We start from the raw sequence: 52,327 nt of genomic DNA on the forward strand, positions 1-52,327 counted from the left end.
ATCGGCTTCCGTCTCGGTATCAACCGGACCTGGGACAGCCGCTGGTTCGCGGACAACGCCGAATACGGCCAGCTTCTTCACGAAGACCTGAAGATCCGCGCTTACCTGATGGAAGAGCTCAAGGCTGCCGGCATTGCCAAGGTGGTTATCGAGCGTCCGCACAAGAAGTGCCGCGTCACGATCCACTCTGCTCGTCCGGGCCTGATCATCGGCAAGAAGGGCGCTGACATCGAGAAGCTCCGCAAGAAGCTTTCCGAGATGACCAGCTCTGAAACGCACCTCAACATCGTTGAAGTGCGCAAGCCGGAAGTCGACGCAACGCTCGTTGCTCAGTCGATTGCCCAGCAGCTCGAGCGCCGCGTGGCTTTCCGCCGTGCGATGAAGCGCGCTGTTCAGTCGGCCATGCGTCTTGGCGCCGAAGGCATCAAGATCACCTGCGCCGGCCGTCTCGGTGGCGCCGAAATCGCTCGTACCGAATGGTACCGCGAAGGTCGCGTTCCGCTGCACACGCTGCGTGCGGACATCGACTACGGCACGGCTGAAGCGGAAACCGCTTTCGGTATCTGCGGCATCAAGGTCTGGATCTTCAAGGGCGAAATCCTTGAGCACGATCCGATGGCTTCCGAGCGTCGCGCGATCGAAAGTGACAACCAGGGCCCGGCAGGCCGTGATCGCGACCGTGGCGATCGTGACCGCCGTCGTGAAAACGCGTAACATTCGCGTTTGGCAGCCAATATCGGAGAAGTAAAAAAATGTTGCAGCCAAAGCGTACGAAGTATCGCAAGCAGTTCAAGGGCCGCATCAAGGGCGTAGCCAAGGGCGGATCTGATCTCGCTTTCGGTGAATTCGGCCTTAAGGCTCAGGAACCCAACCGCGTGAATGCACGCGAGATCGAAGCGGCCCGCCGCGCGATCACGCGTCACATGAAGCGCGCCGGCCGCGTCTGGATCCGTGTGTTCCCTGACGTTCCGGTTACCGCCAAGCCGACGGAAGTCCGCATGGGTAAGGGTAAGGGTTCGGTCGAATACTGGGCATGCAAGGTCAAGCCCGGCCGAATGATGTTTGAGATCGATGGTGTCAGCGAAGAACTTGCCCGTGAGGCACTTCGTCTTGGCGCTGCCAAGCTCTCTGTCAAGACGCGCTTCGTGCAGCGTATCGCAGAGTAAGGAGTGAACTCATGAAAGCTGTAGATGTTCGCGCCCTGAGCGCCGATCAACTCAACGAAGAGCTCGCCAAGCTGAAGAAGGAGCAGTTCAACCTGCGCTTCCAGAAGGCAACCGGCCAGCTCGAGAAGTCTTCGCGTATCAACGAAGTCCGCAAGGACATCGCACGCGTCAAAACCATTGCCCGCCAGAAGGCGGCAGAAGCCAAGGCCTAAGGACCAGAAAATATGCCGAAACGCATTCTGCAGGGCACTGTTGTCAGCGACAAGAACGACAAGACCGTCGTCGTACGGGTCGAGCGCCGCTTTGCGCACCCGATCCTCCAGAAGACCGTCCGTCGCTCGAAGAAGTACAAGGCGCATGACGAAAACAACCAGTACAAGGTTGGTGACGTCGTTTCCATCGAGGAATGCGCGCCGATCTCGAAGGATAAGCGCTGGACGGTAGTCGCCGCCCACGCTTGATTTCAGCAGGTTTTGACGCCAAGACCCTTGCGTCTTGGGAAAATACCTGTATGAAGCACGCAATTGAAGCAGGGGAACGCTCGATTCCGGGCGTTCTTTTGCTTTGAGATGAGCACTATAAGCCGGGCGAGGGGGTTTCGACCCAACCGGCCTGGTAACAACAAGAAGGCGACCTGACATGATTCAGATGCAAACAAACCTCGACGTGGCGGATAATTCCGGCGCACGTCGTGTCATGTGCATCAAGGTGCTGGGCGGCTCCAAGCGCAAGTATGCGTCGGTCGGCGACATCATTGTCGTTTCGATCAAGGAAGCCATTCCGCGCGGCCGCGTAAAGAAGGGTGATGTCATGAAGGCTGTTGTCGTTCGCACTGCGAAGGACATCCGCCGTCCGGATGGCTCTGTCATCCGTTTTGACACCAACGCAGCCGTTCTTATCGATAACAAGAAAGAGCCGATCGGCACCCGTATCTTCGGACCGGTTCCGCGCGAACTTCGCGCCAAGAACCACATGAAGATCATCTCGCTGGCTCCAGAAGTACTCTAAGGGAGCGTTAAGAGATGCAAAAGATCCGTAAAGGCGACAAAGTCGTCGTTCTCACCGGTAAGGACAAGGGTCGTACCGGCGAAGTCGTACAGGTAATGCCGAAGGAAGACCGGGCTGTCGTGCGTGGCGTAAACATGGTGAAGCGTCACCAGCGCCAGACCCAGAGCCAGGAAGCCGGCATCATCAACAAGGAAGCCTCGATCCATCTTTCGAACATCGCGATTGCCGATCCGAAGGATGGCAAGCCGACCCGCGTCGGTTTCAAGATCGATGGCGACAAGAAGGTCCGCGTGGCCAAGCGTTCGGGAGTAGTGATCGATGGCTAAGTCCGCTTACGAGCCGCGGCTCAAGAAGGAATATGTCGAGCGCATTCGTGCGGCTATGCAGGAGAAGTTCTCCTACGCCAACGAAATGCAGATCCCGCGCCTCGACAAGATCGTCATCAACATGGGTGTTGGCGAATCGACGGGCGACTCCAAGAAGCCGACCGTTGCTGCTGCCGACCTCGCAGCGATTGCTGGCCAGAAGCCGGTAATCACCCGCGCTCGCAACTCCATCGCAGGCTTCAAGCTTCGCGAAGGCATGCCGATTGGTGCCAAGGTTACCCTGCGCGGCGTTCGGATGTTTGAGTTCCTCGATCGTCTCGTGAACATCGCTCTTCCGCGCGTTCGCGACTTCCGTGGCCTCAACCCGAAGTCCTTTGACGGACGTGGCAACTTCGCCATGGGCGTCAAGGAACACATTGTGTTCCCTGAGATCAACTACGACAAGGTTGATCAGATGTGGGGCATGGACATCATCGTTTGCACGACGGCTACTAACGACGACGAAGCTCGTGCTCTGCTCGCAGAGTTCAACTTCCCGTTCCGTCAGTAATCCGTAACGACAAGCGTAAAGAAGGATAACTTTAATGGCGAAAACGAGCGCAGTTGAAAAGAACAAGCGCCGCCGCAAATTGGTTGCCTCGCAGGCTGCAAAGCGTGCCGCTCTGAAGGCGACCATCATGAACCAGTCTCTGCCGATTGAAGAGCGGTTCAAGGCAACCATCAAGCTGGCAGGCCTGCCGCGCGATGGATCCAAGACCCGCATCCGCAACCGTTGCGAAGTTACCGGCCGTCCGCGCGCCTTCTATCGTAAACTTCGTATGTCGCGTATTGCGCTTCGCGAACTGGGCAACCTCGGCAAGGTGCCGGGTATTGTCAAGTCGAGCTGGTAAGGAGACGGGCACATGGCAATGACTGATCCGCTGGGCGATATGCTCACCCGTATCCGTAACGGCGCGGCTCGCCGCAAGTCGAGCGTTTCCACGCCGGCTTCGAAGCTCCGTGCACGTGTTCTGGATGTTCTTCAGGCTGAAGGCTACATCCGCGGGTACTCTGAAGTCGTATTCGGCAACGGCAAGGCCGAGCTGAACATCGAACTGAAGTACTACGAAGGCGCTTCCGTGATCCGTGAGATCGGCCGCGTTTCCAAGCCGGGCCGCCGAGTTTATGTCTCGGTTAAGTCCATTCCGCAGGTCGCGAACGGCCTCGGCATCACCATCCTTTCGACCCCGAAGGGCGTGATGGCCGATCATCAGGCACGCGAACAGAATGTTGGTGGCGAGATCCTTTGCTCCGTCTTCTAATTGAAGACGGTAGCAAGTTCTCCATAGCGAACAGACAGGTATAAAAATGTCTCGTATCGGTAAGAAGCCCGTTCAGGTTCCGGCAGGCGTCACGGCAAGCGTTGATGGCCAGAAGGTAACGGCGAAGGGCCCGAAGGGCGAACTGTTCTTCGTTGCAAACGACGAAGTCTCGGTAAAGCTCGAAGAAAATGCGGTTGTTGTACAGCCGCTCAGCCAGAGCAAGGATGCTCGTTCGAAGTGGGGCATGTCCCGCACGATGATCGAGAACATCTTCAAGGGCGTCAAGGACGGTTACGAGCGCAAGCTCGAAATCAACGGCGTTGGTTATCGTGCGTCGATGCAGGGCAAGAACCTGCAGCTGGCGCTCGGCTTCAGCCACGACGTCGTCTACCAGACGCCGGAAGGCATCACGATTGCTGTTCCGAAGCCGACCGAAATCATCGTGTCCGGCATCAACAAGCAGCAGGTCGGCCAGGTTGCCGCGGAAATCCGCGAATACCGTGGCCCCGAGCCCTACAAGGGCAAGGGCGTCAAGTATGCCGAAGAGCGGATTGTCCGCAAAGAAGGCAAGAAGAAGTAAGGATCACGCGAAATGGCTAGCAGGAAAGATACTCTTGTGCGTCGCGCCAACCGCGTGCGCCGTCAAATCAAGGCGGTCGCCAATGGCCGTCCGCGCCTGTCGGTTCATCGCTCGTCGAAGAACATCTACGTACAGGTCATCGACGACGTGGCCGGCAAGACGCTTGCGTCTGCCTCCACCCTCGATACCGATCTGCGTTCGTCGTTGAAGACGGGCGCTGACACGGCAGCTGCTGCTGCCGTCGGCAAGCTCATCGCTGAGCGCGCCGTAAAGGCTGGCGTCAAGGACGTTGTCTTTGATCGTGGCGCCTTCATCTATCACGGCCGCATCAAGGCTTTGGCCGATGCTGCCCGTGAAGGTGGTCTGAACTTCTGATCGGTTGCCAGGCGGGCGTTGCGCCTGCCTGGCACTCTCATAGGTTTCCGGTCGCATCCGATCCATCGGACGGGGGCGACTTTTGTCAATCTGCCGATTGCACCCGGAAAAGAAAAAGGAAAAGGACAATGGCACAGGAAAGAAAGGGTTCTCGCGAAGATCGCCAGAACCGCGAAGAGCGCGACAGCGAATTTGTCGATAAGCTCGTAGCAATTAACCGCGTCGCCAAGGTGGTGAAGGGCGGTCGTCGTTTTGGTTTCGCCGCTCTCGTCGTCGTTGGCGACCAGAAGGGCCGCGTTGGCTTCGGTCATGGCAAGGCACGCGAAGTGCCGGAAGCCATCCGCAAGGCAACCGAAGCCGCAAAGCGCGACCTGATTTTCGTCCCGCTGCGTGGTGGTCGTACCCTGCATCACGACGTTCACGGCCGTCATGGCGCCGGCAAGGTGCTGCTGCGTTCGGCCAAGGCCGGTACCGGTATCATCGCTGGTGGCCCGATGCGCGCCGTCTTCGAAACGCTCGGCGTTCATGACGTCGTTGCCAAGTCGACCGGTTCGTCGAACCCCTACAACATGGTTCGCGCAACGTTCGACGCCCTCAAGAACCAGATGCACCCGAAGGACATCGCAGCTCAGCGCGGCATGAAGTACGCCACGCTCCAGGCTCGTCGTGTTGCCTCCGGCGCTGCTTCCGAAGAATAAGGGAGCTGACAGATGGCTAAGAAAGAAGTCGCAGCGAAGACCGTTACCGTCGAGCAGATCGGTAGCCCCATTCGCCGTCCGGCCGTACAGCGTCAGACGCTGATCGGCCTGGGCCTCAACAAGATGCACCGGGTTCGCACGCTGGAAGACACTCCGTCTGTCCGCGGCATGATCCGGACCGTCCAGCACCTCGTTCGCGTCGTCGACGAGAAGTGAGGGGGATAAGCTCATGAAACTGAATGAAATCAAGGACAACGAAGGCTCGACCCACAGCCGTAAGCGTCTTGGCCGTGGTATCGGCTCGGGCTCCGGCAAGACCGCCGGTCGCGGTGTGAAGGGTCAGAAGGCTCGTTCGGGCGTTGCGATCAACGGCTTCGAAGGCGGCCAGATGCCGATCTACCGTCGTCTGCCGAAGCGCGGCTTCAACAACATCTTCGCTTCGGAGTTTGTTGTCGTGTCGCTCGGCCGTATCCAGACGGCAATCGACGCCAAGAAGCTCGACGGCTCCAAGACCGTTGACGCAGCTGCCCTCAAGGCTGCCGGCGTCATCCGTCGCGAAAAGGACGGCGTCCGCGTTCTGGCCGACGGCGAACTGAAGGCGAAGGTTTCGCTCGAAGTTGCCGGCGCTTCCAAGTCTGCGATCGAAAAGATCGAAAAGGCTGGCGGCTCGATCAAGCTGCTCGCAGCGGCTGCTGAATAATATTATTGATGAGCCGCCCGGGGTGCTTCACTCCGGGCGGTTTTGCTCCCATATGTGAGCCTCACGTCCGCAAGCGCGAATCGCTCGCCGCGGCGGACATAGCGGAAACCACGGTGAGGCATCCGATTGCAGACACAATCGCCTCGCGTCCGGTTTTCAAGACGAAAAGTTAGTCCTTCCGGAACGGACCGGGTATTCCCGCTGATTCCGAGATTTGGTACGCGGAGAATTGCATGGCTTCTGCAGCGGAACAGCTCGCCTCGAACCTGAATTTCTCGACTTTCGCCAAGGCGGAAGATCTGAAGAAACGGCTCTGGTTCACGCTTGGTGCGCTTCTGGTTTACCGTCTTGGCACCTATATCCCGCTGCCCGGTCTTAACCCGGAAGCGTTTGCCCAGGCATTCCGCGGCCAGAGCGGCGGCATCCTCGGCCTCTTCAACATGTTTTCGGGCGGTGCAGTTGAGCGCATGGCGATCTTCGCGCTCGGCATCATGCCCTATATCTCTGCGTCGATCATCGTTCAGCTGATGACCTCTGTCGTTCCGGCACTGGAACAGCTGAAGAAGGAAGGCGAGCAGGGCCGCAAGATCATCAACCAGTACACCCGTTACGGCACGGTACTTCTCGGCACGGCGCAAGCTTACGCCATCGCGGTCGGCCTCGAGAGCGGCAACGGCCTCGTTAACGATCCGGGTTGGTTCTTCCGTATTTCGACCGTCATTTCTCTGCTTGGCGGCACCATGTTCCTGATGTGGCTCGGTGAGCAGATCACCTCGCGCGGCATCGGCAATGGCATCTCGCTGATCATTTTCGCCGGTATCGTCGCCCATTTGCCGACGGCTCTGGCCGGCACGCTCGAACTCGGCCGCACCGGCGCACTGTCGACCCCGCTGATCCTCGCGATCATCGTCATGGTCGTCGGCGTCATCGCGCTCATCGTGTTCGTCGAGCGCGCCCAGCGGCGGCTTCTGATCCAGTATCCGAAGCGCCAGGTCGGCAACCGCATGTTCCAGGGCGACACCTCGCACCTGCCGCTGAAGCTCAATACCTCGGGCGTCATCCCGGCAATCTTTGCGTCATCGCTGCTGCTTCTGCCGGCAACGCTTGCAGGCTTTGCCAATACCGCGACGCTGCCGGGCTGGGCGACCACCGTTGTTGGCGCGCTCGCGCACGGCAAGCCGCTCTACATGGTGCTCTACGGTGCGATGATCGCGTTCTTCGCCTTCTTCTATACGGCGATCGTATTCAATCCGAAGGACACGGCCGACAATCTGAAGAAGCACGGCGGCTTCATTCCGGGCATTCGTCCGGGCGAGCGTACCGCGGAATACATCGATTATGTCCTGACGCGCATCACCGTGATCGGTGCGGCCTATCTGATCTTCGTCTGCATTCTGCCGGAAGTTCTGATCGCTCAGACCGGCGTGCCGTTCTACCTTGGTGGTACGTCGCTTTTGATTGTTGTCAGCGTCACCCTTGATACGGTAGCACAGATCCAGGGCCACCTCATCGCACAGCAATATGAGGGGCTGATCAAGAAGTCGAAGCTGCGCGGAGGAAAGAGGGGACGATGAGACTGATTTTTTTGGGACCGCCGGGCGCTGGCAAGGGGACACAGGCCAAGCTTCTGACGGAGAGATACGGCATTCCGCAGCTTTCCACAGGAGATATGCTGCGGGCGGCCGTCGCCCAGGCGACCGAGGTCGGCAAGCGTGCCAAGGCGGTCATGGATGCCGGTCAGCTGGTATCCGATGAGATCGTCAACGAAATCGTGTCGGATCGCATCGACCAGCCGGACTGTGCGAAGGGGTTCATCCTCGACGGTTACCCGCGCACGGTTCCGCAGGCGATCGCGCTCGGCAAGATGCTCGAGGGCAAGGGCCTGAAGCTCGATGCCGTAATCGAGCTCAAGGTCGACGAGGCAGCCCTTGTAAAGCGGATGGAGAATCGCGTAGCGGAAACCATCGCAGCTGGCGGCACCGTTCGTTCGGACGACAATCCGGAAGCCTTCAAGCGCCGGTTGACCGAGTACCGCGAAAAGACGGCGCCGCTCTCCGAGCACTACGCCGGAACGGGGCAGCTCAGAACGGTCGATGGCATGGCGGAAGTGAACACCGTCACCGCCGAGATCGAGAAGATTCTGGCTTAGACACTGGTCTTTGCCGAAAAGGAACTGCCGGGGAGTTGACTTTTCCGGCCGATTCCGCCAAAGACAGCGCCAACTCGCGACATGAGAGCGGTCGGCGCGGTCTTCAAAGAAAATGAAGTCCGGGTACGGTCGTTTTTGACGTGTCTCGAACCTCAATCAACGTGCGGCTCTTCGAGGTCGCGTAACGAAGCACCTATTGCCGGATGGCAACTGGAACGCAAGGAGAATAGACGTGGCACGTATCGCTGGCGTCAACATCCCGACGGCAAAGCGCGTAGTTATTGCGCTGACCTACATTCACGGGATCGGCCCGAAATTCGCACAGGAAATCATCGAGAAGGTCGGTATCCCGGCTGATCGTCGCGTGCATCAGCTGACGGACGCTGAAGTCCTGCAGATCCGCGAAACGATCGACCGCGACTACCAGGTCGAAGGTGACCTGCGTCGCGAGACCTCGATGAACATCAAGCGCCTGATGGACCTCGGCTGCTACCGCGGCCTGCGTCACCGTCGTGGCCTTCCGGTTCGCGGTCAGCGCACCCACACCAACGCTCGCACCCGCAAGGGTCCGGCGAAGGCGATTGCCGGTAAGAAGAAGTAATTTCCCGAAAAGGGAGATTGGGAGGCTGGTGTCAAACACCGGCCTCCTTTTGCAGTTTGGAAGGGCGTTCGCCTGACCTTTGTTCGGCCGATCCGGCCGGGCGATATGTTCGCAGGGCGATACTTCGTCCTGCGGGAAGTGAAGATGCAGGGCAGGGGACGTCAAATCCTTTTCCCGGTGGAGCCGCTGGAATTACGGCGGTGCAGAGATCTAAGAAAGGGATCCTATGGCCAAGGAAGCCACCCGCGTTCGCCGTCGCGAACGCAAGAACATCACGTCTGGCGTTGCGCACGTCAATTCGTCGTTCAACAACACCATGATCACCATCACCGACGCACAGGGCAACGCGATTGCCTGGTCGTCTGCCGGTGCCAAGGGTTTCAAGGGCTCGCGTAAGTCGACCCCGTTTGCCGCACAGATCGCCGCTGAAGACTGCGCCAAGAAGGCTCAGGAACACGGCATGAAGTCGCTGGAAGTCGAAGTTTGCGGTCCGGGTTCCGGCCGTGAATCCGCTCTTCGCGCGCTGCAGGCTGCGGGCTTCATGATCACCTCGATCCGCGATGTGACCCCGATCCCGCACAACGGCTGCCGCCCGCGCAAGAAGCGCCGCGTCTGATCATATGCATTCAACATGCCGGTGAGGGCGCAGACGCGCGCTCCCGGTCTTCGGGGCTCGGTTGTCACGATTGGATGGTGGCAACGAACGGAAGGCAGAAAACATGATCCAGAAGAATTGGCAGGAACTGATCAAGCCGAACAAGGTGGAGTTCGTCTCCTCCGGCCGCACCAAGGCAACGCTGGTTGCGGAACCGCTTGAACGCGGCTTCGGTCTGACGCTCGGCAACGCGCTTCGCCGCGTGCTGCTGTCGTCTCTGCGCGGTGCTGCTGTCACCGCAGTGCAGATCGACGGCGTCCTGCACGAGTTCTCCTCTATCCCGGGCGTCCGGGAAGATGTGACGGACATCGTGCTCAACATCAAGGAAATCGCCATCAAGATGGATGGCGACGACGCAAAGCGCATGGTTGTGCGCAAGCAGGGTCCGGGCGTTGTAACCGCCGGTGACATCCAGACGGTTGGCGATATCGAAATCCTCAACCCGAACCATGTGATCTGCACCCTCGACGAGGGCGCCGAGATCCGCATGGAGTTCACCGTCAACAACGGCAAGGGCTACGTTCCGGCAGATCGCAACCGTTCGGAAGATGCTCCGATCGGCCTGATCCCGGTCGATAGCCTGTACTCGCCGGTCAAGAAAGTGTCCTACAAGGTGGAAAACACCCGCGAAGGCCAGGTTCTTGACTATGACAAGCTGACGATGTCCATCGAGACGGACGGCTCCGTCACCGGTGAAGATGCGATCGCATTTGCGGCCCGCATCCTTCAGGACCAGCTGTCGGTCTTCGTCAATTTCGACGAGCCGCAGAAGGAAGCAGAGGAAGAGGCAGTTACCGAACTCGCCTTCAACCCGGCGCTTCTCAAGAAGGTCGACGAACTGGAACTTTCGGTCCGTTCGGCCAACTGCCTGAAGAACGACAACATCGTCTACATCGGCGACCTCATTCAGAAGACCGAAGCAGAAATGCTCCGCACGCCGAATTTTGGTCGCAAGTCGCTGAACGAAATCAAGGAAGTTCTCGCTTCCATGGGCCTGCACCTCGGCATGGAAGTGCCGTCCTGGCCGCCTGAGAACATCGAAGATCTCGCCAAGCGTTACGAAGACCAATACTAACCATTAGACTGCGGGCGAATGCCTGCAAGTGAAGGAGAATAGCCATGCGCCACGGTAAAGCCGGCCGCAAGCTGAATAGAACCGCCAGCCACCGCAAGGCGATGTTTGCCAACATGGCAGCTTCGCTGATCGAACACGAGCAGATCGTTACGACCCTGCCGAAGGCTAAGGAAATCCGCCCGATCGTCGAGAAGCTCGTCACGCTCGGCAAGCGCGGTGACCTGCATGCTCGCCGCCAGGCGATCTCGCAGATCCGCGACGCCGCTGTCGTTGCCAAGCTGTTCGACACGATCGCATCGCGTTACGCCACCCGCAACGGCGGCTACCTGCGCATCATGAAGGCTGGCTTCCGTCACGGCGACAACGCCGCGCTCGCCGTCATCGAATTCGTTGACCGCGACGTCTCGGCAAAGGGCGCGAAGGATCTCGCCCGCGTTGCTGCAGAAGCTGAAGCTGCCGAAGCAGCCTAAGCCGATCGAAGGCAGAAAATTGAAGCGGCCGGGTGTTCGTCACCCGGCCGCTTTTTCTTTGGGCGTATTTTTCGTTTGCCCCATCGTTTGAGCGCACGCCTGACAGCGCGCCCGCTCAGGCGCCGTTTCGTTGACATGCGATCGGGGGTCATTGTTCAGGCTGGGACGAAGAACGCCTAGGCGCTTTCGGTAGCGGTCCTCGCCGGCGCGTTGGCGGCCTGGCGCTTACGCCGAAGATAGGATTTGCGCACCAGCCGCCAGGCGAGCAACGCCGCAACGAGCCCGAGATAAAGCAGCTGTTCGGGGCCGACGACCTTCACCGACATCGAGAAATGCAGGGTGCCGGCGGCGGCGATCACATAGGCCAGGCGGTGAAGTTTGTTCCACCGCGCACCGAGCCTGCGGATCGACCAGTTGTTGGACGTGAGCGCCAGCGGGATCAGCATGACGAGCGCGGCCATGCCGATAGTGATGAAGGGGCGGCGGGCGATATCGGCCAGTATGCTCGGAAAGTTTAGCCGCTGATCGAGCAGCATGTAGGCGAGGAAGTGCATCAGCACGTAATAGAACGCCAGCAGTCCCAAGGCCCGGCGGTAGCGCAGCCAGTTGATGCCGAAGAGGTCGCGGATCGGCGAGATCGCCAACGTCGCGACGAGGAAACGCAGCGCCCAGAGGCCGAGCAGGTGTTCGAATTCCTTGACCGGGTTTCCGGGCAGTTGGCCCGTAGCGCCGAGATAGAATGCGTAGGCTGCCGGCAGCAACCCGAGGCCGTAGAGCGCCCAGACCGAGGCTGAATGATAACGCTTTGCAAGGGTGGGCAGGCGGGCCATGATCAGTAGTTCGCCCTGAGATCCATGCCGGCATAAAGGCCGGCCACCTCGTCGGCATAGCCGTTGAAGGGCAGGGTGTCGCGCCGGTTGGAGCCGAAAAAGCCGCCACCGCCGATGCGGTTTTCCGTTGCCTGGCTCCAGCGGGGATGATCGACCGCCGGATTGACGTTGGCAAAGAAGCCGTACTCGTTCGGCGCCGAGAGGTTCCAGGTCGAGGGCGGCTGTGTTTCCGTCAGGGAAATGCGCACGATCGACTTGATCCCCTTGAAGCCGTATTTCCAGGGAGTGACCAGCCGAACCGGCGCGCCGTTCTGGTTGGGAAGCGTCTTGCCGTAGACGCCGACGGACAGAAGTGTCAGCGGGTGACGGGCCTCGTCGAGCCTCAACCCCTCGCGATAGGGCCAGGGCAGCGGCTGGAAGAAACCGGATTGACCCGGCATTTCGGACGGCCGCACCACGGTCTCGAACGAGACATATTTGGCGCTGCCGAGCGGCTCGACCTTGTCGAGCAGCGCCGAGAGCTGAAACCCGGTCCAGGGGATCACCATCGACCAGGCCTCGACACAGCGCATGCGGTAGACGCGCTCTTCGATCGGCAACGCCAAGAGCTCCTCGAGCCCGAATTCCTTCGGCTTGCCGACGAGGCCATCGACCTTCACGGTCCATGGCGTCGGCTTGAAGCTGTTCGAGTTGGCCGCAGGGTCGCCCTTGCCGGTCCCGAACTCATAGAAATTGTTGTAGCTGGTGACGTCTGCCTCGGGCGTCAGGTCCTCGTCGACGGTGTATTTGCCCTTGGGCGCGCTGAGTGCGGCCGCGAGCCCCGTACCGCTTCCCGCAAGCAGCACGCCGCCGGCGGCAGCCCCGAGGAAGGTGCGGCGGTTGAAAAAGATGGCCTCCGGGGTGATTTCGGAGGAAACGATTCGCGGCGGGCGGTAAGATGGCATGGTCTTTTCCGAAGTGATTTATGAGCCTTGTCTTGTATGAACTCAGCAGACTTTCGATCACCGTGAAAGGGGTTGCGAACCACGTTTTCGTGCGTAGCGCGTGAAGCCGGCGACTTTGCGTATCCTGCGCCAACATTTGCCTTTTTTCCCGCGAAATCCTATCTGAACGTAGCCGCGACGAATAGGAGAATGCTTTACATGATCGTAGGTCGAAGAGCGCTTGTTTCGCTCGTCATCGCTGTTTCTCTCGCCTGTCCGGCATTGGCCCAAGAGGCCAAGAGCGTTCCGCAGTCGCGGACTGAAATGCAGCTTTCTTTTGCCCCCCTCGTCAAGCAGACGGCGAACGCCGTCGTCAACGTCTATGCCGAACGGGTGGTCGAGCGCCGGTCGATTTTCTCCGGCGATCCCTTCTTCGAGGAGTTCTTTGGCCAACGTATGCCGAACCGTTCGGAGAAGCAGTCTTCGCTGGGTTCCGGCGTGATCGTCGGCAAGAACGGCATCGTGGTGACCAACAACCACGTCATTGAGGGCGCTGACGATATCAAGGTGGCGCTGGCCGACGGCCGCGAGTTTCCTTGCAAGATCGTGCTCAAGGACGACCGGCTCGACCTCGCGGTTCTGAAGATCCAGTCGGACGGTCCCTTCGATATCGTGCCGCTTGGTGATTCCGATGCGGTCGAGGTCGGCGACCTCGTGCTCGCGATCGGCAACCCCTTCGGCGTCGGCCAGACGGTAACGAGCGGCATCGTTTCGGCGCTTGCGCGCAACCAGGTCTCGTCGGGTGACTTCGGCTTCTTCATCCAGACGGATGCGGCGATCAATCCGGGCAATTCCGGCGGCGGCCTCATCGACATGAACGGCCAGCTCATCGGCATCAACACCGCGATCTTCTCCAAGGGCGGCGGTTCGAACGGCGTCGGCTTTGCCATCCCCGCCAATCTGGTGAAGGTTTTCGTCGCGTCGGCCGAAGGCGGCAACGGCGCGTTCGTACGTCCGTTCATCGGCGCGAGCTTCGAGCCGGTCACTTCGGAAGTGGCTGAGGCCCTCGGCCTCAACCGCGCCCGCGGTGCGCTGGTGACCGCTGTCGTGGCGGGCGGCCCGGCCGAACAGGCGGGGATCAAGCCCGGCCAGGTGATCACTGCCGTCAACGGCATCGAGGTCGAACATCCCGATGCCCTCGGCTATCGCCTGACGACGGTCGGTATCGGCCACGAGGCGCGGGTCACCGTATCGGAAAACGGCAAGCAGCGGGAAGTGACGCTCAAGCTCGACCGGGCGCCGGAGACCTCGCCGCGCGACGAACGGCTCATCGAAGGGCGCAACCCCTTCGCCGGCGCAGTCGTCGCCAACCTGTCGCCGCGCCTTGCCGACGAGTTGCGCATGTCGACCTCGCTGCAGGGCGTCGTCGTCATGCAGGTCAACCGCGGCTCGCCCGCCGCCCGCATCGGCCTCGAGCCGAAGGATATCGTGCGGTCGGTCAACGGCACGGCGATCGACACGTCGAAGACGCTGGAACAGGTCATGGCCGACGATGCCTCCTTCTGGCGCGTCGAGATCGAGCGTGACGGCCAACTCATCCGTCAGTTCTTCCGATGAGCGACCTGTTCACCGCCCACGAGCCACCGGAAATGGCGTCGGCAAGGCCACTTGCCGACCGGCTTCGCCCGCGAACGCTTGCCGAAGTCACCGGTCAGGATCACCTGACCGGTGAGGACGGCGTGCTGTCTCGGATGATTGCATCGGGTTCGCTTGGGTCGATGATCTTCTGGGGGCCGCCCGGAACGGGCAAGACGACGGTGGCGCGGCTGCTTTCGGGGGAGGCGGGGCTTGCCTTCGAGCAGATCTCGGCGATCTTCTCCGGCGTCGCCGATCTCAAGAAGGTGTTCGAGGCGGCGCGGGCAAGGCGCATGTCCGGTCGCCAGACGCTGCTCTTCGTCGACGAGATCCACCGTTTCAATCGGGCGCAGCAGGATAGCTTCCTGCCTGTCATGGAAGACGGAACCGTGATCCTCGTCGGTGCAACGACGGAAAACCCATCCTTTGAACTCAACGCCGCTCTTTTGTCGCGCGCCCGGGTGCTGACGTTCAAGCCGCACGGCGAAGACAGCATCGAGGAACTGCTGTCGCGAGCCGAAGAGACCGAGGGCAAGAAACTGCCGCTCGATGCGGATGCGCGCGCCAGCCTCATCCGCATGGCCGACGGCGATGGCCGCGCTGCGCTGACACTGGCCGAAGAAGTCTGGCGCGCCGCGCGGCGCAACGAGATCTTCGATGCGGCAGCGCTGCAGAACATCGTCCAGCGCCGGGCGCCGGTCTATGACAAGGGCCAGGATGGCCACTACAATCTGATCTCGGCCTTGCACAAGTCTGTGCGCGGCTCGGATCCGGATGCAGCACTCTATTATCTCTGCCGCATGTTTGATGCCGGCGAGGATCCGCTCTATCTTGGGCGGCGGCTGGTGCGCATGGCGGTCGAGGACATCGGCCTTGCCGACCCGCAGGCGCTGGTGATCTGCAACGCCGCCAAGGATGCCTACGACTATCTCGGGTCACCCGAGGGCGAACTGGCGCTTGCCGAGGCTTGCGTCTATCTCGCGACCGCGCCGAAATCGAACGGCGTCTACACCGCCTACAAGGCGGCGATGCGGGCGGCGAAGGAAAACGGCTCGCTGCTGCCACCGAAACATATCCTCAACGCTCCGACGAAACTGATGAAGGGCGAGGGTTACGGTGACGGCTACCGCTACGACCATGACGAGCCGGACGCCTTTTCCGGCCAGGACTATTTTCCCGAGAAGATGGGGCGCAGGACCTTCTATGATCCGCCGGAACGCGGTTTCGAGCGTGAGATCCGTAAGCGGCTGGAATGGTGGTCGAAACTCCGCCGGGAGCGCAACGCTCCATAGAGCGCCACCTGCAGAACCTCGGCGCCCCCACGCGTTTTGATGGTTTCAACGGCTGCGTGAAATGGTTTAGCTTTGCCGCGGACGCAAGGCTGATTTGCCCATGACCGCCTTGCCGGCGTAACTGGAGTGTGAGATAGAACCCGCGTTGCAGACGGCTGCACGGTTCGCATAGGCGATACCGAACATCCGCGGGGACGGCCTCGCTCCAAACTTTAGGAGTTTGATATGGCCTGGTTCCTTCTTCTGCTTGCCGGTATTCTCGAAATCGGCTGGGCAATTGGTCTCAAATACACGGATGGTTTTACGCGGGTCACACCGACGATCCTGACCGTTGGCTCGATGATCCTCAGCATCGCGCTGCTCGGTCTCGCCGTGCGCACCCTGCCGCTCGGTACGGCTTACGCTGTCTGGACCGGCATCGGCACCGTCGGCACTGTGATCCTCGGCATCTTCCTGTTTGCCGAGCCGGCAACCTTCGTTCGCCTCGGCTGCATCGCGCTCATCGTCAGCGGTATCGCCGGCCTGAAGCTGGCCGCCTAACGTTACGGCTCTCCGCTCTCGTTACGTTAATGTACGAGTTGCCTTGGCGCTAAAATCTTGAACAAAAGAAACGGGCTGCGCGTCGGAAGACACGCAGCCCGTTTCTTTTGTTCCGTTGATCCGGGTTCGTTAGCGCAGGGCGTCAAGAACCGCGGCGACCGCCTGCATTTCCTGCCAGCGGTTCTCACGGCGGCGGAAGGCTTCCTCGTCGGTTCCCCAATGCTCGATCTGCCAGTCCTCGTCGACATGCGCAGCCGTCCAGGCTTCTTCGGCTGTCAGACGGCCGGAAGCGAAGGCGAGTGCCAGCAGGGCAGAACCGGTCAGGCTCGTCACCGTGTGGACGCAGGTGAGGCCGAGCGGGGTCGCGAAGGCTCGCAGCCCTTCGGCATAGGCGGAAAGCGCTTCCTCCGGCTGCTCCTGATGGATCACGCCTTCGGCGAGGATGAAGCGGGCGCCCAGCGTCTGCTGCGCCCAGTCGAGCACCGGGTTCCAGATCTCGTTCTGGCGCGCGACGAGGCCTTCCGGGCTGTCGGCGCGATAGCAGAGCATGTCCGTTCCGGCAAAGCGAAGGATATCGTCGAAAACCGAGCGCTGGTCCTTGGCGACGCCGTCAAGTGCGGTGTTGACGATACGCGTGATCGGCATCTTGCCGGGATCGATGACCTCTGCCTGCGCATCCCATTCGGCGGCGAGCATGTCTGCGAGCTTGCGCGTCGGCACGGCGAGCGGCTGCTTTGCCGGCGTGCGCACGGTGCGGCCGTCAAGCAGCACGGCGTGCGTATCGCCTTCCGCGGCCGCGACGCTGACGTCCTTGTAGAAGCGCTTCGGCAACGGCTTCAGCATCTGGATTTGTGCGCGGCGGACCGGATCCTCGTGGCTCATCGCACCGCTGAGTTCGTCGCGAATATCAGGCATGATTGTTTTCCATCCATTCAATGATGTCGGCCGGCGTCCGGGCAACGAAATCCGCGCCCGCCTCGATGAGGTCGGGAACGGAAGCATAGCCCCAGGCAACGCCGATGGCGGCAGCGCCTGCGGCCTTGGCCATCTGCATGTCATAGATCGCATCGCCGATGACGACAGTATCCTTCGCATCAATGCCGGCTTCAAAGCAGCATTCCGTCACCATGGCCGGGTGCGGCTTGGAGGGGCAGTCGTCGGCGGTCCGCGATACGAAAAAGACGCTGTCGAAGCCGTGGGTCTCGGCGATATGGGTCAAACCGCGCCGCGACTTGCCGGTCACCGCGCCGATCAGCAGCGCGTCGCGCGAGGACAACGTCTGCATCATATCGGCAATGCCGGGAAACAACAGTTCCTGAAAGCTGCCTTCGCCGCGCACCCCGGCAAAGATCGATTTGTAATGTGCCGTCATCGCCAGCGCCTGATCGTCGACATGTTCGCGGCCGAGCAGGCGCGCAATGGCGATGTCGAGGGTCAGGCCGATGATGCTCTTGGTTGCCGAGAGGGGCGGGCGCTCGAGATCAAACGCCTCGAACGTGCGCGCCATCACTTCATGGATCAGGCCACCGCTATCGACCAGCGTGCCGTCACAATCGAAAAGTGCCAGTTTCATCAATCGTCCTCGCCAGGCTCGTTCTCTTCGAAGCCCAGCAGGTTCCAGCTCTGGACCATGTGCGGTGGCAGCGGTGCGGTCACGCGTAGGCGGCCACCGTCCGGGTGAGGAATATCGATATGGCGCGCGTGCAGATGCAGGCGGTTCTGCATGCCGCCGGGCAGGCTCCAGTTGATGTCGGCATCGAAATACTTGGGGTCGCCGAGGATCGGGTGTCCGATGTGCAGCGCATGGACGCGAAGCTGGTGGGTGCGGCCGGTATAGGGCTCCATCTCCAGCCAGGCGAGGTTCTGTGCAGCCTGTTCGCGAATACGGTAGTAGGAAATGGCGTGGTCGGCACCGTCTTCGCCATGCTTGGCGATGCGCATGCGGTCGCCGTCCGGCGTCTGCTCCTTGACGAGCCAGGTCGAGATCCGGTCCTCGCGCTTGCGCGGAACGCCCTTGACCAGCGCCCAGTAGGTCTTCTTGGTGTCGCGCTCGCGGAAGGCGGCGGTCAGCTTCTGCGCCGCACCCCTGGTGCGGGCAATCACCAGCACGCCTGAGGTGTCGCGGTCGAGCCGGTGGACGAGACGCGGTTTTTCGCCCTTCTGGTTTGTCCAGGCCTCGAGCATCTTGTCGATATGCCGGTTGACGCCCGAGCCGCCCTGAACGGCAAGGCCGGCCGGCTTGTTGAGCACGATCACCTTTGCGTCTTCGTGCAGCACCATGCGCGACAGCAGCTCGCCGTCCGGCGAATTTCTGAGGTCGCGGCCGGCGATCGGCCCGGTCTTGACTTCCTTGGGATCGACCCCGAGCGGCGGAATACGGATCGTCTGGCCGGGCTGGATCCGCGTGTCGGATTTGGCGCGGGCACCATCGACGCGGACCTGGCCCGAGCGCAGCAGCTTCTGCAGCGGGCCGAAGCCCAGTCCCGGAAAATGCACCTTGAACCAGCGATCCAGGCGCATGCCTGCCTCGTCACCGTCCACCTGCCTGTGTTCTATGCCTGCCATTTGAGCGAACCTGCCTTCTGTTTGGTCGCAGCGTCGCGCGTCGGTCCGAAGCCCCTGCGTTGGGATGACGCAAAAGAGGAAGCTTCAGGCGCGCAAGGGCTGCCGCAATATTCTCGGTGCTGCATGATAATGGCCTCGAAGCGACAACGGTCGAAGGACAATGCAGCAATGCGCCGCGTGTCCCCTGGATACGCAGCGCCTGTAAGACGAGCCTTTAGACTATTGCGCGCATGAGAGCCAGCCCGCTGAAGACCGCGAGGATCGAAAGCGCGACACTGGCGATGACATAGACGGCCGAGAGCATGACATCACCGCGCTCGAAGAGCGTGATCGCGTCCAGCGAGAAGGCGGAAAAGGTGGTGTAACCGCCGAGGACGCCGGTGATGAGGAAGACACGCATGTCCGGCGAGGCGCCGAACTTGCGCATGATCACTTCGGCCAGCACGCCGATCAGGAACGAGCCCGTTATATTGACCCCAAACGTGCCCCAGGGAAAACCGGATCCCAAGCGGTGAACGGCCCAGAGACCGACGAGATAGCGCAGCATCGAGCCGATCGCGCCGCCGGCGCCAACGAGGAGAAGATGGGTCATCAGTCGCTCCGGGTCAAAATTGACGGCGCAATTCCGCGAAACCGGTTTCCGTCCGGAATTGCGCCCTTCGGGGATCAGGCCAGCCGCTCGGCATGCCAGCGGAGATGATCGTCCATGAAAGTCGAGATGAAATAGTAGGAATGGTCGTAGCGTTCGTGCATCCGCAGCGTCAAATCGATGCCGGTGCCCTTGACCGCGTCCTCGAACAGCCAGGGGCGCAGGCCGTTTTCAAGGAAGCTGTCCGCCTTGCCCTGATCGATCAGGAACTCGGGGAAGCGCGCACCGTCCTTGACGAGCGCGCAGGCGTCATATTGGCGCCAGTCGGCGCGGTCCGCGCCCAGATACTTCTCGAAGGCGCCGGTCGACCAGTCGGCGGTCGAAGGTTCGACAATCGGGGCGAAGGCCGAGCAGCTCTTGAAACGGTCCGGGTTCTTGAGCGCGATGGTCATGGCGCCGTGACCGCCCATCGAATGGCCGAAAATGCCCTGGCGGCTCATGTCCATGCGGAAGTGCTGGCTGACGAAGGCGGGCAGTTCCTCGGTGATGTAGCTGTACATCTGGTAGTGCTCGGCCCAGGGCGTTTCGGTGGCATCGAGATAGAAGCCTGCTCCCTTGCCCATCTGCCAGTTCGTCAGCTCGTCGGGAACATCCGTGCCGCGCGGGCTGGTATCCGGGCAGACGACGATCAGCCCGAGCTCGGCGGCCATGCGCCGGTATTCGCCTTTCTCCATGACGTTCGCATGCGTACAGGTAAGGCCGGAGAGATACCACAGCACCGGCCGCGGTTCGCTGATCGCCTGCGGCGGCACGAAGACGGCGAAGGTCATCTCGCCCTTGCAGGCCTCGGACTCGTGCGAAAAGACGCCCTGCATGCCGCCGAAGGCGGTGTTTTGCGAAAGGACTTTCATGGGATGCTCCTTGGATAAAGATGCTCAGCCGGCTAGCTGCACGGCCGCGTTGACGGCGGCGGCGACGAGCACGGTGTTGAAGAAGAACGAAACGATGGCGTGCATCAGGTTGATGCGCCGCATGGCGGTCGTGGTGATGGCGACGTCGGATGTTTGCGCCGTCATGCCGATGACGAAGGAAAAATAGAGAAAGTCGTATCCGCCGGGCTCCGGCGTGCCTGGAAATTCGAGGCCGCGGGCCGGCTCTGCCGTCTGCTGGTCCTGGTTCGCGATCCAATAGGCATGGGCATAGTGCATGGCCGCCATCATGTGGATCGTTGCCCAGCCGAGCACGACGGAGGCGAAGGCGAGGCCGAGCGCCAGCGCCGAGCCGGACTTCTCGCCGTTCAGCGCGAAAAACAGGGAGATGAGCGAACTCGCTGCTGCCCCGAACGTCACCAGCAGGATCACGACCTCGGGCTCGTCGGTGTTTCTGGCATGGGTCTTCAGATGCCGGCCGGTCATTATTCGCAGTCGCCGCCAGCACATGACGAGATAAACGCAGAAAAAGGTGATCGCAGCCCCTTCAAGGGCGAAACGCTGCGCCACGAACCAGAGGACAGGCACGCTTGCGAGCGCGCACAGAATGGCGGTGTAAAACGGCCAATGCCTGAGCTTAGTCGTCGTTGCCATGCTAGTGCCCCTGCGGTTGCGGGCCCCTTGATCCCGCCCGTTGCGCGGTCATTTTTTCGACTGCCGCGCGAGTCGGTCAAGGGTTTCGAGGAAAGCGGATCGATCGCGCGGCGTAAAGGCGGCGTTGTAGCCCTTGCTTTCGCCGGTCTCGCGCAGGTGCTGTCCGAGATCGCGCATCGCAGAGGCCATGCCGATATTGCCCTTGTCGAAGACCCGGCCGGAGGGGCCGGTGACGAGCGCACCGGCGGCAACGCAGCGAACGGCAAGCGGCACGTCGGCGGTAACGACGATATCGCCCTCATGCGCCCGTTCGGCGATCCAGTTGTCGGCCGCGTCGAAACCTGCCGAGACGATGACATTGTGTACCATCGGGTCGCGCGAAGGGCGCAGGCCCGAATTGGCGACCAAGGTCACCTCGATCCCGTGGCGCTCGGCCACTTTCAGGATTTCGGTTTTCACCGGGCAGGCGTCTGCGTCGACATAGATCATCTTGAATCAACTTCTCAACGGGACTGAAAAAGGCGCCGGAAATCAATCGTCTCCGGCGCCTCTTTGAATCAAAATAACAGCTTAGTAGAGAACGACCGAGCGGATGCTCTCGCCCGAATGCATCAGTTCGAAGCCCTTGTTGATGTCTTCGAGCGGCATGGTGTGGGTGATCATCGGATCGATCTGGATCTTGCCCTCCATGTACCAGTCGACGATCTTCGGCACATCGGTTCGCCCGCGTGCGCCACCAAAGGCGGTGCCCATCCAGGTGCGGCCGGTAACCAGCTGGAACGGACGGGTGGAGATTTCCTGGCCGGCGCCGGCAACGCCGATGACGACCGACTTGCCCCAGCCGCGATGCGAGGCTTCGAGCGCCTGGCGCATCACCTTGGTATTGCCGGTGCAGTCGAAGGTGTAGTCGGCGCCGCCGATCTGGTCGGCTCCACGCTTGGTCATATTGACGAGGTAAGGCACGATGTCGTCGCCGACTTCCTTCGGGTTGACGAAGTGGGTCATGCCGAAGCGTTCGCCCCAGGCCTTCTTGTCGTTGTTGAGGTCGACGCCGATGATCATGTCGGCGCCGGCAAGACGCAGGCCCTGGATGACGTTAAGCCCGATGCCGCCGAGACCGAAGACGATCGCGGTTGCGCCCATCTCCACTTGTGCGGTGTTAATGACCGCCCCGATGCCGGTCGTCACACCGCAGCCGATGTAGCAGATCTTGTCGAACGGCGCGTCCGGGTTGACCTTGGCAACCGCGATCTCCGGCAGAACCGTGTAGTTGGCGAAGGTCGAGCAGCCCATGTAGTGGTGGATCTTGTCCTTGCCGATCGAGAAGCGCGAGGTGCCGTCCGGCATCAGGCCTTGCCCCTGCGTCGAGCGGATGGCGGTGCAGAGATTGGTCTTGCGCGACAGGCACGACGGGCAGGAGCGGCACTCGGGCGTGTAGAGCGGAATGACGTGGTCGCCCTTCTTCACCGAGGTCACACCCGGGCCGACGTCGACGACGATGCCAGCACCCTCATGGCCGAGGATCGCCGGGAACAGGCCTTCTGGGTCCGCACCCGACAGCGTGAAATCGTCGGTGTGGCAGATGCCTGTGGCCTTTACCTCGATCAGGACTTCGCCGGCCCGCGGGCCTTCGAGCTGAACCGTCATGATCTCAAGCGGCTTGCCTGCCTGAACGGCAACGGCGGCGCGTACATCCATCTATTTTCTCCTTGGACTGAAATGATTTCGGGCCGCCAGAACGGCGGCCCCACGTGGAATCGCAATGGGTTATCGAATGTTCTGTTGAACGCGATTGAGTTCCATCTCAAGTGCGGCGATCGCCTTGCCGGTCTGTTCGTGCAGCTTCTTGACGAGGGCGAGCTGCTCGCGCAGGCCGTCCTTCTCGTCGTCAGCGTCGGCATCCGGTGCGCGGCCGAGCCCGGCGATCAGCCAGGCTGGAGTGACGCCAAGTACGCCTGCGAGCATGAACAGCCGATTGGTGCGAGGTTCGGCCCGATCCCGTTCCCAGGCCGCGATCGTCTCCGTGCGCACACCGAGTTGGTCGGCCAGTTCCTTGGCGCTGAGATTGGCGGCGTCGCGCGCCCTCCAGATGCGCCCTCCCAGCGTATCACCGTCGCTGGTGTCGCGCAGGCGGGCAATCATCGTTTCGGTGGACAAGCGCATGGACATCTCCTTTGCCACGGTCACGTTCAAAGGTCCCGGGCCTTGGCGGCTGATGGCCGACCTTGAGGTTCGGGGCGGAAGATTGTCGTGAGCTTATAGGCATTTGGGCCGCGAGGGACCACCCCGAAGCGCCAAAAACACCGCCAATTGCGGCTAGGGCGCGGATAGTTCTTTTCCCGTCGCATCTTCGGCCGTTGAAAACCAAGGCATAGGCTCTAATCTGCGGCGGCCACAGGAGCATGCCCCATGACAGATGCCCGAACCGCGACCACCGAACACACCGATACGGTGATGCAGGGCGTCGCCATCATGCTCTTTGCGATGGTCATCCTGCCCGGCATGGACGTGATTGCGAAATACATGGCCGTCTATGAAGGCATGTCGCCGGGGCAGGTGACCTTCTACCGCTTCTTCTTCCAACTGGTGGCGACGCTACCGTTGCTGCTTGGCGCCGGCGGCCTGCAGGCGCTGAGAGCAAAGCGGCCCTTCGCCAATCTGCTGCGCGGCGTGCTGCTGGCGACCGCGGCCTTGTTCTTCTTCATATCGGTGAAGTACATGCCGCTTGCCGACACCTTCGCCATCTACTTCGTCGAACCCTTCATCCTGACTTGCCTTTCGGCAGTGTTCCTCAAGGAAAAAGTGGGTTGGCGGCGCTGGCTTGCCATCGTTGTCGGTTTCGGCGGAGCGATGATCGTCATCCAGCCGAGCTTTGCCGCTTTCGGCCTAACCGCGCTGTTGCCGGTTGCCTGCGCCTTTGTCTTTGCCTGCTATCTGCTGCTCAACCGCGCTGTCGGCACCGGCGACTCGCCGCTGACGATGCAGACGATTGCCGGCATCGGCGGCACATTGACGATGGCACTGGTGATCCTGATCGGCAACGGCATGGGCAGCGCCGATTTCGTGCCGTCGCTGCCGAAGTCGCCGCTTGGCTGGATGCTGGTGGTTATTCTCGGCGCGCTCTCCGGCTACGGCCACCTGCTGGTCGTCAAGGCGTTCCGGGCAGCACCCGTCTCGCTGCTGGCGCCGTTCCACTACTTCGAGATCGTCACGGCGACGGCGCTCGGTTATCTCATCTTCGGAGATTTCCCGTCGCTCTCGAAATGGCTCGGCATCGCCATCATCGTCGGCTCCGGCCTGTTCATCATCTGGCGCGAGCGGCAGGCAGGACGTCGGGCGACAAGTTGAGCGGGCTTATGCCGCGTCGTTCGTCGTCGGGCCGAACACGGTCTCGAACGCTTCGCGCAGGCGGATGTCGACATCCGGCATCATCACCGGCAGGCCAAGGTCGACGAGGCTGGTGACGCCATAACCGCGGATGCCGCAGGGCACGATACCGCCGAAATGGTCGAGGTCCGGATCGACGTTGAGCGCAAAGCCGTGGAAGCTCACCCACTTGCGCAGGCGGATGCCGATCGCGGCGATCTTGTCTTCCGACATCGAGCCGTCGGGCAGGGCGGGCTTTTCCGGGCGCCGCACCCAGACACCGACCCGGTCTTCGCGCCGCTCGCCGCGGACATTCATCGAATCGAGCGTGGAGATGACGACGCTTTCGAGTGCCGCGACGAAGGCGCGGACGTCCTGCTTCCGGCGCTTGAGGTCGAGCATCACATAAACGACGCGCTGGCCCGGGCCATGATAGGTGTATTCGCCGCCCCGGCCGGTGGCAAAGACCGGAAAACGGTCGGGCATGACGAGATCGGCGGCGTCCGCGCTGGTGCCGGCCGTATAGAGCGGCGGGTGCTCGACCAGCCAGACCAGTTCATCCGCGGTGCCGGCGGCAATCGCGGCGGCTTCCTGCTCCATCAGCTCGACGGCCTGCGGATAATCGACCAGTTCGGAGGCAATCCGCCAGCGAACCGGGGGTGATTCCGGAGGGGCAAACATGTCCTGGCTCAGATTTTCGCGCTGCATTCGCTCGGCATTCCTGTTTTTTAGAGCCTGTACATGGGATGGCGCGCGGCAAGAGTCCAGCGTTTCCGGGGCTCCTCGGGCGGGCTGTTGAAATAGTTTCGTTTCCCGTCAAATTTCTGTCGTGATCCTCTTGTGCCCCCAAGGGGCTTTTGCTACATGCAGCCCCGTCGACGCAAGTCGGCCCTACCACGATGCGGTCGTGGCGGAATTGGTAGACGCGCAGCGTTGAGGTCGCTGTGGGGCAACCCGTGGAAGTTCGAGTCTTCTCGACCGCACCAAAAAAACCCGGCTTCGGCCGGGTTTTTTGTTTTTAATCTTGGTGTTAGCCAAATTGGGATTTCTGCCTGGGCGCAACCGGTGCATCCCTTTGCCTTCCTGCCCACATCAAGCATTCGAATAGGGGTGTGTCGGCTGTCGCTCATCTTGCGCGCGCACACCGAGGGAATTGCCGACGATCCCGTTGTGGCGAGAGCAAGCCTCGAAAGGCGTCTGGAAGATCCCATCGCTGGTCTGAAATACAGCCGCTGAACACCACCTTTTCCCGCCGCATTGAGAATGCCTCTCCGGTCCGTCACCATCGTTCATTTTGTCCACAGCCATCCCTTGTGCACTCTAGGGGCTTTTGCTACATGCAGCCGCGCCGGCGCAAGTCGGCCCTACCACGATGCGGTCGTGGCGGAATTGGTAGACGCGCAGCGTTGAGGTCGCTGTGGGGCAACCCGTGGAAGTTCGAGTCTTCTCGACCGCACCAAATACCCGGCTTCGGCCGGGTTTTTTGTTTCAAATCCATATTTAGCTTTCCCGGTTCTAGCGCGCATTGGTCGCCGGAATCGTGATGCCGTGCGGTAATCCGAATCTTGCTCGTCTCGCGCTGAGCAGCCGACAGCTCTCTCTGTCCATGGCAGGCAGAAAATGGCTTGGGTCGCCCTTTGGTGCTAGGATTTTCAGGGCGGTTCGACATGAAAGGTGGCACGCCCGCCACGCGTGTCGAGGCCTTGGCGATGTGGGAGGTTCCTTTGTCCGGCGATCTCAAGACTAGTGCCGATGCAATCCTCAATGCCGCGGTTCGTTCCGCCGATGGCGTGCCAGGCGTTGTCGCGATCGCGACGGATCGACAGGGCAATTTTTACGAGGGCACGGCCGGAACGTGCTCTTTGGCTGGCGCGACGGATATGACGGCCGACAGCGTCTTTGCGATCTTCTCGATGACGAAGGCGATCACGGCGACGGCCTGCCTGCAATTGGTCGAGGAGGGCAGCCTCGATCTCGACGCTCCCGCCAAGCAGTACGCGCCCGAAATCGGCAGGCTGCAGGTGATCGAGGGTTTTGATCCCGCGGGGAATCCGAAACTCCGCGCACCCAAGCGGGACATCACCACGCGCATGCTGCTGCTGCATACGGCGGGTTTTGGCTATGACTTTTTCAACGAGACCTATGCCCGGTTGGCGCGTCAGCATGGGCAGCCAAGCGTGATCACCGCATCCCACGCATCGATCCGGACGCCTTTGCTCTTCGACCCCGGCGACGACTGGGAATATGGGAGTAGCCTGGACTGGGCCGGGCAGGTCGTTGAGGGCATCACCGGCAAGCGGCTTGGCGTCGTGATGGCGGAACGCATCCTCCAACCGCTTGGCATGGAGGACACCGGCTTTGTCATGACACCGTCCATGACCTCCCGTGTGGTCACACTACATCAAAGGGACGATGCCGGCCGATTGTCGCCGCGGCCTGATTTCAGGCTCCCGCAAGACCCGGAGGTCCAGATGGGCGGGCACGGTCTCTATTCGACGGCTGTCGACTACGCCAAATTTATCCGCATGTGGCTCAACGCCGGGATGTCTCCCGGCGGTCGCGTGCTGAAGGCCGAAACCGTCGAAATGGCGGAAAGGAACGGCCTTGGAGAAAAGAAGATCAAGAGGCTCCCGGGGGTGATCAAAAGCCTGTCGCACGACGCAGAATTTTTCCCCGGCATGTCGAAGTCCTGGGGGATAAGCTTCATGATCAACGATGAAGCAGCGCCGACGGGGAGGCCAGCCGGCGCATTGGCCTGGGCGGGGCTTGCAAACCTCTATTATTGGATAGACCGGAAAAACGGTCTCGGTGGCCTGTGGGCAACACAGATACTGCCCTTTGCCGATCCAGCTTCGTTCGGGAGCTATCTCGAATTCGAAACGGCGGTTTACGCGGCTCGAAATTGATGGCGGCGACGGGCGACAGAGGTCGCTGCGCCCGGCGCCGCTCATTCGTGTCAGTTGTTGCCGGCAGGTCCGCTCTGGTCCATGCGGCGGCGGACGAGCTTGTAGGTGCGGTCGGGCTGGACTTCATAGGTCTCGTAGACCATCTGGCCCTCATACATGAAGCGGTTCTGGACCATGGCCCCGGGTGACGCTTGTGTCTTTCTGTTGGCAGCGTTTTCGCCATAGGTCAGGCTCTGGGGCAGGGGCTCGAGATTTTGCTGGGCGCTGTTGCAGCCGGCAAGCGCGAGGAGGCCGATGACGGCGAGATAGGTCGATTTCATGGTTCGGTCCTTGGTGACTATGATTTGACGTTGCGGGCAGGGAACCGGTGCGCTAAGCGCGCGCCTGCTCCCTGGTCAGCTTTTCGAACTTCTTGATGGCGCGATCGCGCTTCAGGCGCGAGAGCCGTTGTGTCCAGAAGATGCCGTCGAGCTGGTCTATTTCGTGCTGCAGGCAGATGGCCATGAAGCCGTCGGCTTCCTCCTCGATCGTCTCGCCGCGAAGCGTCTGGTAGCGGACGCGAACGGCGTTCGGGCGCTCGACTTCCTCCAGGATGCCCGGCATCGATACGCTGCCTTCGGTGTGGGTCGCCTTCTCGTCGCTGTGCCAGATGATTTCCGGATTGACGAAGGTTCTGGCGCCGCTGTCGCGATCGAGTTCGATCACCGTCACGCGCTCCAGGATGCCGATATGCGGCGCCGTGATGCCGACGCCGGGGGCGGCCCGCATCGTGTCGAGAAGGTCTGCGGCCAGCGCCTCGAGTGCCGGGTCGAACCGGGTGATCGTCTCCGCCTTCCGCGTCAGCAGCGGATTGGGAAAGCGGACAATGGGGCGAATGGCCATCAGATCTTCCTTGGCGACGCCAAATGCGTATTGCGCTGCCGATATCTCGACTGAAGTGCTAGCCGATCGCGCGAGCGATGTCGACTGTGTCGAGATGCAGCCGGTTTTTCATGTATTTGCAACAGCTTGAATAAATCTGTTGTTGCGGCTCGCCGGGTGGTATCTGTGCTGTGGACCTCGGCAGGGCTTTGCGCTAGCAGGCTGTAAGGCTCAAATTCCCGTCCGTGGCGGCGGGTGAGGTCCAGGCAACCGTCAGTGGACGCATTCTTTCCGGCTTGCGAGGTGGGCGGCCGGGAAGCAGCAAATCGTTTCGAGGGCGCGCATGAGCAATACTGGCGACGAAGACCGCGGCTCGGAAGACGTTAAGGCCTTTGACGGCTCGGACATTTATGCCGACGACGGTTCTATCCGCTCCGATTTTCTCATGCATGTCGGCGCGGCAATCGCCGATCGCGATACGATCTACCTGCGCCAGCATGTCGCCGGCCTGCACTCGTCGGAAATGGGCGACCTGCTCGAGGCCATCCAGCCCGATCAGCGGCTGGCACTGGTTTCGCTGCTCGGCAAGGAGTTCGACCTTTCGGCGCTGACGGAGGTCGACGAGGCAATCCGTCTCGATATCGTCGAGCACATGCCGAACGAACAGATCGCCGAGGCCATCGGCGAGATGGATTCGGACGATGCGGTCTACATTCTGGAAGACCTGGAGCAGGAAGACCAGGACGAGATCCTGGCGAAGCTGCCGTTTACCGAACGGGTTCGCCTCCGCCGCTCGCTGGATTATCCCGAAAGCACGGCCGGTCGGCGCATGCAGACCGAGTTCGTGGCGGTGCCGCCGTTCTGGACCGTTGGGCAGACGATCGACTACATGCGCGAAGACGAGGACTTGCCGGAGAGTTTCACGCAGATCTTCGTGATCGACCCGACCTTCAAGCTGCTCGGCGCGATGGACCTCGACCGCATCCTCAGAACCAAGCGGTCGGTCAAGGTCGACGCGATCATGCACGACACTAGCCATGCCATTCCGGCCGAGATGGACCAGGAAGAGGCGGCCCAGCTGTTCGAGCAATACGACCTTCTTTCCGCGGCCGTGGTCGACGACAATGGCCGGCTCGTCGGCGTGCTCACCATCGACGACGTCGTCGACGTCATTCAGGAAGAAGCCGAAGAAGACTTGCTGCGCCTGAGCGGCGTCGGCGACGAAGAACTTTCGGACTCCGTCGGGGAGGCATCGCGCTCACGCGTGCCGTGGCTGTTCATCAATTCGATGACCGCCTGCATCTCCGCTTCGGTCATCGGCCTCTTCGATGCGACGATCCAGCACATCGTGGCGCTCGCCATCCTGATGCCGATCGTTGCGGGCATGGGCGGCAATGCCGGTTCGCAGACGATGACTGTCACGGTGCGCGCGCTCGCAACCCGGGGTCTCGACATTCACAACGCCCCGCGCATCATCCGGCGTGAAGCCGGCGTCGGGCTGCTCAACGGCATGATCTTCGGCACGCTGATCGGCCTTCTTGCCGGTCTCTGGTTTCAGGACCCGAACATCGGCGGCATCATTGCGACTGCGATGCTGATCAACATGATGGCTGCCGCCCTTGGCGGCATCCTCGTGCCACTCTGCCTCGATCGCTTCGGCGCCGACCCGGCGGTCTCTTCCGCCGTCTTCGTGACGGCCATTACCGATATCACCGGCTTCTTCAGCTTTCTCGGCATCGCCACCTGGTGGTTCCACGTCACGTAACGCTGCGTGTTGTTTGACTTTTACGTCAAGGTCAACGATAGTGCATGTGCAGGAACACATGGAATGGCAGCGTGAATAAATACTATAGCATCACCGAATTGACGCGGGAATTCGGCATTTCCACCCGAACGCTGCGCTTCTATGAGGACGAGGGCCTCATCCATCCGGAGCGCCGTGGCCGCACGCGCCTGTTCCGGCCGGCTGACCGGCGGCTCATCCAGGAGATCCTGCGCGGACGGCGCATCGGCTTCACCATCGCCGAGATCCGTGAAATCATTCAGGTCTACAAGGACCCGCCTGGCGAGCTCGGCCAGCTTCAGCTGTTGATGTCGCGCGTCGAGGAAAAGCGCGAAGAGCTGCGCCAGAAGCGCAAGGACATCGACGATACGTTGACGGAACTCGACAATGTCGAGGAGGCATGCCTGACGCGTCTGGCCGAAATCGGCGTCGGCACCTGAAGGTTCGCTGGTTTATCTCTGGATATTTTCAAGGGTAGCGTTCGCGCTGCCCTTTTTGCTGCGCGCAGCCGCGCCTGGGCTCAGATCCAGCGGCTGGTGTGCCGGCAGTAGCGCTCGAACTCGAAACCGAAGCGCGACAGCAGATGTCGCTCCTCGTTGCGGATGGCAAGGAGCGTCGTCAGCATGACCGCTGTGATCGCCGTGATGAAGAACCAGGGATTGAGCGTCGCCAGACCAAAGCCGATCATCATCAAGGTGTAGCCGAGATAGATCGGGTTGCGTGTGAAGCGGAACGGCCCGTAGGTGACGAGGCAGGTTGCCGACCGAGAGGGAAGGACGGCGGTGTGGCGGTCGAGCAGCGTCTTGACCGCCCAGAGATCGAGCCAGACGGCGACGACCATCAGGATGCCGCCGCTGATCCAGGGAAACCAACCGTGGCCATGGGCGACGGGAATGGGAAAATGTCGCGCCAGGATGAGCGCCGCAAGAGTGGCGACCCCGTAGAGCAGGGCCGGCCATGGGAAGTTCAGCGGCTTGGCACGATAGGCATTCATGTCCTAGTCCCCTGATTGCACGTTCATTGTGCATTGCTGTGCGATTCGCGCAATGCGTTCATCGGTGCTGACGTTGATCTCTCCCCTGTTCAGACTGTCGAACAGGTTCTGTTCCACCAGACGGTCGAGCGTGCAGCCGCAGAAGCTGTCGCACGGCACAGCCGGATTGCCCTGGTTGCAGGCCGCAACGCAATTGCTGCGATAGGCTTCCTTGGGATCCGGCAGTGTCGGCGGAGAGATCAGCGAGAAGAGATAGACCAGTCCGATGAGCACGGGCTGGTGAATGAGGTATATGGCCAGACTGTGACGGCTGCCGAAGACGAGGGCCGTCATCCACAGCCGCCCCTTGCCATCTGTGGAAGGCCGGCTTGCGAGCGCGGACACCAGCCGCGCGTGGAAGAGCTTGGCGGTACCTAGGCCGAGCAGGAACGGCCCGAGCCACGGCAACAGCGGCACGTAGTCGTTGGAGCGCGGTAGCGTTTCCGACAGGCCGACCCACCAGAGCCAGGGGGCATCGAAGATCGGCGATCGCAGATAGAACGGGGCTGCGATGGCGGCGGCGGCTGCAACGAAGGAAACGACGGCAGGAAGCCTGAGGAAGATCAGGCCGACCAGACTTGCCGCGGCGATCGCATGCAGGATGCCGAAGAAGATGAACGTGTCCGGGAAGGCGAAATAGGTGGCAATCGTGATCAGCGCTGCGGCACCGGCAATCTTGGCGAAACGGCGCAGGAACGCGTCGATGCGGATCGTCGGCCATTGCCCGAGCACGAGGCTGTAGCCGGCAAGAAACAGGAAGCTGCTGGCAATCAGCCGCGCAAAGATCTTCCAGCCGCCGGTGCCGGCGGTGCCTGCCGCGACATAGCCGAAGAACTCAAGGTCCCAGACGAAGTGATAGGTCGCCATGGCAAGCAGTGCCACACCGCGCGCGACATCGATGAAGGCGAGCCGCCTGCCTGTCGGTTTCGCGGGGGTCTCTGCTGCCGGTGCGGTCACATGGATATCGGACATGGGCATTCGCCATCCTGTTGGCGTGGGGAAGAGTGGCAGGCCTGGCTTGCGCCAGGCACGCGTCCTTGATTGCTGATGGAACGTTGTGGCTGCAAGTCGCTGCCGTTCGGCGCGCCGGGCGCGCGGATCGTCAGGGTGTCGCGTCCTGGAGGAGCGCGGACCGCGCTTCCGAGAAGAACTGTCTGCGGGTCAAGACGAAAATGACGAAGACGGTGAGCGCCACGAACACATAGGGACTGATGAACCAGCCGAGATAGCCGATCGACAGGAAGATCGCCCGGAGACCGGCGTTGAAATGCTTGGCGGCGAGCACGTTCATCCGGATCGCCCGCTCGGCTGCCTTTTCCGCCGCGTGCCGATCCCGCTGCATGTCGGCGGTCATCGGGATGCCGCCCATCAGGATCGAGCAATAGTTGAACAGCCGGTAGGACCAGCCGAACTTGAAGAAGGAGTAGCCGAACAGGCAGGTGAGGCCGCCGACCTTCAGCTCGAAGGCCGTGCGGCCGCCATGGAAGACATAGGGCATGTCGGCAAAGATCATCTGCGCCTGTTCGGTCGCGCCGAGCAGCGCGAAGCAGCCGCCGAGCGCGAAAATGGTGGTCGAGGCGAAGAAGGCGGTTCCGGCCTGCAGGCCCGCGATGATCTGCGTATCGATCATCTTCAGGTCGCGGTTCAGCGAATTGCGGATCCAGCGGCCGCGGTGCTCGTTCATGAGGCGGGTGAGACTCACGCGTTTGAAGCCGCGGGTGCCATCGGTCGCCCAGCTGAAACCCGCCCAAAGCAGGATAAACACGACAAGTGCTATGTAATCTTCGAAGGTCATACACGTGTTTTTGGCATGGCTTTTGGAAATTGCAAGGTGGCCGGCGCGGCGTCTGAATCGGCGACGCGTCAACTACTGTGATGAAAATGCGGCGGAATTTCTCTTCGCCTCTGCCGGGGAATTGAGGGGTTTTCACCAGGATCGTGTTGAGGAGCGCCGAAGCGGGACACTTTTCCGCCACATTCCCCCATTGCGCATTTACGCTTTCTTCAATATGCATGGCCCCAGACGCGGGCGCCCACTGTGCTGCCCGCGGCCGTTGAGAGTTTTTCGGAGACATCATGGACAATACAATTCAGAAGTCTTGCTGGGGCGTGACTGCTCGCGCCGTAGCTGGTTTCGCTGGCGTTCTTGTTCTTGCTTATCTTTTCGGCGGCCTTTGATATCTAGTTTCTAGACAAGTCCACTGATTGACGGCGCGGCTTCCCAAGAGCCGCGCCGTTTTTGATTCCGGGCTACGGCGCTGGAACATGCGCGGGCGACGATGTCGCATGGGTGCGATCGAATGTCGGTTGACCGCCTGAGCGCCGGCCATGGGATCGCTTAGGCTTCGTTCCTATATCTGCTGGTGAATGTCCTTAAATCGGCACCGATCTGAGGATAAAATCGTTCAGTGAATATGAGGATACGGCGCCGGTTCGCATGGACCATGAAGCGTGGTATCGAGGCAATCGTGAATGCGGCGGCGGGCGATCATGCCCGTGCGTCGCGGGTCAGTCTCCGGGGCAGGCAGCTTATGTTTCTTTCCGTCTTCGACGTGTTCAAGATTGGTATCGGGCCTTCGAGCTCGCATACGATGGGGCCGATGTCGGCCGCCAATCGCTTTCTCGATCTCATCCTTTCCGATGATTGGCCGCGTCCGTCCCACGCCACCGTCGCCGCGATCAAGGTGAGCCTGCACGGTTCGCTCGCCCATACCGGCATCGGCCATGGAACGGGCAGGGCGGTGATCCTCGGCCTGGTCGGCGAACGCCCGGATCTCGTCGATCCGGATCGCATGGATACCCTGATCGACGAAGTCGAACGCACGGGCCGCATTACGCCGCCGGGCCATCCGTCCTACGAATTCCAACCGAAGACCGATCTGATCTTCGACAAGAAGGTGCCGCTGCCCGGCCATGCCAATGGCATGTCGTTTTCCGCCTTCGACCGTGACGGCCGGCTGCTGTTGAAGCGGATCTACTATTCGATCGGCGGCGGCTTCGTCGTGACCGACACGGAACTGGAGGCCATGCGCGCCTCGAAGAACAAGGCGACGGGCGTCAAGGTGCCGTTCCCATTCTCCTCGGCACAGCAAATGCTGGATATGTCTGCGCGCTCCGGCCTGACGATCGCGCAGATGAAGCGGGCGAACGAAGAGGCGACGATGTCGCCGGACGAACTGAACGCCGGGCTCGACCGCATCTGGGGCGCGATGAGCAACTGCATCGACCGAGGCTTGAGCCAGGACGGCATCATGCCCGGCGGCCTGAAGGTTCGCCGCCGCGCCCGCTCGATCCACGACAAGCTGCAGGAAGAGTGGCGTTCCAACAAAGCCAATCCGCTGCTCGCCAACGACTGGCTGAGCGTTTACGCGATGGCGGTCAACGAGGAGAACGCTGCCGGCGGCCGCGTCGTCACCTCGCCGACCAACGGCGCCGCTGGCGTGGTGCCGGCGACGATCCGCTATTACATGCATTTCCATGACGATGCCGACCAGGAAGGCATTCGCGACTATCTGCTGACGGCTGCCGCGATCGGCGGCATCATCAAGCACAATGCCTCGATTTCCGGCGCCGAGGTCGGCTGTCAGGGCGAGGTGGGCTCGGCGTCCGCGATGGCGGCGGCCGGCCTTGCCGCCGTTATGGGCGGGACGCCGGAGCAGATCGAAAATGCCGCCGAGATCGCGCTCGAGCATCACCTCGGCATGACCTGCGATCCCGTGGCGGGCCTCGTGCAGGTGCCCTGCATCGAACGCAATGCGCTTGGCGCGGTCAAGGCGGTAACCGCCGCCTCCCTGGCGCTCAAGGGTGACGGCAAGCATTTCGTGCCGCTCGACGCCTGCATCGAGACGATGCGGCAGACGGGCGTCGACATGAACGAGAAGTACAAGGAAACCTCGACCGGCGGTCTAGCGGTCAACGTCGTCGAGTGTTGAGGCCTGCAAGCTTGCAGGCCTCGTGAAGCCCGTATGTCGGTGTATCGACCGGGCGTGTTGCAGTGATTGTGGATGAACGACGTCTGGCCGCTTGACCGCAACGGCCGGACGGGTGTTCAAAAAAGCCATGTCTCTACATCTCATAAAGCTCTGCGTTGGAGCGGAATCGATCGAGGACCTGCGCGAATGGGTTTCGCGCAAGGCGATGGCCGCCATGGCCGCCGGCCTGGAACCGCATTCGTTCCACACGACGCGCATGGTGCCCAAGCGCGTGGAGGAGTTGCTGGAAGGCGGTTCGCTCTACTGGGTGATCAAGGGCAGCGTGCAGGCGCGCCAGCCGCTCATCGGCATCGAGACCTTTACCGACGGCGAAGGCATCGGTCGCTGCAATCTGCTGCTGGGTCCGGAAGTGGTCGAGACGGAACTGCAGCCGCGCCGTGCGTTCCAGGGTTGGCGTTACCTGACCGACAAGGACGCCCCGCGCGACCTGGCGTCGCTCTCGGGCGGCGGTTCCGAGATGCCGCTCGAATTGCGGCGCGAACTGGCGGAACTCGGACTTCTCTAGAATTCCTGTGCCGCGGGTATTTTGCTGAGCCGTTTGCGATCGTGCGGCAACCAGCGTGTTCCTTGAAAGTAGTGCCCGCTTTCGCACTCTGCCGTGCGCGAAGCGGCTTCACCCAGGCCGCACCATCATCCAGCCATAAAGCAAAAAGGCGGCCGTAGCCGCCTTTCGAACTATGGATGTTCAGGTGATCCGCATCTTCAGCGGATGGCGTCGGTTCGGCGCCGTCACGTGAAGGTGGATGCCGGCGCGTGGCTGGGTCGAGCGCCAGGCACGCGCCCCGTGCGTCAAGAGCATGCCGACGAGATCGCGTGTCTTGGCCTTCGATCGATTGAGGCCGAGATCGGCGATGCGCATGGCCGCCTCGTGCAGGGGGTGCAGATTGATGCGCGACGGTTTAGCCCGTCGCCCCGGCAGCGGGGTGACACCCGGAACGTTCTCGTTCATTGCCATGTTTAACCTCGTTACGCTGTACAAATCCGAGGAAGGCGGCCGAAAAACAAACACATCCGGCCGCCAAATTTCGTCGTTACTGCTGGCTGGCCCAGCAGGAGATGCCTTTCTTCTTCAAGGCCTTGCAGGCGTTGACTGCGGAATTCTGGTCGTCGAAGCCGCCGAAGCGGGCGCGGTATACCTGGCCGAAGGCAACGGTGAACGGCTGCGCGTTGCGAAGTGCCTTGCCGCCCTTGTCCTTGGCGTTGCCGAGCAGCGTCATGGCCTGGTCCTTGTCCGGCGTGGCACCGATCTGGATCACCCAGCCCTGCGGTTGCGCCGGCATCGGCTCGGCCTTTGCGACTTCGGCGGGCTCTGCCTTGGCGGCAGCGTCTGCCTTCTTCGGCACGGAATGGGTGATCTGCGTGTCGACCATGGCTGCGGTTGCAGGCTGGCGAAGCTTCAGGCTCTGTGCGTCGAGCGTGTTGGGAACGATCTTCGGGGAAAGGACAGGGTTGTCCGATGCGCGCTTGTTGCCGGCATAGGCCATCTGCACGCTGCTGGCGCTTTCACCATTGTAGCGGAAGTCCGGAACGGGACCGGTGTTGGGCAGGTCGTGGCCCGTGGCGACGGCCGCGACGACCGGCGTCTCGGCAACGGGCGCTGCGGCTGCAACCTGGGTCTCTTCTGCCGGAACCGGAGTCGGCTTCGTCTCGGCAATCAGGTTGCCATTGCCGCGACGCGACGCGTCCGGCATGTACTTCGCGACCAGGCGGCGCATCTGCGCATCGCGGCTCGCGCCCGAGGTGCCGCCCATGACGACGGCGACGATGCTGCGACCATCAATCTGGGCCGAGGTCACGAGATTGAAGCCGGAGGCGCGGGTGTAGCCGGTCTTGATGCCGTCGACGCCGCGCACATTGCCGAGCAGGCGGTTGTGGTTGCCGATGGTCTGCTTGCCGAAGCGGAAGCTGCGGGTGGAGAAATAGTCGTAATACTGCGGGAAATGCTGGCGGAGCGCGAGACCGAGGCGGGCCTGGTCACGTGCGGTCGTGCGCTGTTCCGGATTGGGCAGGCCGTTGGCGTTGCGGTAGGTCGTGCGCGTCATGCCGAGCGCGCGCGCCTTGTTCGTCATCATCCGGGCGAAGCGCTGCTCCGAGCCGCCGAGATACTCGCCAAGCGCCGTGGAGGCGTCGTTGGCCGACCGGGTGACGAGCGAAAGGATCGCCTGTTCGACGGTGATCGACTGGCCGGCGCGCACGCCGAGCTTCGACGGCGGTTCCGCGGACGCGTTCTTCGAGAAGGGAATCTGCGTGGACTTGCTGATCCGGCCTGCTTCGAGCGCCTCGAAGGTGAGGTAGAGTGTCATCATCTTGGTGAGAGATGCCGGATAGCGCAGTTCGTCGGCGTCCTCGCCATAGAGGATCTTGCCGGTCTTGGCATCGACGACGATGCCCGAATATTTGGGGTTGGCGTAGGTCGACGCCGCAAAGCCGGGCAACACAAAGGCGACCGAGGCAATGGTGCCTGCCAGGACGACCCGCTTTACCATCTTTGAAAGAGCGCCGAATGGGCGCTTCGCGAGATCAAAAAAACCGGTTTGGGACACTACGCTGCTCTTTATTCTCATGTCATGGGGTTGTCCGGACGCCGCCTCCGGGAACGACCGTTCTCGAGACAGTATCGGCATAGCGTTACCAATCGGTTTATGATGAATGATTGGTTTCCGGAATCGGACGCATTCGTACAAAGACAATTCCGGTGTAGCGCAATGGCGCGGCGACTGCCTCGACCACATCAGTTGGACGAAATCAGGGCACGATTCGGCTTTTGATGAAAGCCGTTATCGCGTCGTCGATCTCCTTCCACCGTGGCAACAGTTTATTGGCGAAGCGGTAGAGCACCACGAGGTCCTTGCCGGCATGAATGTCGCGCTGGCAGTCGGCGCTCGTCGATATGGTTTGCGCGTCGGATTTCAGGCAGCGCACCACGTAGGGCGCCTGGTCTGTCCGCTCCGAAGTATAGAAGACTTCGCCCGCATAGCTGGAGGCAGCTTTGGTCGCGTGCAACTGTAGTCCGTTCGGCCCAGGGGACGGAGCGCCGTCGAAGACTTGCGTGTAGATCGGCTCCAGCCGGCCCGACATGTCGCGGGACATGGTGCTTTGCGAAATCTGCAGGAAGATCAGATTTTCAGGTGCATCGACGTCGTTGAAGAGGTCGCGGTTTTCGTCGCTGTAACCTTCGAGGCCCGGCCATGTCAGGTAGACGTCGACACGCCCGACGATCGAAGTGGCACGTTGCGCCTCGAAGCGGATCATGTTCGCCGGAAGCCGCAGGTGATCCTGTCCGATGAAGATATCGTAGGGCTCGCGGCTCGCAGTGTGGCCGGCGAGAGCAAGGTTTTCGCCGAACCATCTTCCGGCGAAGGCGATTGCCGCCGTTAGGGCCGCGAGCACAACGACGATCGCCGTCACCCGATAGACGAAACGGGTGGAGAGAAGTGGCCGGAGTTCCGGTTCGTCTATCCCGTTTGGAGAATTGCTCATCGTGGCCGTCCCGTCGCGTTGGCCGCGCCCAAGTCGAGTGTCGACCCCTTGGCTCGTGGCAGGCCGAACTGTGGCGGAGGCCGCTTGCCCGACGCTGGTCGAAGACGGTTAACTTTCGATGAATGCCCAATGCCTGCAGGTACCCGGGGAGGTGAGGCTGCATAAAAAAACGGCCGGTTCCGAGGGACACGGAACCGGCCGAGGCTCGGTCTGGACGGGGAAAGTAACTGACCGAGGCCCGTTGGGAAGGCGTCCGCCGGGTGGCGGTCTGCCTGTGTTTCAGATCTTACTGTGTGCGAACGCTGCCGACGGCGACGGTGCGGCCGTCCTGAAGCTTGACCCAGCGGCCGGAATGCTCGGTCGATTGGCGCTTGAGGTAGGTGTATTCGGTATCCGACCACAGCAGCACCTTGTTGCGCATGTTGTCGAGGATGAAGTCGCCGCGGTCGGTGCGAACGGTAAGGACGGCATGGCCGTCGCCATTCGGCTGCAGCACGACGGTGATCAAGAGGTCGGATGCGGAGAAGCCGCTTTCGATCAACTTGCGGCGCTTCAGAAGGACGTAGTCTTCACAATCGCCGACGGTTTCCGGATAGGACCACTTCTCTTCGACGCCATGGATTTCCATGTCGGTCATCGGGGTGATCGCCTGGTTGACGTCGTAGTTGATCTCGAGAATTTTCTGCCAGCCTTCGCGGGTCAGCACCATCGGGCCGCGATCCTTGCCATTGGAGGTGCACTCCGACGCATAGATCTTGCAGAACTCGTAGTGGCCGATCGGCGGGTTGGTCGAGCCGGTCACGACCATGTTGGCCGTAAGAGCCTGGGCTGTGCCGAAAAGGCCGCCGGTGAAAAGGACCGCAATCGCGATCAGCTTGGTGATTGTCTTGAGCATGATTGTCTCCCCGTTATGGTTCGACAATGGCACGGACGTTTTTATCGCTCGCGAACTTGCGAGCTAAAAACAAGTACAAATGAAAGTCGTATAAGAATAAAACAAGAATAGAATTTTATTTGTATTTGAATTGAATTTGAATCAAATTTTATCTATTTCAGCTTCCTTCGCAGGTGGAGAGGTGATTTGTTAAGCAATCAACCCTCTGTATTTATGTGTCTTTATGAGGGGAGGGCCGTCGGTTTTTGCAAAAGTCGCGGCGCGGGCGCGGCGGGAAGGGCGGATTTTCCGTGTCTGCCTACGGCTCTTCCGGAGACTTTTGACTTGAAATATGCGTTTTCGCTTGAATTCTGCCGGGAAAAATATTTGCAGACGGCGAACGCGTTTGCGTGTTGCGCCGCACCTGTCTCGAAATGATCCAGGCGCGGGTGCGGCGTGTCGCAGCCTGCGAAAACCGCTCCGGTTGTCGCTGCTCATCCTGTGCGTGCGGGCTACGCGGACGTAGGGCTAAGTGAGTGCGCTTCTGGCGCGTTCGCTCGGGCGCGGACAGGCGGAGCGCTTTGATGCAGGAGCGGGGGCGTTGCCGCACATGAGAAGCACGAAGACGGCTTCAGGCCGGGTGTATGGATGGCGGGACGGTCGGGCTGTGAGCCTTGCCCGATGCGGGGCGATCGGTCGCCGAACGGCGCAGGCGCGCCGTTAGAGGAATTCGGTCAGTGCCTCACGGGACTGGATACCCGAGAACTCGATGGCGCAGCCTTCCTGGAAGTGACGGACGATCCGGCCCTTCATGTTGCCGAGCAGAATGGCGGTGCCGATCGGCGGGCGGTTCTCGATGTCGACGGCGGCACCGGACAGCGAAAGGTCGATGATGCGGCAGGGGAACTTCTCTCCGGTGTCGAGCGTCAACTCGGTCACCGTCTTGCGCGGCGCAAGGCGATCGTGGCGGCGGTCTTCCGGCAGGCCGAGCTCGTGCTTGTTGGCGATCCAGGTGAGCTGGGCCGCGAGCTTCTCGCGCTTGCGCTCGGTCGCATTGAGCTGGATGACGAAAGCGCCGTCGGCGATGCGCGATACGGTCCCTTCGAGACGCCCGACATGATCGACATAGGCGATGATGCGTTCGCCCGCGCGCGGCTGGGCCGGCGAGGAAAGCAGGACGTCGCCGGGCGACATGTCGATGGCCGTGCACTCGAACTCGTCATGATTGGCAAGCATCAGCCGCCCCGCCAGATTCACGGAAACGCGCTGGAACGCACCTTCGTGGTGCGGTTTCGGAGCGGTATTCTGTGCGTGCTGAAACGAGAACATGATGACTCTGTGGCGACATAGCTTGGCTGGCGGAGATTAGCCTTTTCAAGTTAATAGAAGGTTCGTCCTCCGGTTGGTCCAGGGCGTCATCTCGGCACAGCGCTCCGGATCAGTCGCGGCGGCCGCCTTCGAGAATGCGGAGATGCCCGAACTGGCGGAATTCGCTCGAAAATGCGCCCGCGACCTGCGATTTCGCAACGGTACCGCTCGGTTGCTGGGCTTCCTCTTCGCGAAAGACGGCGGTGCGGTCGGGGTCGAGAACCTTCATGCCCGTCGCGTCGAGACACTCGATCGCGGTTGCATGCAACCAATACGGGCGAGAAAGCGGTGAGAGGGCGCCAAGGACCCGGTCGCTTTCTCCTTCGCTGGAGGCCAGCGGCAAGAGCAGGGTTTCGATGTCGACCTCGCGCGCGTCGGCGGTGCGGCCCTTGGCCGAAAGCACCAGCGGCACACGATGCGTCATGACCTGGCCGGTGATGCGGTGCGTTTTCGCCGCCTGGCTTCCGAGCCACAGCATACCGAATTGCCGCCCGCGCAGCTCCTGGCCGAAGAGGGCGCACACCTGGGTTCCCGCCAGGCGAAACGAGATGCCGGCATTGCGGTCGCGCTCGAGAATGAACAGGTTCGGCAGCAGCATTCTGATATCCGAGGGTTCAAGCTCGTCACGGCGCGGAAGCTCGCGCTTCCCGCGAATGGTGTTCCAGTATCGGAAAAGCTCCGTCGTCGTATTGCTGCGCATCGCTTCGTTCATTCCATTCCTGCGGCCCGGTGTGTCCCGGTTCGGAACAACTTCGGCCGTGCATTGCGGTTCTGAGGATTAAGGAGCGAAAACCGTGCCAGCCGGAAATTAAGGTTAACAAACGGTTTCCGTTGCAGTGGGGCGCCGCAACTGGCAGGGGAGGACATCACTTTACGAAGCGTTGTCTTCGGCACTTGAACTGGAGCTCGGATCTGAGCTTGGCGACCGTTCAGTTTTTGCTGGACGGTCTTTTTTTGTTTGCTTATGGCTGGTCGCCCCAATTCCAGTCCTAATTCCGGCGATGCCATGCCATCGCCGCGATCGAGCAGGAATGTGTGGACCGCATTGAGAGGAGAGAGCAGCAACCATGGAACGAGATCAGACGGCGACGCCACCGGAAGCAGAGCGCGAGAGCGCCGCGAGCCCGGCGCGCGAGCCGGCCTTTAATCTGCCGGCGGGGCTGACTTTCATCCTGCTGTTTCTGATCGCAATCCATGTTCTGCGAACCTACGTGCTGCCGCCGGCGATCGATCAGGAGATCATCTTCAATTTCGCCTTTCTCCCGGCGCGTTACGATCACCCTCTGGCGGAGCAGGGGCTTGCGTGGCTGTGGAGCCCCGTCACCTACTCCTTCCTGCACGGAAGCTGGGAACATCTGATCTTTAACATCTTCTGGATGGTTGCCTTCGGTGCGCCGGTGGTGCGGCGGATCGGCATGGGGCGCCTTGCCGTGTTCTGGTGCCTGTCGGCTGCGGCCGCCGTCGCGCTGCATACGGTCTTTCACTGGGGCGAGATGATCGTCGTCGTCGGTGCGTCCGGCGTAGTGTCGGGCTTCATGGGGGCTGCCGCACGCTTCGTCTTCTCGCCGAGCGGACGCATCAGCCGGCAGTTTGCCCATCTCAATCGCCGGCTCGACGTCGGTGAGGCGCTGGCCAACCGCTCGGTCGTGGTCTTCGCCGGCATCTGGTTTCTGACCAACTTCCTGATCGGCCTTGGCATGTTTACCCCGGGGGCGGCGGGCAGCGTCGCCTGGGAAGCGCATATCGGCGGCTTTCTCTTCGGCTTTCTGCTGTTCAGCCTTTTCGATCCGCGCGACTGACGGAGCGAAAGATCGGCGGACGGCGCTTGTGAGCGCTTGATTTCCCCAAGGCGCTGGCGCACCATTTGTTACGGTCGCCCGTGATCGAAAGACAGGGCGGCCCGTGTAGGCCGGGTATCGAATGCCATCCGCGTCTGAGGAGCACGCGAGACGGCTTTCGCAAGCGGCCAGGGTACAGGTTCCATCGCCCGACCGTACCGCACGTGAGATGGCTGGACCTTTCCCTGCCGACCCGGTGTTGTCGCAACGGGAGATGTGCGCATGTCAGTAAAAGCCATACTCGATGAAAAGGGCCGGAATGTCGTAACGGTCGGCCCTCAGATGACAGTCCAACAGGCTGCCATCCTCTTGCGTGACAATCATATCGGTGCGGTCGTCATCCTCGACGCGGACGATCAGATCGCAGGCATCCTCACCGAGCGCGACATTGTCGCGGCGATTGCCAAGCAGGGCTCGACCTGTCTCGAAAGACCGGTAGCAGCGGTCATGTGGCAGAATGTCTACTGCTGCACCGAGGATATGTCCGTGCAGACCCTGATGGAAATGATGAGCAAGCTGAGGGCCCGTCACCTGCCGGTCGAAAGAAACGGCCAACTCGCCGGCATCGTCTCGATCGGCGACGTGATCAAGCATCACATCCGCGCCATCGAGCACGAGACCGAACAGATCAAGGCCTATATCGCTGGCTGACGGAAAAGGGCGGCACTCCGCCGCCCTCTTAATCCCCTGGGAGCCGCGAGGCACCCTTGTGTTCATCATGGCCTATGGGCGACCGGCAAGGTGCCGCCTGCCTCAAGCTTTGTCATGCCGCAAGCGAGCCGTCAGCGAACGAGCACTTCCTGCATGCGGCGAATTTCAACCAGCCTGGCCTTTGCCTCGTGGTAGCCGCGATCGATGGCTTCGCCCGCGCGATGGAACTCCGAAAGACCGATGTCGTTGAGTTTCGGGTGCAGCGCCAGATCCGGCGGGTCGCCGGCAAGCCGGGCGCGGGAAATCCGGTCCTGAATGATGTTGAAGGCCTGGACCATGACGCTGGTCATGCCGAGGCGAGACTGGTGTGGCGCTTCCTTGGCGGGCGCATCCAGGGATTCGGCGCCGGCGCTGTGTTTGACGACGGCCGAGCGACCATAGAGATCGTAGTTGAGGTTCACCGCGACGACGAGTTGCTGTTCGTGGGCGCGGCACACCGAAACCGGAACCGGATTGACGAGCGCGCCATCGATCAGCGTGCGTCCGTTCGCCTTGATCGGTTCGAAAATGCCGGGCAGGGCATAGGACGCGCGGATGGCGGTGATCAGCGATCCCTTTTCAAGCCACACCTCGTGACCGCTGTGCACCTCTGTCGCAACCGCAATGAATGGCCTGTCGAGGCTCTCGATACTGAGACCCTCGAGATGTTCCTGCATGCGCTTGGTCAGCCGCAGGCCGCCGAAAAGACCGCCGCCGCCGATGGCGAAATCGAGCAGCCCGGCGATCCGGCGCACGGTGAGGGAGCGGGCGAAGGTTTCGAGTTCGTCGAGCTTGCCGGCAAGGTAGCAACCGCCGACGAGCGCGCCGATCGAGGTGCCGGCAATCATGCCGACTTCGATGCCTTCTTCGTCGAGGGCGCGCAGCACGCCGATATGGGCCCAGCCGCGCGCGGCACCGCCGCCAAGCGCGATTGCGATCTTCGGTTTTTGCGGAGGTGGCGCCGGTTCAGGCGGCGTTGTCGAAATCGATGTTCCGTCCGGTCCGGACAGATCCGTAATCTGGTTGCTACGCGTAAACGTCCAATTCAACATCCGGCACCTCCAACACCGCCGAATACTCCGCAGCGCGACACGTCGATGAGAATGCGCGAAGGTCGCTGTGGCAATTCATCACTGACTAAACTTCCCAGGGGTCGGGATTGATCCTGGAGAGACGCAATTTCGTGCGCGCGTCCTGGGGAGGCTCCGCCAAGCCGGCGCCGGTGCCGGCCTTGTCCCGCTTCATCGCTGAAAGACTGGCACCATTCTTAAGGTATATCACCGATCCCACCGACGATTGCGGCGCGACCGATAAACATTGGATACAGTTTGCAATACAGTCTGGAACGGGATCGTTCCGATTGCGCCGCATCCTTGCTTAAGGATTAGGCGCCCGGTTGGTTTCCAAAAGATAAATATAGCATGTAGCCGCGCCAAAAAGATGCGCGATGCTTAATTTTTATCGTAGATCTCGGCGGGGTCGAAATGCCTGTGGTCGTCGGTGATTTTGACCGCGGCCTTGCCGTCTTCGATGACGACGGTTCGATAGAAGCAGGAACGGCGCCCGGTGTGGCAGGTCGCGTCGTGGCCGGCGACGGAAACCTTCAGCCAGATCGCATCCTGGTCGCAATCGGTGCGGATTTCCTTGACTGTCTGCAGGTTTCCGGAGCTTTCGCCCTTCTTCCAGAGGCTTTTGCGCGAGCGGCTGTAGTAGTGCGCCACCCCGGTCTCGATCGTCAGCGCGAGAGCCTCGGCATTCATGTGGGCTACCATCAGCAGCTCTCCATCCCTGGCGTCGGTGACGACAGCGGTGATCAGCCCCTTTTCATCGAAACGCGGGGTGAAGGCCGGACCGGTTTCCAGTTCGGCCTTGTTGGAGGAGGGAGCGTCGAAGGTGAGCGTCATGGAAAGGCTCCGTCTGTCGGAGCCTTACTTGAAGCCCCTGATCATCGTCATGAACCGCACCTGCTCGGCCGGCTCCGTCTGGAACGTACCCGTAAATGTGGTCGTCAGCGTTGTCGAGCCTTGCTTCTGCACGCCGCGCATCGCCATGCACATATGCTCGGCTTCGATCATCACGGCAACGCCGCGCGGGGCGAGCGACTCGTCGATCGCCTTGGCGATCTGCGCGGTCATCGATTCCTGCGTCTGCAGGCGTCGGCCGTAGATATCGACCACGCGGGCGATCTTCGACAGGCCGAGCACGCGCCCGTTCGGCAGGTAGGCGACATGTGCCTTGCCGATGATCGGCACCATGTGGTGTTCGCAATGCGAATAGAACGGGATGTCCTTGACGAGCACCATGTCGTCGTAGCCGGCGACTTCCTCGAAGGTGCGGCCGAGCACGTCTTCGGCAGCAAGTTCATAACCACTGAAAAGCTCGCGGTAGGACTTGGCGACGCGCGCAGGCGTATCCAAAAGTCCTTCGCGCTGCGGGTCTTCGCCGGCCCAGCGCAAAAGAACGCGTACAGCGTCCTCCGCTTCCTTCTGTGTCGGACGGCCGCTCGCATCGTCGAGCACAGGAAAATTCTTCACTATGGCATCCATAATGGCCTCTTTGAGCAATACGGGATTGCTTGACGTTTTATCTTTCGGACAACTCGCCACTGGCCATTCGCCTAACCCTGCAGGCTTGGGTTCCGTTGGCGGGCTCCGGGGCTTTCCGGTCCTGGCTTAGCAGTGCACTGGACCTTCCGGCACGGTTTCCCAAACAACAGGCGACATTGTTCCTCTTGCGGAACTGTCGCCCCAACACGACATAGCATATAGTATGGTGCCACAGAGATGAAAGAGGCGGAGCGTGTCGCGTCGTGCTTTTTTCCCGTCTACCGGAGAAAATCATGCGTCGATCACTCAAAACCGCGAAAAATCAGTCGGATCGCGTCAAATGATGGATGACATCTACAACAGCCGAATTCTCGAATTTGCCGGCAATATTCCCCGGATCGGGACGCTTACCGATGCCGATGCGGACGCGACGGCGCATTCCAAGCTGTGCGGCTCCAAGGTGCATATCTGGCTGAAGATGGATGGTGACGTCGTCACCGATTTTGCCCATGACGTGAAAGCCTGTGCGCTCGGCCAGGCGTCCTCTTCGATCATGGCGCGCCATGTCGTCGGCGCCGGTGCGGAGGAGATCCGCCAGGCGCGCGAAGACATGCTGGCCATGTTGAAGGCAGACGGCGAGGGGCCTTCGGGCCGCTTCGAGGATATGCGCTTCCTGCGTCCGGTGAAGGACTACAAGGCGCGCCATGCGTCGACCATGCTGACCTTCGATGCCGTCGTCGATGCCATCGAGCAGATCGAGGCCAGGCGACTGCTCGCGGCCGTCTGAGATGTGCGGCGAACCGAATTGCCGGCACGCTGCGCAGGAGAAGGCAGCGCCAGCGGCCCGTGGCCGAAACTGGTCGGGGCCCTTTCGCAAGACCCCCGGGCGGCTCTTGGGCATGGCGCTGATCCGCGCCTATCAGTTGACCTTTTCGAGCTTCATCGGCAATTCGTGCCGGCACCTGCCGACCTGTTCGGAATACGGTTACGAGGCGATTGCCCGCCATGGCTTCTGGGCTGGAGGCTGGATGACGCTGTTTCGGGTGGCGCGCTGCGGGCCGGGGGGAACGCATGGTTTCGATCCGGTGCCCGAGCGGCTTGAGCCGCGCCTCGTTTGGTACGCGCCGTGGCGCTTCTGGCGGCCGCGGCCGAAGATTGGATGACCGCCATGACCATGCCGATGGAGTACCGTCAGGCTTCCGCGGACTTCGAGCGCTTCATTCTGGATGCCCGCGACTTGGCCGGGCTGCAGACGACGAACCAGGCCTATACGATGGCGCAGGCGGTGCTGCAGACGTTTCGGCGACGGCTCGACACCGAAGACGCCATCCTGTTTGCCGACATCCTGCCGCCTGTCATCCGCGCGATCTTCGTTGCCGAGTGGGACCTTGAAGAGCCGAGGCTCCCGTTTTCGGGCCGCATCGCCATGACCCGGGAGGTACAGGCACTGCGCCCGGATCACAACATTTCCCCGGACAGCGCCATTGCCGATGTTGCTGGCGCCTTGCGTCGCAACATCGACGAGGCGAAACTCGACCGGGTGCTCGCCCGGCTGCCAGCGGGCGCTGCGGATTTCTGGCGCGCCTGACAGGGGAATGATGAACAGCTACGTCGCCTTGCTTTACAGTATCGTCCTCGGGCCCGGCCGTCGGGTCGTCATGGCTGACCTCAAGAAGATGGCGGAAACGCTCGGCTATCAAGCGCCGCGGACCCTGGTCGCAACGGGCAATCTGGTGTTTCAGACCGGACAAACGTCCACTCGGGACCTCGAAATGCCGCTTGAGGCGGCCTTTGCCGAGACGTTTGGCCGGCATGTCGACATTCTTGTCCGATCCGAGGCCGATTGGCAGACGCTTGCCGCGTCCAATCCCTTCCGTCAAGAGGGTGAGGCGGACGCGACGCAGGTCCATGTTCGGGTGATGCGGGATCCCCTTACGGAAACGGCACTCGAAGGACTTCGGCGCTACTGCACCGCCGGCGAGCGACTGGCGATCGTCGACGGCGATCTCTGGGTGCATTTTCCCGGCAAGGCGAGCGAATCGAAGCTGCTCGGCGCGATGACCACCAAGCGGCTCGGCATCGGCACGTTCCGCAACTGGAACACGGTGAAGGGGCTTTCCGAGATGCTGCGCAGCTAGCGCCCGCCGCAGCCTCGCCTTTACTCACTTTCGAAAACCCTTTATCAGGCTACGGCGTGTTTCCGCGGGTCGTTCTGCGATCTGGGGAAAAACACGCAGCAATCCAAAGCACTACAGCGATCCCTGCGCGTCTGACGGATGCGACGCTGTATCGTCAATTCACCGGCACCGCCGGCCAACTATACCACCCGCATTCGTTGGCGGGACTGGATAGGAGATCATTATGTCGAATCCTGTTTCCCTTACTTTTCCTGATGGCTCGGTCCGCGAATATCCCGCGGGAACGACCGGCCGCGACGTCGCCGAGGCGATTTCGAAGTCGCTCGCCAAGAAGGCCGTCGCGATCGCGCTCGACGGCGAACTGCGCGACCTGTCGGATCCCGTGACCGATGGCCGGCTGGAAATCGTCGTTCGCGACGACAAGCGCTCGCTCGAACTCATCCGCCACGATGCCGCGCACGTGATGGCGGAGGCGGTGCAGGAGTTGTGGCCGGGAACGCAGGTTACCATCGGTCCGGTCATCGACAACGGCTTCTACTACGACTTCGCCAAGAACGAGCCTTTCACGCCCGACGACCTGCCGCTCATTGAAAAGCGGATGAAGGAGATCATCGCGCGCAACAAGCCCTTCACCAAGGAAGTCTGGTCGCGCGAAAAGGCCCGCCAGGTCTTTGCCGAGAAGGGCGAGGCCTACAAGGTGGAGCTCGTCGACGCGATCCCCGAGGGACAGGACCTCAAGATCTACTACCAGGGCGATTGGTTCGACCTTTGCCGTGGCCCGCACCTGGCCTCGACCGGCCAGATCGGCACCGCCTTCAAGCTGATGAAGGTGGCCGGCGCCTATTGGCGTGGCGACAGCAACAACGCGATGCTGACCCGCATTTACGGCACGGCCTGGCACACCCAGGAAGAGCTCGACCAGTACCTGCACGTGCTTGCCGAAGCCGAAAAGCGCGACCACCGTCGCCTCGGCCGCGAAATGGACCTGTTCCATTTCCAGGAGGAGGGCCCGGGCGTCGTCTTCTGGCACGGCAAGGGCTGGCGCATGTTCCAGACGCTGGTTGCCTATATGCGCCGGCGGCTCGCCAACACCTACCAGGAAGTCAACGCGCCGCAGGTGCTCGACAAGTCGCTCTGGGAAACCTCGGGTCACTGGGGCTGGTACCGCGACAACATGTTCAAGGTGACGGTTGCCGGTGACGAGACCGACGACGAGCGCATCTTTGCGCTGAAGCCGATGAACTGCCCGGGCCATATCCAGATCTTCAAGCATGGCCTGAAGTCCTATCGCGAACTGCCGGTTCGTCTCGCCGAATTCGGCAACGTTCATCGCTACGAGCCCTCGGGCGCCCTGCACGGACTGATGCGCGTGCGCGGCTTCACCCAGGACGACGCGCACGTCTTCTGCACCGACGAGCAGATGGCCGAAGAATGCCTGCGCATCAACGACCTGATCCTGTCGGTTTACGAGGACTTCGGCTTCAAGGAAGTCGTGGTCAAGCTCTCCACCCGTCCGGACAAGCGTGTCGGCTCCGACGAACTCTGGGATCGCGCCGAAAGCGTGATGACGGACGTGTTGAAGACGATCGAGGCGCAGTCGGAAGGTCGTATCAAGACCGGCATCCTGCCGGGCGAGGGCGCTTTCTATGGTCCGAAGTTCGAATACACGCTGAAGGACGCGATCGGTCGCGAATGGCAGTGCGGCACGACCCAGGTCGACTTCAACCTGCCGGAGCGTTTCGGTGCCTTCTACATCGACAAGGAATCGGAGAAGCGCCAGCCGGTGATGATCCACCGCGCCATCTGTGGCTCGATGGAACGCTTCCTCGGCATCCTGATCGAGAACTTCGCCGGCCACATGCCGCTGTGGGTTTCGCCGCTGCAGGTGGTCGTCGCGACGATCACGTCGGAAGCCGACGACTACGGTCGCGAGGTTGCCGAACTGCTGCGCGACGCAGGCCTCACTGTCGAGACCGACTTCCGCAACGAGAAGATCAACTACAAGGTCCGCGAACACTCGGTCACGAAGGTTCCGGTCATTGTGGTCTGCGGCAAGCGCGAAGCCGAGGAGCGCTCGGTCAACATCCGCCGTCTGGGCTCGCAGGCCCAGACCGCGATGTCGCTCGACGAAGCGATCGCTTCGCTTTCGCTCGAAGCCATGGCGCCGGATCTCAAGCGCAAGGCAGAAAAGAAAGCTCGGGGTTGATACCCCGAGCACTTGCTTTGTCAGCAAACTGTCATATTAGCGGAATATCCGGATAAGATCGTATCCATCGGAGATTTCCGTGCAGTTCAAAGAGCTGTCCTACGCCAATGAAAACGACCGGCGCTTGAAGCGCTGGTTCATTCGCTCCATGGAAGGCCTGTCGGGCCGCAACCGCTATGCCAAGCTTTATACGCGCTGGCGGTCCGACATCGTCGGCAAGAGCGAGCGCGTCTTCGGAGAGATGCTGCAGCTGATCGACGTGACGCTGCAGACGAAGGGCGAGTGGCCGCCGCGGAACCTGCCCCATACGCCGATCGTCATCATCGCCAATCATCCTTTCGGCATCGGCGACGGTATCGCCGTGCTGGCGCTTGCCGAACAGCTCGGCCGTCCCTTCCGCGTCCTCATCAACAACGAACTGCTGAAGGTGCCGGAAATGGCGCCTTACTCGCTGCCGGTATCGTTCGAAGAGACGAAGGAGGCGCTGGCCGTCAACATCGCGACGCGCCATGAGGCGCTGCGACTGCTGAAGGAAGGCGTGACCATCGTCATCTTCCCGGCCGGCGGCGTGGCGACTGCGCCGAAGGGTTTTGGCCGTGCCGAGGACCTGCCGTGGAAGATCTTTCCGGCAAAGCTGATCCAAGCCGCGCGGGCGAGCGTAATCCCGATCTACTTCGAAGGTCAGAACGGCCCGTTCTTCCATCTGGCGAGCAAGATTTCGCTGACGCTGAGGCTGTCGCTGTTAATCCGAGAGTTCCGGCGTCTGTCGGGAACGACGATCGCGGCGCGCATCGGCGGCGTGCTCACGCCCGAGGATCTCGGTGCCTGTGGCGATCGCAAGGACCTTTTGGCGCGCATCTATGAGGCGGTCTTTTCCATGGCGCCGCCGCGTCGGCGGTTCATGCGGCGGGCAAGCTGACGTTAGGTCAGCTGCTTTCCGTAACGTCGGGCTTAGTCCTGAGCTTCCGACACGACGCTCGTATTGGTATTCGCATTGTTGCCGCCGCTGCTGAGCAGCACTTCCACGTCCATGTTGACGCCGGCCTTCACCGTGAAGTCGCGCTCATAGATCTTGTCCTTGTAGCGCGCGACGGCGGAATAGCTGCCTTCGAGCAGAACCTGCGTCGGGAAGGCGCCGTTGGCTTCGCTCACCGTGTCGCCGGCGGAGGTGAGGATCGTCCAGGCGGTATTGGCGATCGCTTCGCCGCCAGGCTCTGAAACCAGCTTTAGCGTGAGTTTCGCGGCGCGGTGCTGCATCGTTGCTTCGGTCAGCTTGCCGGCTTCGACCTGGATGTCGGCCGCAGTCGAGGCGTTCGTCGTGCCGCCATAGCTGGAGGTTACGTGATAGGTCCCGGCACCCAGCCGGACCACCGTGTTCGGCTTGACGTCCTCGACGATGAGCGCCCGTTCACCGTCACTCTTGGTGTCGGCGGAAAAGATGTCGAAGCTGAGTTCGGCCGGCGGGATGCGCACGTCGCTGCCGGAGACGGCATTGAGCTTCATACCTCCGGCATCGAGCACCAGCACCTGCTTGTCGAGCGCGCCTTGCTCCGGCACGCGGACCTTGCGTGTCGCCGAGGCGCGTCCGAAGGAAACATTGACGAAGTATTCTCCCGGCACCAGGTTGAACGCGGTCGAGCCGCCTTCCGATGTTGCGAGAAGCGGCAGCTTGCCGTCGCTTCCGGGGATCGGGCTGAACACGCGCCAGGTCAGGCCAGCTTCGACGGGGCCGCCCTTTTCGACAAGCAGCGCCTCGAGCTTGATATCCTTCAGCGTGCCGTCCGCAAGCGGATCCGATGTCAACGGGCTGAAGCCCGTCAGCTTCGGCATCTTGCGCGGGCCGGCGATCGAGGGGAAGTTTTCAAACGCCTGGGTCGCATCCTCGGCGAACACATTTCCCGTCGCGGTGCCGGCGACAAGGATCGCAAGGCCGGTCTGAAGGAAAATACGAGAGAGTGCACGCATGAGAACAGTTGACTTCCTGACTGAGTGACTCCACTTGGGACGCCGGTATGGCATTTTCGTGGCTGCCTGTGGGGCGGCAAATTAGTGGAATTCATCTGACATGAAAACCGAAATTAAGCTCGTCGACTACCTGACGTCCCGTCGCTCCATCCCCGCTTTCCAGATGGGAGGCCCAGGCCCCGGCAAGGCCGAGGTCGAGGAAATGCTGAAGCTCGCTTCG

General features: G+C 61.5%; 65 protein-coding genes and 2 tRNA genes (2 of these 67 only partly in view). 40 read left to right on the plus strand and 27 right to left on the minus strand.

From position 1 onward, the window contains the following. The 20 genes from rpsC to rplQ form a co-directional block, all read left to right on the plus strand. Positions 1–714, plus strand: partial view of a 30S ribosomal protein S3 gene (gene rpsC / locus ACIQUG_RS01625; protein ID WP_034795537.1) — the 3' portion only. Its footprint begins 21 nt before the window's first position; only the last 714 of its 735 coding nucleotides appear in the window; the start codon falls outside the window, past its left edge; the stop codon is at positions 712–714. Positions 715–752: 38 nt separating this feature from the next. Further along, positions 753–1,166: a 50S ribosomal protein L16 gene (rplP, locus tag ACIQUG_RS01630; protein WP_011975175.1), complete on the plus strand. Its 414-nt coding sequence runs from the start codon at positions 753–755 to the stop codon at positions 1,164–1,166. Between the two features lie 11 nt (positions 1,167–1,177). After that, on the plus strand, positions 1,178–1,378 hold the full coding sequence (gene rpmC, locus ACIQUG_RS01635) for a 50S ribosomal protein L29 (protein ID WP_034795543.1): 201 nt from the start codon (positions 1,178–1,180) through the stop codon (positions 1,376–1,378). A gap of 12 nt (positions 1,379–1,390) precedes the next feature. Then, a complete protein-coding gene (rpsQ, locus tag ACIQUG_RS01640; RefSeq protein ID WP_034795546.1) occupies positions 1,391–1,627 on the plus strand; it encodes a 30S ribosomal protein S17 in 237 nt (78 codons plus the stop codon). A 178-nt stretch (positions 1,628–1,805) separates the two neighbouring features. Beyond that, positions 1,806–2,174, plus strand: coding sequence for a 50S ribosomal protein L14 (gene rplN / locus ACIQUG_RS01645; RefSeq protein ID WP_034795548.1), 369 nt, complete (start codon positions 1,806–1,808; stop codon positions 2,172–2,174). A 14-nt stretch (positions 2,175–2,188) separates the two neighbouring features. Then, positions 2,189–2,500: a 50S ribosomal protein L24 gene (gene rplX / locus ACIQUG_RS01650; protein WP_025426674.1), complete on the plus strand. Its 312-nt coding sequence runs from the start codon at positions 2,189–2,191 to the stop codon at positions 2,498–2,500. Further along, a complete protein-coding gene (gene rplE / locus ACIQUG_RS01655) occupies positions 2,493–3,050 on the plus strand; it encodes a 50S ribosomal protein L5 (RefSeq protein ID WP_043623396.1) in 558 nt (185 codons plus the stop codon). The genes rplX and rplE overlap by 8 nt, the downstream gene beginning before the upstream one ends. A 34-nt stretch (positions 3,051–3,084) precedes the next feature. Continuing rightward, on the plus strand, positions 3,085–3,390 hold the full coding sequence (gene rpsN, locus ACIQUG_RS01660; protein ID WP_034795562.1) for a 30S ribosomal protein S14: 306 nt from the start codon (positions 3,085–3,087) through the stop codon (positions 3,388–3,390). Between the two features lie 12 nt (positions 3,391–3,402). Further along, positions 3,403–3,801: a 30S ribosomal protein S8 gene (gene rpsH, locus ACIQUG_RS01665; RefSeq protein WP_025426677.1), complete on the plus strand. Its 399-nt coding sequence runs from the start codon at positions 3,403–3,405 to the stop codon at positions 3,799–3,801. Positions 3,802–3,847: 46 nt separating this feature from the next. Next, positions 3,848–4,381 carry a 50S ribosomal protein L6 gene (gene rplF, locus ACIQUG_RS01670; RefSeq protein ID WP_043623391.1) on the plus strand — a complete coding sequence of 178 codons (534 nt, stop codon included), beginning with the start codon at positions 3,848–3,850 and terminating at the stop codon, positions 4,379–4,381. A gap of 12 nt (positions 4,382–4,393) precedes the next feature. Continuing rightward, complete coding sequence (gene rplR, locus ACIQUG_RS01675; RefSeq protein ID WP_043623388.1) at positions 4,394–4,756, plus strand: 50S ribosomal protein L18; 363 nt, start codon at positions 4,394–4,396, stop codon at positions 4,754–4,756. A 128-nt stretch (positions 4,757–4,884) separates the two neighbouring features. Further along, the gene (gene rpsE / locus ACIQUG_RS01680; RefSeq protein WP_065776805.1) at positions 4,885–5,454 is read left to right on the plus strand and encodes a 30S ribosomal protein S5; all 570 of its coding nucleotides are present in this window, start codon (positions 4,885–4,887) and stop codon (positions 5,452–5,454) included. Between the two features lie 12 nt (positions 5,455–5,466). Further along, positions 5,467–5,670, plus strand: a complete 204-nt coding sequence (gene rpmD, locus ACIQUG_RS01685) for a 50S ribosomal protein L30 (RefSeq protein ID WP_043623384.1) — start codon at positions 5,467–5,469, stop codon at positions 5,668–5,670. A 13-nt stretch (positions 5,671–5,683) separates the two neighbouring features. Then, a complete protein-coding gene (gene rplO / locus ACIQUG_RS01690) occupies positions 5,684–6,154 on the plus strand; it encodes a 50S ribosomal protein L15 (protein WP_402316726.1) in 471 nt (156 codons plus the stop codon). Between the two features lie 233 nt (positions 6,155–6,387). Then, complete coding sequence (gene secY, locus ACIQUG_RS01695) at positions 6,388–7,728, plus strand: preprotein translocase subunit SecY (RefSeq protein ID WP_043623382.1); 1,341 nt, start codon at positions 6,388–6,390, stop codon at positions 7,726–7,728. Then, a complete protein-coding gene (locus ACIQUG_RS01700) occupies positions 7,725–8,303 on the plus strand; it encodes an adenylate kinase (RefSeq protein ID WP_034795582.1) in 579 nt (192 codons plus the stop codon). The genes secY and ACIQUG_RS01700 overlap by 4 nt, the downstream gene beginning before the upstream one ends. A gap of 232 nt (positions 8,304–8,535) precedes the next feature. Further along, complete coding sequence (gene rpsM, locus ACIQUG_RS01705) at positions 8,536–8,904, plus strand: 30S ribosomal protein S13 (protein WP_034795586.1); 369 nt, start codon at positions 8,536–8,538, stop codon at positions 8,902–8,904. Between the two features lie 226 nt (positions 8,905–9,130). Beyond that, positions 9,131–9,520 (plus strand): 30S ribosomal protein S11, encoded by a 390-nt coding sequence (gene rpsK / locus ACIQUG_RS01710; protein ID WP_003536496.1) that lies wholly within the window; start codon positions 9,131–9,133, stop codon positions 9,518–9,520. 103 nt (positions 9,521–9,623) lie between these two features. Next, complete coding sequence (locus tag ACIQUG_RS01715; protein ID WP_034795592.1) at positions 9,624–10,634, plus strand: DNA-directed RNA polymerase subunit alpha; 1,011 nt, start codon at positions 9,624–9,626, stop codon at positions 10,632–10,634. 44 nt (positions 10,635–10,678) lie between these two features. Further along, positions 10,679–11,104, plus strand: a complete 426-nt coding sequence (gene rplQ / locus ACIQUG_RS01720) for a 50S ribosomal protein L17 (RefSeq protein ID WP_034795595.1) — start codon at positions 10,679–10,681, stop codon at positions 11,102–11,104. Between the two features lie 176 nt (positions 11,105–11,280). Here rplQ and msrQ read toward each other — a convergent pair whose 3' ends face one another. Further along, the gene (gene msrQ / locus ACIQUG_RS01725) at positions 11,281–11,934 is read right to left on the minus strand and encodes a protein-methionine-sulfoxide reductase heme-binding subunit MsrQ (RefSeq protein ID WP_402316735.1); all 654 of its coding nucleotides are present in this window, start codon (positions 11,932–11,934) and stop codon (positions 11,281–11,283) included. Positions 11,935–11,936: 2 nt separating this feature from the next. Then, a complete protein-coding gene (msrP, locus tag ACIQUG_RS01730) occupies positions 11,937–12,878 on the minus strand; it encodes a protein-methionine-sulfoxide reductase catalytic subunit MsrP (RefSeq protein WP_043623375.1) in 942 nt (313 codons plus the stop codon). A gap of 198 nt (positions 12,879–13,076) precedes the next feature. On the opposite strand from msrP, the gene ACIQUG_RS01735 reads away from it, so the two are divergent. The 3 genes from ACIQUG_RS01735 to sugE all read left to right on the plus strand — a co-directional run bounded on the left by ACIQUG_RS01735 (position 13,077) and on the right by sugE (position 16,324). Beyond that, positions 13,077–14,474 carry a DegQ family serine endoprotease gene (locus ACIQUG_RS01735; RefSeq protein WP_402316738.1) on the plus strand — a complete coding sequence of 466 codons (1,398 nt, stop codon included), beginning with the start codon at positions 13,077–13,079 and terminating at the stop codon, positions 14,472–14,474. Next, positions 14,471–15,784 (plus strand): replication-associated recombination protein A, encoded by a 1,314-nt coding sequence (locus tag ACIQUG_RS01740; RefSeq protein ID WP_402316741.1) that lies wholly within the window; start codon positions 14,471–14,473, stop codon positions 15,782–15,784. Before ACIQUG_RS01735 ends, ACIQUG_RS01740 begins: the two co-directional genes overlap by 4 nt. Positions 15,785–16,009: 225 nt before the next feature. Then, positions 16,010–16,324: a quaternary ammonium compound efflux SMR transporter SugE gene (sugE, locus tag ACIQUG_RS01745; RefSeq protein ID WP_034795623.1), complete on the plus strand. Its 315-nt coding sequence runs from the start codon at positions 16,010–16,012 to the stop codon at positions 16,322–16,324. Positions 16,325–16,453: 129 nt separating this feature from the next. Here sugE and ACIQUG_RS01750 read toward each other — a convergent pair whose 3' ends face one another. The 9 genes from ACIQUG_RS01750 to ACIQUG_RS01790 all read right to left on the minus strand — a co-directional run bounded on the left by ACIQUG_RS01750 (position 16,454) and on the right by ACIQUG_RS01790 (position 23,224). Beyond that, a complete protein-coding gene (locus ACIQUG_RS01750) occupies positions 16,454–17,239 on the minus strand; it encodes an ATP12 family chaperone protein (RefSeq protein WP_402316744.1) in 786 nt (261 codons plus the stop codon). Next, complete coding sequence (locus ACIQUG_RS01755; protein WP_402316746.1) at positions 17,232–17,897, minus strand: HAD-IA family hydrolase; 666 nt, start codon at positions 17,895–17,897, stop codon at positions 17,232–17,234. Before ACIQUG_RS01755 ends, ACIQUG_RS01750 begins: the two co-directional genes overlap by 8 nt. Then, a complete protein-coding gene (locus tag ACIQUG_RS01760) occupies positions 17,897–18,889 on the minus strand; it encodes an RluA family pseudouridine synthase (protein WP_192445950.1) in 993 nt (330 codons plus the stop codon). Before ACIQUG_RS01760 ends, ACIQUG_RS01755 begins: the two co-directional genes overlap by 1 nt. A gap of 214 nt (positions 18,890–19,103) precedes the next feature. Beyond that, the gene (gene crcB, locus ACIQUG_RS01765; protein WP_402316749.1) at positions 19,104–19,481 is read right to left on the minus strand and encodes a fluoride efflux transporter CrcB; all 378 of its coding nucleotides are present in this window, start codon (positions 19,479–19,481) and stop codon (positions 19,104–19,106) included. A 74-nt stretch (positions 19,482–19,555) separates the two neighbouring features. Continuing rightward, positions 19,556–20,389 (minus strand): S-formylglutathione hydrolase, encoded by an 834-nt coding sequence (gene fghA, locus ACIQUG_RS01770; RefSeq protein WP_402316752.1) that lies wholly within the window; start codon positions 20,387–20,389, stop codon positions 19,556–19,558. A gap of 24 nt (positions 20,390–20,413) precedes the next feature. Next, positions 20,414–21,061 (minus strand): DUF1345 domain-containing protein, encoded by a 648-nt coding sequence (locus tag ACIQUG_RS01775; RefSeq protein ID WP_402316755.1) that lies wholly within the window; start codon positions 21,059–21,061, stop codon positions 20,414–20,416. 48 nt (positions 21,062–21,109) lie between these two features. Next, complete coding sequence (locus ACIQUG_RS01780; RefSeq protein WP_043623348.1) at positions 21,110–21,550, minus strand: YaiI/YqxD family protein; 441 nt, start codon at positions 21,548–21,550, stop codon at positions 21,110–21,112. A gap of 81 nt (positions 21,551–21,631) precedes the next feature. Further along, complete coding sequence (locus tag ACIQUG_RS01785; RefSeq protein WP_402316758.1) at positions 21,632–22,759, minus strand: S-(hydroxymethyl)glutathione dehydrogenase/class III alcohol dehydrogenase; 1,128 nt, start codon at positions 22,757–22,759, stop codon at positions 21,632–21,634. A gap of 69 nt (positions 22,760–22,828) precedes the next feature. Further along, positions 22,829–23,224 (minus strand): helix-turn-helix domain-containing protein, encoded by a 396-nt coding sequence (locus ACIQUG_RS01790; protein WP_043623403.1) that lies wholly within the window; start codon positions 23,222–23,224, stop codon positions 22,829–22,831. A 246-nt stretch (positions 23,225–23,470) separates the two neighbouring features. Between ACIQUG_RS01790 and ACIQUG_RS01795 the strand changes: the two genes are divergently transcribed. Continuing rightward, entirely contained in the window at positions 23,471–24,409 is a 939-nt protein-coding gene (locus tag ACIQUG_RS01795) for a DMT family transporter (protein WP_402316762.1), read from the plus strand. 6 nt (positions 24,410–24,415) lie between these two features. Here the strand turns inward: ACIQUG_RS01795 and lipB are convergent, their stop codons facing one another. After that, on the minus strand, positions 24,416–25,135 hold the full coding sequence (gene lipB / locus ACIQUG_RS01800) for a lipoyl(octanoyl) transferase LipB (protein ID WP_043623339.1): 720 nt from the start codon (positions 25,133–25,135) through the stop codon (positions 24,416–24,418). 193 nt (positions 25,136–25,328) lie between these two features. Here lipB and ACIQUG_RS01805 point away from each other — a divergent pair. From ACIQUG_RS01805 to ACIQUG_RS01815, 3 genes are all read left to right on the plus strand, one after another. Then, a tRNA-Leu gene (locus ACIQUG_RS01805) sits at positions 25,329–25,413 on the plus strand. Between the two features lie 388 nt (positions 25,414–25,801). Further along, positions 25,802–25,886, plus strand: a tRNA-Leu gene (locus ACIQUG_RS01810). A 265-nt stretch (positions 25,887–26,151) separates the two neighbouring features. Then, positions 26,152–27,333, plus strand: a complete 1,182-nt coding sequence (locus ACIQUG_RS01815) for a serine hydrolase domain-containing protein (protein WP_402320501.1) — start codon at positions 26,152–26,154, stop codon at positions 27,331–27,333. A 50-nt stretch (positions 27,334–27,383) separates the two neighbouring features. Here the strand turns inward: ACIQUG_RS01815 and ACIQUG_RS01820 are convergent, their stop codons facing one another. Continuing rightward, positions 27,384–27,653, minus strand: coding sequence for a hypothetical protein (locus ACIQUG_RS01820; protein ID WP_402316765.1), 270 nt, complete (start codon positions 27,651–27,653; stop codon positions 27,384–27,386). 52 nt (positions 27,654–27,705) lie between these two features. Continuing rightward, positions 27,706–28,215: a peptide deformylase gene (locus ACIQUG_RS01825; RefSeq protein WP_402316768.1), complete on the minus strand. Its 510-nt coding sequence runs from the start codon at positions 28,213–28,215 to the stop codon at positions 27,706–27,708. A gap of 322 nt (positions 28,216–28,537) precedes the next feature. On the opposite strand from ACIQUG_RS01825, the gene mgtE reads away from it, so the two are divergent. After that, positions 28,538–29,959 (plus strand): magnesium transporter, encoded by a 1,422-nt coding sequence (gene mgtE, locus ACIQUG_RS01830; protein ID WP_402316771.1) that lies wholly within the window; start codon positions 28,538–28,540, stop codon positions 29,957–29,959. A 44-nt stretch (positions 29,960–30,003) separates the two neighbouring features. Beyond that, positions 30,004–30,417: a MerR family DNA-binding transcriptional regulator gene (locus ACIQUG_RS01835; RefSeq protein WP_043624847.1), complete on the plus strand. Its 414-nt coding sequence runs from the start codon at positions 30,004–30,006 to the stop codon at positions 30,415–30,417. A gap of 80 nt (positions 30,418–30,497) precedes the next feature. Here ACIQUG_RS01835 and ACIQUG_RS01840 read toward each other — a convergent pair whose 3' ends face one another. The 3 genes from ACIQUG_RS01840 to ACIQUG_RS01850 all read right to left on the minus strand — a co-directional run bounded on the left by ACIQUG_RS01840 (position 30,498) and on the right by ACIQUG_RS01850 (position 32,805). Next, positions 30,498–30,971 (minus strand): isoprenylcysteine carboxylmethyltransferase family protein, encoded by a 474-nt coding sequence (locus ACIQUG_RS01840; RefSeq protein WP_043624844.1) that lies wholly within the window; start codon positions 30,969–30,971, stop codon positions 30,498–30,500. A 3-nt stretch (positions 30,972–30,974) separates the two neighbouring features. Next, positions 30,975–31,982, minus strand: coding sequence for a heparan-alpha-glucosaminide N-acetyltransferase (locus ACIQUG_RS01845; RefSeq protein ID WP_402316774.1), 1,008 nt, complete (start codon positions 31,980–31,982; stop codon positions 30,975–30,977). Positions 31,983–32,112: 130 nt separating this feature from the next. Next, positions 32,113–32,805 carry a DUF599 domain-containing protein gene (locus ACIQUG_RS01850; protein WP_043624836.1) on the minus strand — a complete coding sequence of 231 codons (693 nt, stop codon included), beginning with the start codon at positions 32,803–32,805 and terminating at the stop codon, positions 32,113–32,115. Between the two features lie 736 nt (positions 32,806–33,541). On the opposite strand from ACIQUG_RS01850, the gene ACIQUG_RS01855 reads away from it, so the two are divergent. Together ACIQUG_RS01855 and ACIQUG_RS01860 are read left to right on the plus strand one after the other, a co-directional pair. Further along, entirely contained in the window at positions 33,542–34,942 is a 1,401-nt protein-coding gene (locus tag ACIQUG_RS01855; RefSeq protein WP_402316778.1) for an L-serine ammonia-lyase, read from the plus strand. Positions 34,943–35,069: 127 nt separating this feature from the next. Beyond that, entirely contained in the window at positions 35,070–35,507 is a 438-nt protein-coding gene (locus ACIQUG_RS01860; RefSeq protein ID WP_402316781.1) for a DUF1489 family protein, read from the plus strand. Positions 35,508–35,687: 180 nt separating this feature from the next. Here the strand turns inward: ACIQUG_RS01860 and ACIQUG_RS01865 are convergent, their stop codons facing one another. The 6 genes from ACIQUG_RS01865 to ACIQUG_RS01890 all read right to left on the minus strand — a co-directional run bounded on the left by ACIQUG_RS01865 (position 35,688) and on the right by ACIQUG_RS01890 (position 41,436). Further along, positions 35,688–35,957, minus strand: coding sequence for a hypothetical protein (locus ACIQUG_RS01865; protein WP_034795983.1), 270 nt, complete (start codon positions 35,955–35,957; stop codon positions 35,688–35,690). 76 nt (positions 35,958–36,033) lie between these two features. Beyond that, a complete protein-coding gene (locus ACIQUG_RS01870; protein WP_043624828.1) occupies positions 36,034–37,566 on the minus strand; it encodes a D-alanyl-D-alanine carboxypeptidase in 1,533 nt (510 codons plus the stop codon). 181 nt (positions 37,567–37,747) lie between these two features. Beyond that, a complete protein-coding gene (locus ACIQUG_RS01875) occupies positions 37,748–38,482 on the minus strand; it encodes a hypothetical protein (RefSeq protein ID WP_402316786.1) in 735 nt (244 codons plus the stop codon). Positions 38,483–38,768: 286 nt separating this feature from the next. Continuing rightward, positions 38,769–39,377: a transglutaminase-like cysteine peptidase gene (locus ACIQUG_RS01880; RefSeq protein WP_043624822.1), complete on the minus strand. Its 609-nt coding sequence runs from the start codon at positions 39,375–39,377 to the stop codon at positions 38,769–38,771. Between the two features lie 699 nt (positions 39,378–40,076). Next, entirely contained in the window at positions 40,077–40,685 is a 609-nt protein-coding gene (locus ACIQUG_RS01885) for a PilZ domain-containing protein (protein ID WP_192445963.1), read from the minus strand. A gap of 109 nt (positions 40,686–40,794) precedes the next feature. Next, positions 40,795–41,436: a PAS domain-containing protein gene (locus tag ACIQUG_RS01890; protein ID WP_402316791.1), complete on the minus strand. Its 642-nt coding sequence runs from the start codon at positions 41,434–41,436 to the stop codon at positions 40,795–40,797. A gap of 355 nt (positions 41,437–41,791) precedes the next feature. Here ACIQUG_RS01890 and ACIQUG_RS01895 point away from each other — a divergent pair, with 355 nt between their 5' ends. Both ACIQUG_RS01895 and ACIQUG_RS01900 read left to right on the plus strand, forming a co-directional pair. Beyond that, positions 41,792–42,523: a rhomboid family intramembrane serine protease gene (locus ACIQUG_RS01895; RefSeq protein ID WP_043616493.1), complete on the plus strand. Its 732-nt coding sequence runs from the start codon at positions 41,792–41,794 to the stop codon at positions 42,521–42,523. A gap of 261 nt (positions 42,524–42,784) precedes the next feature. Further along, entirely contained in the window at positions 42,785–43,213 is a 429-nt protein-coding gene (locus ACIQUG_RS01900; RefSeq protein ID WP_034795965.1) for a CBS domain-containing protein, read from the plus strand. Between the two features lie 131 nt (positions 43,214–43,344). Here ACIQUG_RS01900 and ACIQUG_RS01905 read toward each other — a convergent pair whose 3' ends face one another. From ACIQUG_RS01905 to folE, 3 genes are all read right to left on the minus strand, one after another. Next, positions 43,345–44,304, minus strand: a complete 960-nt coding sequence (locus ACIQUG_RS01905) for a patatin-like phospholipase family protein (protein ID WP_402316794.1) — start codon at positions 44,302–44,304, stop codon at positions 43,345–43,347. 399 nt (positions 44,305–44,703) lie between these two features. Further along, entirely contained in the window at positions 44,704–45,156 is a 453-nt protein-coding gene (hisI, locus tag ACIQUG_RS01910; protein ID WP_402316797.1) for a phosphoribosyl-AMP cyclohydrolase, read from the minus strand. A 24-nt stretch (positions 45,157–45,180) separates the two neighbouring features. Beyond that, a complete protein-coding gene (gene folE / locus ACIQUG_RS01915) occupies positions 45,181–45,798 on the minus strand; it encodes a GTP cyclohydrolase I FolE (RefSeq protein WP_043616502.1) in 618 nt (205 codons plus the stop codon). A gap of 340 nt (positions 45,799–46,138) precedes the next feature. Between folE and ACIQUG_RS01920 the strand changes: the two genes are divergently transcribed. The 6 genes from ACIQUG_RS01920 (at position 46,139) to ACIQUG_RS01945 (ending at position 51,061) form a co-directional block, all read left to right on the plus strand. Beyond that, complete coding sequence (locus tag ACIQUG_RS01920; protein ID WP_402316802.1) at positions 46,139–46,585, plus strand: iron-sulfur cluster assembly scaffold protein; 447 nt, start codon at positions 46,139–46,141, stop codon at positions 46,583–46,585. A gap of 1 nt (position 46,586) precedes the next feature. Continuing rightward, positions 46,587–46,961, plus strand: coding sequence for a membrane protein insertion efficiency factor YidD (gene yidD / locus ACIQUG_RS01925; RefSeq protein ID WP_402316805.1), 375 nt, complete (start codon positions 46,587–46,589; stop codon positions 46,959–46,961). Further along, positions 46,958–47,386, plus strand: a complete 429-nt coding sequence (locus ACIQUG_RS01930; RefSeq protein WP_402316808.1) for a DUF2267 domain-containing protein — start codon at positions 46,958–46,960, stop codon at positions 47,384–47,386. The genes yidD and ACIQUG_RS01930 overlap by 4 nt, the downstream gene beginning before the upstream one ends. 10 nt (positions 47,387–47,396) lie before the next feature. Then, the gene (locus tag ACIQUG_RS01935) at positions 47,397–47,936 is read left to right on the plus strand and encodes a DUF1697 domain-containing protein (protein WP_402320504.1); all 540 of its coding nucleotides are present in this window, start codon (positions 47,397–47,399) and stop codon (positions 47,934–47,936) included. Between the two features lie 223 nt (positions 47,937–48,159). Then, positions 48,160–50,142 (plus strand): threonine--tRNA ligase, encoded by a 1,983-nt coding sequence (gene thrS / locus ACIQUG_RS01940; RefSeq protein ID WP_402316811.1) that lies wholly within the window; start codon positions 48,160–48,162, stop codon positions 50,140–50,142. A gap of 79 nt (positions 50,143–50,221) precedes the next feature. Beyond that, positions 50,222–51,061, plus strand: coding sequence for a lysophospholipid acyltransferase family protein (locus tag ACIQUG_RS01945; RefSeq protein ID WP_402316814.1), 840 nt, complete (start codon positions 50,222–50,224; stop codon positions 51,059–51,061). Between the two features lie 32 nt (positions 51,062–51,093). Here the strand turns inward: ACIQUG_RS01945 and ACIQUG_RS01950 are convergent, their stop codons facing one another. Further along, a complete protein-coding gene (locus ACIQUG_RS01950) occupies positions 51,094–52,107 on the minus strand; it encodes a hypothetical protein (RefSeq protein ID WP_402316817.1) in 1,014 nt (337 codons plus the stop codon). Positions 52,108–52,207: 100 nt separating this feature from the next. Here ACIQUG_RS01950 and ACIQUG_RS01955 point away from each other — a divergent pair, with 100 nt between their 5' ends. Further along, positions 52,208–52,327: the start of a nitroreductase gene (locus ACIQUG_RS01955; RefSeq protein ID WP_034795936.1), read on the plus strand. It continues 465 nt past the right edge of the window; only the first 120 of its 585 coding nucleotides appear in the window; the start codon lies at positions 52,208–52,210; its stop codon lies off the right edge, out of view.

The sequence above is a fragment of the Ensifer sp. NPDC090286 genome (assembly GCF_044769565.1).
In the GTDB taxonomy this organism is placed as follows: domain Bacteria; phylum Pseudomonadota; class Alphaproteobacteria; order Rhizobiales; family Rhizobiaceae; genus Ensifer.

Coding starts and splice junctions, on each gene's coding strand:
- ACIQUG_RS01870 (WP_043624828.1), bottom strand. CDS start 37,566: ATGAGAATAAAGAGCAGCGTAGTGTCCCAAACCGGTTTTTTTGATCTC.
- ACIQUG_RS01935 (WP_402320504.1), top strand. CDS start 47,397: ATGAACAGCTACGTCGCCTTGCTTTACAGTATCGTCCTCGGGCCCGGC.
- rpsH (WP_025426677.1), top strand. CDS start 3,403: ATGGCAATGACTGATCCGCTGGGCGATATGCTCACCCGTATCCGTAAC.
- crcB (WP_402316749.1), bottom strand. CDS start 19,481: ATGACCCATCTTCTCCTCGTTGGCGCCGGCGGCGCGATCGGCTCGATG.
- ACIQUG_RS01895 (WP_043616493.1), top strand. CDS start 41,792: ATGGAACGAGATCAGACGGCGACGCCACCGGAAGCAGAGCGCGAGAGC.
- ACIQUG_RS01860 (WP_402316781.1), top strand. CDS start 35,070: ATGTCTCTACATCTCATAAAGCTCTGCGTTGGAGCGGAATCGATCGAG.
- rpmD (WP_043623384.1), top strand. CDS start 5,467: ATGGCTAAGAAAGAAGTCGCAGCGAAGACCGTTACCGTCGAGCAGATC.
- sugE (WP_034795623.1), top strand. CDS start 16,010: ATGGCCTGGTTCCTTCTTCTGCTTGCCGGTATTCTCGAAATCGGCTGG.
- ACIQUG_RS01900 (WP_034795965.1), top strand. CDS start 42,785: ATGTCAGTAAAAGCCATACTCGATGAAAAGGGCCGGAATGTCGTAACG.
- ACIQUG_RS01890 (WP_402316791.1), bottom strand. CDS start 41,436: ATGAACGAAGCGATGCGCAGCAATACGACGACGGAGCTTTTCCGATAC.
- rplR (WP_043623388.1), top strand. CDS start 4,394: ATGGCTAGCAGGAAAGATACTCTTGTGCGTCGCGCCAACCGCGTGCGC.
- ACIQUG_RS01850 (WP_043624836.1), bottom strand. CDS start 32,805: ATGACCTTCGAAGATTACATAGCACTTGTCGTGTTTATCCTGCTTTGG.
- yidD (WP_402316805.1), top strand. CDS start 46,587: ATGTGCGGCGAACCGAATTGCCGGCACGCTGCGCAGGAGAAGGCAGCG.
- ACIQUG_RS01750 (WP_402316744.1), bottom strand. CDS start 17,239: ATGCCTGATATTCGCGACGAACTCAGCGGTGCGATGAGCCACGAGGAT.
- ACIQUG_RS01865 (WP_034795983.1), bottom strand. CDS start 35,957: ATGGCAATGAACGAGAACGTTCCGGGTGTCACCCCGCTGCCGGGGCGA.
- thrS (WP_402316811.1), top strand. CDS start 48,160: ATGTCGAATCCTGTTTCCCTTACTTTTCCTGATGGCTCGGTCCGCGAA.
- ACIQUG_RS01885 (WP_192445963.1), bottom strand. CDS start 40,685: ATGTTCTCGTTTCAGCACGCACAGAATACCGCTCCGAAACCGCACCAC.
- ACIQUG_RS01780 (WP_043623348.1), bottom strand. CDS start 21,550: ATGATCTATGTCGACGCAGACGCCTGCCCGGTGAAAACCGAAATCCTG.
- rplO (WP_402316726.1), top strand. CDS start 5,684: ATGAAACTGAATGAAATCAAGGACAACGAAGGCTCGACCCACAGCCGT.
- ACIQUG_RS01760 (WP_192445950.1), bottom strand. CDS start 18,889: ATGGCAGGCATAGAACACAGGCAGGTGGACGGTGACGAGGCAGGCATG.
- rpsK (WP_003536496.1), top strand. CDS start 9,131: ATGGCCAAGGAAGCCACCCGCGTTCGCCGTCGCGAACGCAAGAACATC.
- ACIQUG_RS01855 (WP_402316778.1), top strand. CDS start 33,542: ATGTTTCTTTCCGTCTTCGACGTGTTCAAGATTGGTATCGGGCCTTCG.
- rplF (WP_043623391.1), top strand. CDS start 3,848: ATGTCTCGTATCGGTAAGAAGCCCGTTCAGGTTCCGGCAGGCGTCACG.
- ACIQUG_RS01820 (WP_402316765.1), bottom strand. CDS start 27,653: ATGAAATCGACCTATCTCGCCGTCATCGGCCTCCTCGCGCTTGCCGGC.
- ACIQUG_RS01930 (WP_402316808.1), top strand. CDS start 46,958: ATGACCGCCATGACCATGCCGATGGAGTACCGTCAGGCTTCCGCGGAC.
- ACIQUG_RS01785 (WP_402316758.1), bottom strand. CDS start 22,759: ATGGATGTACGCGCCGCCGTTGCCGTTCAGGCAGGCAAGCCGCTTGAG.
- fghA (WP_402316752.1), bottom strand. CDS start 20,389: ATGAAAGTCCTTTCGCAAAACACCGCCTTCGGCGGCATGCAGGGCGTC.
- ACIQUG_RS01715 (WP_034795592.1), top strand. CDS start 9,624: ATGATCCAGAAGAATTGGCAGGAACTGATCAAGCCGAACAAGGTGGAG.
- ACIQUG_RS01835 (WP_043624847.1), top strand. CDS start 30,004: ATGTGCAGGAACACATGGAATGGCAGCGTGAATAAATACTATAGCATC.
- rplP (WP_011975175.1), top strand. CDS start 753: ATGTTGCAGCCAAAGCGTACGAAGTATCGCAAGCAGTTCAAGGGCCGC.
- ACIQUG_RS01790 (WP_043623403.1), bottom strand. CDS start 23,224: ATGCGCTTGTCCACCGAAACGATGATTGCCCGCCTGCGCGACACCAGC.
- ACIQUG_RS01905 (WP_402316794.1), bottom strand. CDS start 44,304: ATGTTGAATTGGACGTTTACGCGTAGCAACCAGATTACGGATCTGTCC.
- ACIQUG_RS01840 (WP_043624844.1), bottom strand. CDS start 30,971: ATGAATGCCTATCGTGCCAAGCCGCTGAACTTCCCATGGCCGGCCCTG.
- ACIQUG_RS01825 (WP_402316768.1), bottom strand. CDS start 28,215: ATGGCCATTCGCCCCATTGTCCGCTTTCCCAATCCGCTGCTGACGCGG.
- rpsQ (WP_034795546.1), top strand. CDS start 1,391: ATGCCGAAACGCATTCTGCAGGGCACTGTTGTCAGCGACAAGAACGAC.
- msrP (WP_043623375.1), bottom strand. CDS start 12,878: ATGCCATCTTACCGCCCGCCGCGAATCGTTTCCTCCGAAATCACCCCG.
- ACIQUG_RS01755 (WP_402316746.1), bottom strand. CDS start 17,897: ATGAAACTGGCACTTTTCGATTGTGACGGCACGCTGGTCGATAGCGGT.
- secY (WP_043623382.1), top strand. CDS start 6,388: ATGGCTTCTGCAGCGGAACAGCTCGCCTCGAACCTGAATTTCTCGACT.
- rplX (WP_025426674.1), top strand. CDS start 2,189: ATGCAAAAGATCCGTAAAGGCGACAAAGTCGTCGTTCTCACCGGTAAG.
- mgtE (WP_402316771.1), top strand. CDS start 28,538: ATGAGCAATACTGGCGACGAAGACCGCGGCTCGGAAGACGTTAAGGCC.
- ACIQUG_RS01880 (WP_043624822.1), bottom strand. CDS start 39,377: ATGCTCAAGACAATCACCAAGCTGATCGCGATTGCGGTCCTTTTCACC.
- rpsN (WP_034795562.1), top strand. CDS start 3,085: ATGGCGAAAACGAGCGCAGTTGAAAAGAACAAGCGCCGCCGCAAATTG.
- ACIQUG_RS01740 (WP_402316741.1), top strand. CDS start 14,471: ATGAGCGACCTGTTCACCGCCCACGAGCCACCGGAAATGGCGTCGGCA.
- rpsE (WP_065776805.1), top strand. CDS start 4,885: ATGGCACAGGAAAGAAAGGGTTCTCGCGAAGATCGCCAGAACCGCGAA.
- ACIQUG_RS01950 (WP_402316817.1), bottom strand. CDS start 52,107: ATGCGTGCACTCTCTCGTATTTTCCTTCAGACCGGCCTTGCGATCCTT.
- ACIQUG_RS01775 (WP_402316755.1), bottom strand. CDS start 21,061: ATGGCAACGACGACTAAGCTCAGGCATTGGCCGTTTTACACCGCCATT.
- lipB (WP_043623339.1), bottom strand. CDS start 25,135: ATGCAGCGCGAAAATCTGAGCCAGGACATGTTTGCCCCTCCGGAATCA.
- ACIQUG_RS01795 (WP_402316762.1), top strand. CDS start 23,471: ATGACAGATGCCCGAACCGCGACCACCGAACACACCGATACGGTGATG.
- ACIQUG_RS01845 (WP_402316774.1), bottom strand. CDS start 31,982: ATGTCCGATATCCATGTGACCGCACCGGCAGCAGAGACCCCCGCGAAA.
- rplQ (WP_034795595.1), top strand. CDS start 10,679: ATGCGCCACGGTAAAGCCGGCCGCAAGCTGAATAGAACCGCCAGCCAC.
- hisI (WP_402316797.1), bottom strand. CDS start 45,156: ATGACGCTCACCTTCGACGCTCCCTCCTCCAACAAGGCCGAACTGGAA.
- msrQ (WP_402316735.1), bottom strand. CDS start 11,934: ATGGCCCGCCTGCCCACCCTTGCAAAGCGTTATCATTCAGCCTCGGTC.
- ACIQUG_RS01700 (WP_034795582.1), top strand. CDS start 7,725: ATGAGACTGATTTTTTTGGGACCGCCGGGCGCTGGCAAGGGGACACAG.
- ACIQUG_RS01735 (WP_402316738.1), top strand. CDS start 13,077: ATGATCGTAGGTCGAAGAGCGCTTGTTTCGCTCGTCATCGCTGTTTCT.
- rpmC (WP_034795543.1), top strand. CDS start 1,178: ATGAAAGCTGTAGATGTTCGCGCCCTGAGCGCCGATCAACTCAACGAA.
- folE (WP_043616502.1), bottom strand. CDS start 45,798: ATGGATGCCATAGTGAAGAATTTTCCTGTGCTCGACGATGCGAGCGGC.
- ACIQUG_RS01920 (WP_402316802.1), top strand. CDS start 46,139: ATGATGGATGACATCTACAACAGCCGAATTCTCGAATTTGCCGGCAAT.
- ACIQUG_RS01875 (WP_402316786.1), bottom strand. CDS start 38,482: ATGAGCAATTCTCCAAACGGGATAGACGAACCGGAACTCCGGCCACTT.
- rplE (WP_043623396.1), top strand. CDS start 2,493: ATGGCTAAGTCCGCTTACGAGCCGCGGCTCAAGAAGGAATATGTCGAG.
- rplN (WP_034795548.1), top strand. CDS start 1,806: ATGATTCAGATGCAAACAAACCTCGACGTGGCGGATAATTCCGGCGCA.